The 52,425-nt window shown below is 47.1% G+C and carries 52 protein-coding genes and 2 pseudogenes; 8 read left to right on the forward strand and 46 right to left on the reverse strand.

Features of this window, described 5'->3' with window-relative positions:
• Nucleotides 1–589 precede the first annotated feature (589 nt).
• Nucleotides 590–982: a DUF5684 domain-containing protein gene (locus tag WJQ40_RS10150; protein ID WP_337539840.1), complete on the forward strand. Its 393-nt coding sequence runs from the start codon at nucleotides 590–592 to the stop codon at nucleotides 980–982.
• A 151-nt stretch (nucleotides 983–1,133) separates the two neighbouring features.
• On the opposite strand, the gene WJQ40_RS10155 is transcribed toward WJQ40_RS10150, so the two are convergent.
• The 6 genes from WJQ40_RS10155 to glnA all read right to left on the reverse strand — a co-directional run bounded on the left by WJQ40_RS10155 (nucleotide 1,134) and on the right by glnA (nucleotide 8,291).
• Nucleotides 1,134–2,348, reverse strand: a complete 1,215-nt coding sequence (locus WJQ40_RS10155) for an LL-diaminopimelate aminotransferase (protein ID WP_337403812.1) — start codon at nucleotides 2,346–2,348, stop codon at nucleotides 1,134–1,136.
• Nucleotides 2,349–2,371: 23 nt separating this feature from the next.
• Complete coding sequence (dapF, locus tag WJQ40_RS10160; protein WP_262575742.1) at nucleotides 2,372–3,220, reverse strand: diaminopimelate epimerase; 849 nt, start codon at nucleotides 3,218–3,220, stop codon at nucleotides 2,372–2,374.
• A gap of 97 nt (nucleotides 3,221–3,317) precedes the next feature.
• Nucleotides 3,318–5,030, reverse strand: coding sequence for a Na/Pi cotransporter family protein (locus WJQ40_RS10165; RefSeq protein ID WP_337539843.1), 1,713 nt, complete (start codon nucleotides 5,028–5,030; stop codon nucleotides 3,318–3,320).
• Nucleotides 5,031–5,156: 126 nt separating this feature from the next.
• Entirely contained in the window at nucleotides 5,157–6,305 is a 1,149-nt protein-coding gene (locus WJQ40_RS10170) for an aldo/keto reductase (RefSeq protein WP_337539857.1), read from the reverse strand.
• 70 nt (nucleotides 6,306–6,375) lie between these two features.
• Nucleotides 6,376–6,927 carry an ANTAR domain-containing protein gene (locus tag WJQ40_RS10175; RefSeq protein WP_118799237.1) on the reverse strand — a complete coding sequence of 184 codons (552 nt, stop codon included), beginning with the start codon at nucleotides 6,925–6,927 and terminating at the stop codon, nucleotides 6,376–6,378.
• Nucleotides 6,928–6,956: 29 nt separating this feature from the next.
• Entirely contained in the window at nucleotides 6,957–8,291 is a 1,335-nt protein-coding gene (glnA, locus tag WJQ40_RS10180) for a type I glutamate--ammonia ligase (protein ID WP_118799236.1), read from the reverse strand.
• A gap of 157 nt (nucleotides 8,292–8,448) precedes the next feature.
• On the opposite strand from glnA, the gene WJQ40_RS10185 reads away from it, so the two are divergent.
• Entirely contained in the window at nucleotides 8,449–8,931 is a 483-nt protein-coding gene (locus tag WJQ40_RS10185; RefSeq protein WP_118799235.1) for a hypothetical protein, read from the forward strand.
• A gap of 238 nt (nucleotides 8,932–9,169) precedes the next feature.
• Here the strand turns inward: WJQ40_RS10185 and WJQ40_RS10190 are convergent, their stop codons facing one another.
• The 6 genes from WJQ40_RS10190 to WJQ40_RS10215 are packed head-to-tail and all read right to left on the reverse strand — an operon-like array spanning nucleotide 9,170 to nucleotide 15,856.
• The gene (locus WJQ40_RS10190) at nucleotides 9,170–11,116 is read right to left on the reverse strand and encodes an NAD(+) synthase (protein ID WP_337403826.1); all 1,947 of its coding nucleotides are present in this window, start codon (nucleotides 11,114–11,116) and stop codon (nucleotides 9,170–9,172) included.
• A gap of 10 nt (nucleotides 11,117–11,126) precedes the next feature.
• Nucleotides 11,127–12,005, reverse strand: a complete 879-nt coding sequence (gene hslO / locus WJQ40_RS10195; RefSeq protein ID WP_337539864.1) for an Hsp33 family molecular chaperone HslO — start codon at nucleotides 12,003–12,005, stop codon at nucleotides 11,127–11,129.
• A complete protein-coding gene (locus WJQ40_RS10200) occupies nucleotides 12,002–12,907 on the reverse strand; it encodes a methyltransferase domain-containing protein (protein WP_337539947.1) in 906 nt (301 codons plus the stop codon). The genes hslO and WJQ40_RS10200 overlap by 4 nt, the downstream gene beginning before the upstream one ends.
• A gap of 24 nt (nucleotides 12,908–12,931) precedes the next feature.
• Nucleotides 12,932–13,777 carry a DUF368 domain-containing protein gene (locus WJQ40_RS10205; RefSeq protein ID WP_262575753.1) on the reverse strand — a complete coding sequence of 282 codons (846 nt, stop codon included), beginning with the start codon at nucleotides 13,775–13,777 and terminating at the stop codon, nucleotides 12,932–12,934.
• A gap of 14 nt (nucleotides 13,778–13,791) precedes the next feature.
• Nucleotides 13,792–14,847, reverse strand: a complete 1,056-nt coding sequence (gene hisC / locus WJQ40_RS10210) for a histidinol-phosphate transaminase (RefSeq protein WP_118799230.1) — start codon at nucleotides 14,845–14,847, stop codon at nucleotides 13,792–13,794.
• Between the two features lies 1 nt (nucleotide 14,848).
• Nucleotides 14,849–15,856 carry a glycosyltransferase family 2 protein gene (locus WJQ40_RS10215; protein WP_337539869.1) on the reverse strand — a complete coding sequence of 336 codons (1,008 nt, stop codon included), beginning with the start codon at nucleotides 15,854–15,856 and terminating at the stop codon, nucleotides 14,849–14,851.
• A gap of 108 nt (nucleotides 15,857–15,964) precedes the next feature.
• Between WJQ40_RS10215 and WJQ40_RS10220 the strand changes: the two genes are divergently transcribed.
• A complete protein-coding gene (locus WJQ40_RS10220; protein WP_337539872.1) occupies nucleotides 15,965–17,788 on the forward strand; it encodes a DUF6020 family protein in 1,824 nt (607 codons plus the stop codon).
• A 22-nt stretch (nucleotides 17,789–17,810) separates the two neighbouring features.
• Here the strand turns inward: WJQ40_RS10220 and WJQ40_RS10225 are convergent, their stop codons facing one another.
• From WJQ40_RS10225 to WJQ40_RS10245, 5 genes are all read right to left on the reverse strand, one after another.
• Nucleotides 17,811–18,533, reverse strand: coding sequence for an amino acid ABC transporter ATP-binding protein (locus WJQ40_RS10225; protein WP_118799227.1), 723 nt, complete (start codon nucleotides 18,531–18,533; stop codon nucleotides 17,811–17,813).
• The gene (locus WJQ40_RS10230; RefSeq protein WP_118799243.1) at nucleotides 18,520–19,221 is read right to left on the reverse strand and encodes an amino acid ABC transporter permease; all 702 of its coding nucleotides are present in this window, start codon (nucleotides 19,219–19,221) and stop codon (nucleotides 18,520–18,522) included. The genes WJQ40_RS10225 and WJQ40_RS10230 overlap by 14 nt, the downstream gene beginning before the upstream one ends.
• A 96-nt stretch (nucleotides 19,222–19,317) precedes the next feature.
• Nucleotides 19,318–20,208 carry a basic amino acid ABC transporter substrate-binding protein gene (locus WJQ40_RS10235; protein ID WP_337539877.1) on the reverse strand — a complete coding sequence of 297 codons (891 nt, stop codon included), beginning with the start codon at nucleotides 20,206–20,208 and terminating at the stop codon, nucleotides 19,318–19,320.
• Nucleotides 20,209–20,347: 139 nt separating this feature from the next.
• A complete protein-coding gene (locus WJQ40_RS10240; protein WP_337539880.1) occupies nucleotides 20,348–22,150 on the reverse strand; it encodes a hypothetical protein in 1,803 nt (600 codons plus the stop codon).
• A gap of 229 nt (nucleotides 22,151–22,379) precedes the next feature.
• A complete protein-coding gene (locus WJQ40_RS10245; protein ID WP_337539882.1) occupies nucleotides 22,380–23,465 on the reverse strand; it encodes an acyltransferase family protein in 1,086 nt (361 codons plus the stop codon).
• A 96-nt stretch (nucleotides 23,466–23,561) separates the two neighbouring features.
• Here WJQ40_RS10245 and WJQ40_RS10250 point away from each other — a divergent pair, with 96 nt between their 5' ends.
• Both WJQ40_RS10250 and WJQ40_RS10255 read left to right on the forward strand, forming a co-directional pair.
• Complete coding sequence (locus WJQ40_RS10250; RefSeq protein ID WP_337539885.1) at nucleotides 23,562–24,608, forward strand: hypothetical protein; 1,047 nt, start codon at nucleotides 23,562–23,564, stop codon at nucleotides 24,606–24,608.
• Nucleotides 24,609–24,624: 16 nt separating this feature from the next.
• A complete protein-coding gene (locus WJQ40_RS10255) occupies nucleotides 24,625–26,223 on the forward strand; it encodes a glycosyltransferase family 39 protein (RefSeq protein WP_337539888.1) in 1,599 nt (532 codons plus the stop codon).
• Here the strand turns inward: WJQ40_RS10255 and WJQ40_RS10260 are convergent.
• The 12 genes from WJQ40_RS10260 to WJQ40_RS10315 form a co-directional block, all read right to left on the reverse strand.
• A complete protein-coding gene (locus WJQ40_RS10260; protein WP_337539890.1) occupies nucleotides 26,195–28,897 on the reverse strand; it encodes a translation factor GTPase family protein in 2,703 nt (900 codons plus the stop codon). The two genes, WJQ40_RS10255 and WJQ40_RS10260, sit on opposite strands and share 29 nt — an antisense overlap.
• Before the next feature lie 12 nt (nucleotides 28,898–28,909).
• Entirely contained in the window at nucleotides 28,910–29,791 is an 882-nt protein-coding gene (locus WJQ40_RS10265; protein WP_118799220.1) for an ROK family protein, read from the reverse strand.
• A 31-nt stretch (nucleotides 29,792–29,822) separates the two neighbouring features.
• A complete protein-coding gene (locus WJQ40_RS10270) occupies nucleotides 29,823–30,698 on the reverse strand; it encodes an SH3 domain-containing protein (protein ID WP_337539893.1) in 876 nt (291 codons plus the stop codon).
• A 24-nt stretch (nucleotides 30,699–30,722) separates the two neighbouring features.
• Nucleotides 30,723–31,556 (reverse strand): formate/nitrite transporter family protein, encoded by an 834-nt coding sequence (locus WJQ40_RS10275; RefSeq protein ID WP_262575771.1) that lies wholly within the window; start codon nucleotides 31,554–31,556, stop codon nucleotides 30,723–30,725.
• A 126-nt stretch (nucleotides 31,557–31,682) separates the two neighbouring features.
• A complete protein-coding gene (locus WJQ40_RS10280) occupies nucleotides 31,683–32,339 on the reverse strand; it encodes a YkgJ family cysteine cluster protein (protein ID WP_337539898.1) in 657 nt (218 codons plus the stop codon).
• Between the two features lie 14 nt (nucleotides 32,340–32,353).
• Nucleotides 32,354–33,337, reverse strand: coding sequence for an aldolase catalytic domain-containing protein (locus WJQ40_RS10285; protein WP_262575774.1), 984 nt, complete (start codon nucleotides 33,335–33,337; stop codon nucleotides 32,354–32,356).
• A 174-nt stretch (nucleotides 33,338–33,511) separates the two neighbouring features.
• Nucleotides 33,512–34,795, reverse strand: coding sequence for an O-acetylhomoserine aminocarboxypropyltransferase/cysteine synthase family protein (locus WJQ40_RS10290; RefSeq protein WP_337403870.1), 1,284 nt, complete (start codon nucleotides 34,793–34,795; stop codon nucleotides 33,512–33,514).
• Nucleotides 34,792–35,025 carry a DUF896 domain-containing protein gene (locus tag WJQ40_RS10295; RefSeq protein WP_118799214.1) on the reverse strand — a complete coding sequence of 78 codons (234 nt, stop codon included), beginning with the start codon at nucleotides 35,023–35,025 and terminating at the stop codon, nucleotides 34,792–34,794. The genes WJQ40_RS10290 and WJQ40_RS10295 overlap by 4 nt, the downstream gene beginning before the upstream one ends.
• A gap of 10 nt (nucleotides 35,026–35,035) precedes the next feature.
• Nucleotides 35,036–35,287 carry a kinase to dihydroxyacetone kinase gene (locus WJQ40_RS10300; RefSeq protein ID WP_118799213.1) on the reverse strand — a complete coding sequence of 84 codons (252 nt, stop codon included), beginning with the start codon at nucleotides 35,285–35,287 and terminating at the stop codon, nucleotides 35,036–35,038.
• A gap of 83 nt (nucleotides 35,288–35,370) precedes the next feature.
• On the reverse strand, nucleotides 35,371–36,741 hold the full coding sequence (locus tag WJQ40_RS10305) for an MATE family efflux transporter (RefSeq protein WP_262575778.1): 1,371 nt from the start codon (nucleotides 36,739–36,741) through the stop codon (nucleotides 35,371–35,373).
• 103 nt (nucleotides 36,742–36,844) lie between these two features.
• Nucleotides 36,845–38,185, reverse strand: coding sequence for an MATE family efflux transporter (locus WJQ40_RS10310; RefSeq protein ID WP_337539950.1), 1,341 nt, complete (start codon nucleotides 38,183–38,185; stop codon nucleotides 36,845–36,847).
• A 411-nt stretch (nucleotides 38,186–38,596) separates the two neighbouring features.
• Nucleotides 38,597–39,064, reverse strand: a complete 468-nt coding sequence (locus WJQ40_RS10315; RefSeq protein WP_337539902.1) for a hypothetical protein — start codon at nucleotides 39,062–39,064, stop codon at nucleotides 38,597–38,599.
• A gap of 402 nt (nucleotides 39,065–39,466) precedes the next feature.
• Between WJQ40_RS10315 and WJQ40_RS10320 the strand changes: the two genes are divergently transcribed.
• On the forward strand, nucleotides 39,467–39,745 hold the full coding sequence (locus WJQ40_RS10320; protein WP_337539906.1) for a response regulator: 279 nt from the start codon (nucleotides 39,467–39,469) through the stop codon (nucleotides 39,743–39,745).
• 49 nt (nucleotides 39,746–39,794) lie between these two features.
• Here WJQ40_RS10320 and WJQ40_RS10325 read toward each other — a convergent pair whose 3' ends face one another.
• The 13 genes and pseudogenes from WJQ40_RS10325 to WJQ40_RS10385 all read right to left on the reverse strand — a co-directional run bounded on the left by WJQ40_RS10325 (nucleotide 39,795) and on the right by WJQ40_RS10385 (nucleotide 47,804).
• Nucleotides 39,795–39,980: an L-2-amino-thiazoline-4-carboxylic acid hydrolase gene (locus WJQ40_RS10325; protein ID WP_337539910.1), complete on the reverse strand. Its 186-nt coding sequence runs from the start codon at nucleotides 39,978–39,980 to the stop codon at nucleotides 39,795–39,797.
• On the reverse strand, nucleotides 39,971–40,222 hold the full coding sequence (locus WJQ40_RS10330; RefSeq protein WP_337539912.1) for a hypothetical protein: 252 nt from the start codon (nucleotides 40,220–40,222) through the stop codon (nucleotides 39,971–39,973). The genes WJQ40_RS10325 and WJQ40_RS10330 overlap by 10 nt, the downstream gene beginning before the upstream one ends.
• A 6-nt stretch (nucleotides 40,223–40,228) precedes the next feature.
• Nucleotides 40,229–40,861 carry an L-2-amino-thiazoline-4-carboxylic acid hydrolase gene (locus WJQ40_RS10335; RefSeq protein ID WP_337539913.1) on the reverse strand — a complete coding sequence of 211 codons (633 nt, stop codon included), beginning with the start codon at nucleotides 40,859–40,861 and terminating at the stop codon, nucleotides 40,229–40,231.
• Complete coding sequence (locus WJQ40_RS10340; protein ID WP_337539916.1) at nucleotides 40,858–41,592, reverse strand: DUF6796 family protein; 735 nt, start codon at nucleotides 41,590–41,592, stop codon at nucleotides 40,858–40,860. Before WJQ40_RS10340 ends, WJQ40_RS10335 begins: the two co-directional genes overlap by 4 nt.
• A 154-nt stretch (nucleotides 41,593–41,746) precedes the next feature.
• Complete coding sequence (locus WJQ40_RS10345) at nucleotides 41,747–42,241, reverse strand: ABC transporter permease (RefSeq protein ID WP_337539918.1); 495 nt, start codon at nucleotides 42,239–42,241, stop codon at nucleotides 41,747–41,749.
• A gap of 62 nt (nucleotides 42,242–42,303) precedes the next feature.
• Nucleotides 42,304–43,101 (reverse strand): alpha/beta hydrolase, encoded by a 798-nt coding sequence (locus WJQ40_RS10350; protein ID WP_337539920.1) that lies wholly within the window; start codon nucleotides 43,099–43,101, stop codon nucleotides 42,304–42,306.
• Between the two features lie 16 nt (nucleotides 43,102–43,117).
• Entirely contained in the window at nucleotides 43,118–44,023 is a 906-nt protein-coding gene (locus WJQ40_RS10355) for an alpha/beta hydrolase (protein ID WP_337539922.1), read from the reverse strand.
• A gap of 15 nt (nucleotides 44,024–44,038) precedes the next feature.
• On the reverse strand, nucleotides 44,039–44,482 hold the full coding sequence (locus WJQ40_RS10360; RefSeq protein ID WP_337539952.1) for a class I SAM-dependent methyltransferase: 444 nt from the start codon (nucleotides 44,480–44,482) through the stop codon (nucleotides 44,039–44,041).
• A gap of 97 nt (nucleotides 44,483–44,579) precedes the next feature.
• Nucleotides 44,580–45,026 (reverse strand): annotated as a pseudogene (locus WJQ40_RS10365) (class I SAM-dependent methyltransferase); the annotation flags it as partial.
• 66 nt (nucleotides 45,027–45,092) lie between these two features.
• Nucleotides 45,093–45,272 (reverse strand): hypothetical protein, encoded by a 180-nt coding sequence (locus tag WJQ40_RS10370; RefSeq protein WP_337539925.1) that lies wholly within the window; start codon nucleotides 45,270–45,272, stop codon nucleotides 45,093–45,095.
• Nucleotides 45,273–45,522: 250 nt separating this feature from the next.
• On the reverse strand, nucleotides 45,523–46,494 hold the full coding sequence (locus WJQ40_RS10375; RefSeq protein WP_337539926.1) for an alpha/beta hydrolase: 972 nt from the start codon (nucleotides 46,492–46,494) through the stop codon (nucleotides 45,523–45,525).
• Nucleotides 46,495–46,496: 2 nt separating this feature from the next.
• On the reverse strand, nucleotides 46,497–47,261 hold the full coding sequence (locus WJQ40_RS10380; RefSeq protein WP_337539929.1) for a carboxymuconolactone decarboxylase family protein: 765 nt from the start codon (nucleotides 47,259–47,261) through the stop codon (nucleotides 46,497–46,499).
• 3 nt (nucleotides 47,262–47,264) lie between these two features.
• A complete protein-coding gene (locus tag WJQ40_RS10385; protein WP_337539932.1) occupies nucleotides 47,265–47,804 on the reverse strand; it encodes a flavodoxin family protein in 540 nt (179 codons plus the stop codon).
• A 106-nt stretch (nucleotides 47,805–47,910) separates the two neighbouring features.
• Between WJQ40_RS10385 and WJQ40_RS10390 the strand changes: the two genes are divergently transcribed.
• Together WJQ40_RS10390 and WJQ40_RS10395 are read left to right on the forward strand one after the other, a co-directional pair.
• Nucleotides 47,911–48,348: a MerR family transcriptional regulator gene (locus WJQ40_RS10390; protein WP_262575788.1), complete on the forward strand. Its 438-nt coding sequence runs from the start codon at nucleotides 47,911–47,913 to the stop codon at nucleotides 48,346–48,348.
• Between the two features lie 603 nt (nucleotides 48,349–48,951).
• Nucleotides 48,952–49,056 (forward strand): annotated as a pseudogene (locus tag WJQ40_RS10395) (toxin-antitoxin system protein); the annotation flags it as partial.
• Nucleotides 49,057–49,204: 148 nt separating this feature from the next.
• Here WJQ40_RS10395 and WJQ40_RS10400 read toward each other — a convergent pair.
• From WJQ40_RS10400 to WJQ40_RS10415, 4 genes are all read right to left on the reverse strand, one after another.
• Nucleotides 49,205–50,269, reverse strand: a complete 1,065-nt coding sequence (locus WJQ40_RS10400; protein WP_337539934.1) for a hypothetical protein — start codon at nucleotides 50,267–50,269, stop codon at nucleotides 49,205–49,207.
• 221 nt (nucleotides 50,270–50,490) lie between these two features.
• Entirely contained in the window at nucleotides 50,491–50,739 is a 249-nt protein-coding gene (locus WJQ40_RS10405; RefSeq protein WP_055171115.1) for a hypothetical protein, read from the reverse strand.
• A 69-nt stretch (nucleotides 50,740–50,808) separates the two neighbouring features.
• Entirely contained in the window at nucleotides 50,809–51,747 is a 939-nt protein-coding gene (locus tag WJQ40_RS10410; protein ID WP_337539942.1) for a hypothetical protein, read from the reverse strand.
• 59 nt (nucleotides 51,748–51,806) lie between these two features.
• On the reverse strand, nucleotides 51,807–52,352 hold the full coding sequence (locus WJQ40_RS10415; RefSeq protein WP_337539944.1) for a hypothetical protein: 546 nt from the start codon (nucleotides 52,350–52,352) through the stop codon (nucleotides 51,807–51,809).
• Nucleotides 52,353–52,425 lie beyond the last annotated feature (73 nt).

Raw genomic sequence — 52,425 nt, forward strand, 5'->3', positions numbered from 1 at the left:
TTACTGTCAGTCTTAACATCCTTAACCTCCCTGTCTGCTGGTATCCTGCTTTGCTACTCCATGGATCCGGAGCCTCCAGCCAAGCCTCCCTGCTTTCTGTAACAATTTGTCAGTCATGCAACGTTTTATAATGAAATGTGTCATTATCTCAGCCAGACTGAAGGATATTTTTAAAGGAAAGTACAGATTTTCTACTGCAGATGCGGTGCGAAAGCAGCTTCTGTGAAAGGCACTCCGGTCAGAATCTGGCTGCCGGAATTTACTTTGGCAATAGAGGACTAAATAATTTTCAAAAATTTTTCAAGAATTTTTCATTTCATCTCTAAAGTTTCCTGCAAACCATCCGAAATAATAATCACAAAGCAAAGATGCAACATTTCATTATAAAATGTTGCATCTTTTCGTTTTACACTGTATTTCCCCTTGCATTCACCTTTATCACAGGAAAATCATCATGGAAAATCTCTGTCGAAAAAAGTAAAAAAAGTGCCAACTAATACCATTTATAAATTGACAAGCCATTTAATGTATTATAAGATAATCGAGGACATATAAATTTTTTATAAAACTTATGAAGGAGGATATTCTAATGGAAAGTTATGATGCAGCTTATGCAGCAGCCGCTTCTGGAGTTTCTGCAGTTTACGTCATCTTATCTCTGGCAATTTCTGTTCTTACTTTAGTTGCTATGTGGAAGCTTTTTGTAAAGGCTGGCAAGGCAGGCTGGAAGTGCCTGATTCCCTTTTACAACACATACTGTTTGTATGATATCGCATGGGGAAATGGATGGTTATTCCTGCTGATGTTTGTTCCCTGCGTGAACGTTGTTGTTGGAATCATGATGCTCTTCAAGTTAGCTAAGGCTTTCGGTCAGGGCACAGGATTTGGTTTCGGTTTATTATTCCTGAACACCATTTTCATTCTGATTCTTGGATTCGGCAGTGCAGAGTACGTTGGTCCCCAGGTTTCCTCTAAGAACTGACGCACTCAGGTAAGGAGAGCAGCTTGTCACACGGCAGGCTGCTTTTTTAATCTAAAAAATGCCCTGATATGCTTCCTTTGACCGAAAAATCCGGCAGGTACTTACATATCAGGGCAGTATATTCAAACTGTTTTCTTAAATTCCAGGCTTCTTACAGTGCCTTGATCCGGTTTACTGCTTCTACCGTATTCTCATAGCTTCCAAACGCAGTCAGTCTGAAGTAGGTCTCTCCGCTCGGTCCAAAGCCTGAACCGGGTGTTCCGACTACATTGGCATTCTCCAGCATATGATCAAAGAACTCCCAGCTTGTCATGCCGTTTGGTGCCTTCAGCCAGATATAAGGGGCATTTACACCACCGGACACCGTGTAGCCTGCTTCCTTAAGTCCATTCAGGATATAGGCTGCATTTTTCATATAATAAGCAACCTGCTCCTTCAGCTGTGCCTTTCCCTCCGGTGAGTATACTGCCTCGCCGGCACGCTGCACAATGTAGGGAGCACCGTTATACTTGGTGCCATGTCTTCTTGCCCAGAGGGAATGAAGGGATACATCTCCGCTCTTTAATTCCTTCGGGATCACAGTAAAGCCTAGCCTTACGCCGGTAAAGCCTGCATTCTTGGAAAAGGAACGAAGCTCAATGGCACAGGTTCTTGCACCTTCACATTCATAAATGGAATGCGGCACATCGGCCTCTGAAATATAGGCTTCATAGGCAGCATCATAAATGATAACTGCACCAGTCCTATTCGCATAATCAACCCATTCCTGAAGCTGAGCCTTCGTGATCGTGGAGCCTGTCGGATTATTGGGGAAGCAGAGATAAATGATATCCGGTGTTTCCTTTGGCAGCTCCGGTGCGAAATTATTGTCTGCTGTACAGGGCATATAAATAACATCACTCCAGGTTTCCCTGACCGGATCATAGGTTCCGGTCCTCCCCGCCATGACATTGGTATCCACATACACAGGATAAACCGGATCACATACGGCAATCCTGTTATCAAGGCCAAAGATTTCCTGAATATTACCTGAATCACACTTGGCACCATCTGACACGAAGATCTCATCCGCAGAGATCTGGCAGCCTCTTGCCTTGTAATCATTGTCTGCGATCGCATTTCTCAGGAATTCATAACCAAGGTCAGGTGCATAGCCTCTGAAGGTTTCTGCATGTCCCATCTCATCTACTGCCTTGTGCAGTGCCTCGATGATCGCCGGTACAAGGGGCTGGGTCACATCACCAATGCTGAGCCTGATCACCTTTTTATCCGGATGTGCTTCCTGATAGGCTCTCTGCTTCTTTCCTACTGTTGAGAAAAGATAGCTGCCCGGAAGCTTCAGGTAGTTTTCATTTACTTTAAACATGTATTCTGTCTCCTCCTGGATCTTTAGATTTCTATTTCACCTTCAAATACAGTCGTGGCAGGTCCTGTCATGTAAACACGGTTCTCTGCTTTATCCCACTGAATCTGTAAAGTACCACCTAATAGTTTAACAGTAACCGTGTCTTTCGTCAAACCATTTAAGCTGCAGGCAACCGCAGCCGCGCAGGCTCCGGTTCCGCAGGCCAGCGTCTCCCCGGTTCCTCTTTCCCATACTCTCATCTCTATCGTTTCCTCATCCAGTATCTTTACAAATTCGGCATTGACCCTCTTTGGAAATCTCGGATGCTTCTCAAGCCCAGGTCCAACCTGCTCCAGCGGAAAATCCTGCACATCCTCCACGAAAACAACTGCATGGGGATTTCCCATGGATACGCAGGTCATCCGGTAGGCTTTCCCCTCTATCTCTATGGGCTCTGCGATCACCTCTCCCTTTTCATCTTCAGCAAGCACAGGGATTTCACAGGCCTTCAGGATTGGTTCCCCCATGTTGACCTTTACAGTCGACACCCTGCCATTCTCCACATGAAGATCGAGATACTTGATCCTTCCCGCACTGATCACACTGATCTGCGTCTGATCCGTCAGTCCCTTATCATATACATATTTGGCCACACAGCGGATCCCGTTTCCGCACATTTCTGCACGGGTTCCGTCCATATTGTACATTTCCATTTCAAAATCTGCCTGATCAGAAGGGTTGATGAAGATCACGCCATCCCCGCCAATACCAAAATGTCTGTCGCTCAGACGTCTTACGAGCTCCGGCTTCTGCTCTGCCGGGATCCTTTCCCTGGCACCATCGATATAAATATAGTCATTTCCACAGCCATGCATTTTCGTAAATTTAAGCATAGAGAAACCCTCCTGTTCCTGTATTGTAAATTTTATTATATACCATACCCAATATGAAGGAAAATAATGTTTTCTGCTGGAGGGTTTGCAAAAAATGCTATTCTTTAGCTGTAAGCTCTTCCGGACTGCCTGTGGCATTGAAATAATTCAGATCCACCTTGTCAAGGGCTGCATCTGCGATATTCACACAGCAGTTGCCCATTCTGTCAATGGCATGGAGGATATCATTTAAGGGGCCTGTCATCTCTGTGGCACATTTTCCCTTACTGACCCTGTCCATATGTCCCTTCCTCATCTCAATATCAAGATCAAGCACCTTTTCCTTTTTCTTTCGGATCTTCCTGGCACTCTCTTCGTCTCCCGTAGTCAATACCTGCAATGCCACTCCATACATGTCTTCTATTACCTTAAGGCTTTTTTCCAGATCCTTCATGGCTTCCTTGGAATATTTCGTCTTCCTCCGATCTCTGTCCTCGATCGCCAGTGTCACATCCACGCACAGCTCTCCCATCCGTTCCACATCCCCAAGCAGATACATAACACCCGCTGTCTGTGCCGCCTGCTCTTCTGTCAGGACACCCGCAGAAAACAGACCGGACAGATACTCTGTGATCTTACCACCTAAGCCCTTCAGCCTTTCACGCTGCTCTATCCCGGCTGCCGGCTGTCCTTCTTCCTTCCTTCTTACCATGCCGGTTGTCAGATGAAGCTGTTCCCCCACAAGGAAAGCCAGATGGAGGATCTCCTTGGCTGCAAGCTGCAGTGCGGCTGCCGGCTGCGCCATCAGTCTGTCATCCAGATAAACCGGCTCCGCCGGATCTCCTTCTCCCTCCTTTTTGTCCGGTATCAGTCTCATGACAAGCTTCACCATAACGAACAAAAGTGGTGTCCAGATCAGAGTCATCACAATATTAAAGGTGGTATGTGCATTGGCGATCTGTCTGGAAATAACCTCTACCTCAGGTCCCTTTGGTGAGATCATCTGGATAAAGGCAGCAAAGGGTCGGATAAACCAGATAAACAGAAGGCATCCGCTGACATTGAAGATACAGTGCGCGGCCGCTGTCCTCTTGGCATTCCTTGGCTGTCCGATGCTGGCAAGCACTGCCGTGATCGTAGTTCCGATATTATCACCAAGCAGGATCGGGATCGCCCCTGTCAGACCGATCACACTGCTCACTCCGTCAGCTCCCGGCTGAATGGCAAAGTTCTGGAGAACGGCAATCGTCGCACTGCTGCTCTGTACTACCAGTGTCATGACCGTACCGGTCAGCACACCGAGCACCGGTATATCCGATACCTTGTCAAAAAGCTCTGTAAACACCGGGCTGTTTGCCAGCGGCTGCATCACACTTCCCATAGTATCTATGCCAAGGAAAAGCAGTCCAAAGGCAAAAATGGTAAGGCCGATATTTTTTATTCTCTCGGATCTGGAAAGAAAGGAAATCAGAAATCCCACAAAGATGATCAGAAAAATATAATCACTGATCTTAAATGCTATGATCTGTGCTGTCATCGTCGTTCCGATATTCGCACCAAAAATAATAGAGATCGCCTGTGGCAGCGTCATCAGGCCTGCGCTGACAAAGCCGATCGCCATGACTGTCGTAGCGCTGCTGCTCTGCAGTACTGCTGTTGTCAGTGCACCTGCCAGTACACCAAGCACCGGATTTTTCGTAAGCAGTGCCAGAACGGCCTTCATTTTTTCTCCCGCCGCCTTCTGCAGGCATTCACTCATCATGTTCATGCCATAGATAAAAACAGCAAGACCTCCAAACAACCCAAACAAAATCTGTACCGTGTTACTCATCTCTCTCCTCCAAACTAGATCATGTCTCTCAGAATGTAAAATCCATGTATCATCCAGTTTAGTATATCAGAGCTTTTCTCCGTTTGAGTCAAGTGGAGGTCAATTCTATGTAAAGTCTATGTAAAATCAGCCTTCAAACATTGCTGCAACCATTTTCAGATCCTCTGCAATGGGCAGATGCTGGGGACAGATCCGCTCACACTGCCTGCAGGACACACAGTCACTGGCCTTCCCGAAGGTCTTTGTCAGGTTTCTGTAGTACCCTCTATGGGAAATCCAGTCCTTGTCCCTTGTTTTCTGCATCTCTGCATTATAAAGTGAAAAATATTTCGGGATCGGAATATGCTTCGGACAGCCATCTGTACAGTAGGAGCACCCTGTACAGGGAATGGCAATATCCCTGTTAATGATGTCCACTGCCCTTCTGATGACCTGTTGTTCTTCATCGTCCAGAGGCTTAAAGTCCTCCATGTAGCTGATATTGTCGAGCAGCTGTTCCATGCTGCTCATGCCGCTGAGCACCAGCATGACATTGTCAAGTCCTGCCGCGAAACGGATCGCCCAGGAGGGTATACTCATGTCCGGATGCACAGTCTTCATTTCCTTTTCTACTTCTTCCGGTACCCTGGCAAGTGTCCCTCCCTTCACCGGCTCCATAACGATGACCGGCTTGCCATGCTTTCTGGCTACTTCATAGCATTTCCGGGACTGCACGCCTTCGCTGTCCCAGTCAATATAATTGATCTGAAGCTGTACGAATTCCATTTCCGGATGCTCTGTCAGTACCTTATCAAGAAACTCTGCATTGTCATGGAAGGAAAATCCCATATGGCGGATCAGACCCTGTTTCTTTTTCTCTGCGATCCAGGTAAAGCAGTCCAGCTCCTTATAGATCTCATAATGGTGGGCTCCCACATCATGGAGCAGATAGTAGTCAAAGTAATCTGCACCTGTCTTACGGAGCTGCTCCTGAAAGATCCTGTCCCGGTCCTCCTTTGTCTTAAGATATCCCGCATGCAGCTTGGTTGCCAGTGTATAAGTGCTTCTGTCATGACGTTTTACCAGTGCTTCCCTGACAGCCTCTTCACTTTTGAAGGCGCAGTACATCCACGCTGTATCAAAATAGGTAAAGCCTCTTTCTATAAAGGTGTCTACCATCTGCTTCATCTGCTCAAGGTCAATGCTTGCGGCATCACCCGGATTTAAAAGCGGCAGTCTCATCAGACCAAAGCCAAGCTTTTTACTTCCACTGTAAATACTGCTGAAATCTCCCATTATCTTTTCTCCTGTTTCTCTGCTTTCTTCTGTTCTTATATATTTTTGTCCTTAAACCCATATATCATGCTTATACCTGCATCATACTCAGCACCATCTGGGCAGTTTCTACCATATTCGTGCCACTGTCCATGCTGCATTTCTGGATGTATCTGTGAGCCTCCTCCTCTGACAGGTGATTCCGATCCATTAGAAGCTCCTTTGCCTGTCTGATCAGTGCTGTCTCCTCCGGGTTCCGTTCCTTCGGCTTCAGCCGCTGTCTGCGTTTCCGCCGTTCTGTTGCCTGGATCATCATATCAACTGTGCTGATCAGGTCATTTCCCTTCAGCGGCATTATCACCGAGACAATCCCTTCTTCTACAATACCACTTCCCAGGATATTCTGGGAAGCCATGAGCAGCATTTCAAACCCAAAGGGCAGATCCTCATGCAGCTGTGAATAAATCATATCTGCCAGTTTATAACCACATATGACGATTCCGTAATTCAGCCCATCCGCAAGTGCAAGTGCCTGCGCTCCAGTTGTGCATACGCCAGCTACCGGTATGCCGCTTCTGACTAACAGGTTCCGTATTCCCTGTGCAACCTCTGCCTTGGGAAGGGCAATGATCACGCTGGTCATAAGCACACCTCCTCTCGATCACAGCTTTCCTAGTACTGGTTTAAATACTGGCTGATCTCCCATTCTGTGACCTGTGCGGTATACTTTTCCCATTCCTCTTTTTTCGCCCTGATGTACTTATCTGCCATATGGACTCCAAGGACCTCCCTGATCAGTTCATCCTTCTCCAGCTCACTGACAGCCTCTCTTAAGGAAGCCGGCACTGCTTCAATGCCACGGCTCTTTCTTTCTTCCTCTGTCAGATCAAAGATATTGCAGTCCACACTTTCCGGCGGATCAATATGGTTCACGATACCATCAAGTCCAGCGCGCAGGCAGACTGCCAGCGCAAGATAGGGATTGGCTGACGGATCCGGGCAGCGCAGCTCGATCCTTGTATGCTCCCCTCTTGAAGAAGGGATCCTGATCAGCGGACTTCTGTTTGTTGCGCTCCACGCAATATAAACAGGCGCTTCATAGCCTGGCACAAGTCTCTTGTAGGAATTGACAAGGGGATTGGTGATCGCTGTCATTCCTTTCATATGCTTCATGATACCGCCGATAAACCAGTAGGCCTCCCTGCTGAGTCCGTTTTTATCAGAGGGATCTGAGAAAATGTTCTTTCCGTCCTTTGCAAGAGACATATTGATATGCATACCCGAGCCATTCACACCGAATTTAGGCTTTGGCATAAAGGTAGCGTGAAGACCATGACGCTTTGCGATCGTTTTGACGGCCAGCTTGAAGGTCATGATATTATCCGCAGCCGCCAGTGCTTCATCATACTGGAAATCAATCTCATGCTGCGCCGGTGCTATCTCATGATGGGAGGATTCTACGATAAATCCCATATCCTCCAGCGTCAGGACCATATCTCTTCTTGCATTCTCGCCAAGATCCAGAGGTCCCAAGTCAAAATAGCCTGCCTTTTCATGGGTAATGGTCGTTGGCAGTCCGTTTTCATCTGTATGAAAAAGGAAAAACTCACATTCCGGTCCGACCTCAAAGGTATACCCAAGCTCTGCTGCCTCCCTGACAGCCCTTTTCAGCACATATCTGGGATCCCCCTCAAAGGGCTCCCCTCCCGGTCTCTTCACATCGCAGATCAGTCTTGCTACCTTGCCCTGCTGTGGTCTCCATGGGAAAATAGCAAGCGTGTCCAGATCCGGATACAGGATCATGTCAGCCTCCTCGATTCTGGCAAAGCCTTCAATGGAAGAACCGTCGAACATGCAGCGGTTATCCAGAGCCTTTCCGAGCTGGCTGACTGTGATCGCCACATTCTTCATCTGTCCGAACATATCCGTAAACTGCAGCCTGATAAATTCCACATCCTCATCCTGTACCAGCTCCATAATATCTTCCTTTGTATAATGCTTATGCATGGTTCATTCCTCCCACCGTTCCTGATTCTCAATAAGTAAAAATATTCTAAAAAAATAATACCAACCGCACTTTTTATTTGTCAATAGGGGATGTTTCTGTAATAAAACCTTTCCCGCACTAATACTATAGTAAAAAGAGAAAAACCGGTGAAAATCCATGAGCTCCAAGACAAAGATCGTTGTACTGCATCTGAAAGAATTAATATATACAGGTATTTTTGTTGTCCTTGGCATCCTGTTCCTGATCCTGATGATCGTCATGTTCCTGCCAAAGACTGCAGCAAAGGAAACATCCGCTTCAGCAAATACCGCTGCCTATGTTCCCGGTGTCTATACTACCTCACTGATCATCAATGATAATGTTGTGGATGTAGAGGTCACGGTTGATGAGAACAATATCAATGATATCCAGATCGTCAATCTGGACGAAGCCGTTACGACCATGTTCCCCCTGATCGAGCCTGTCTTTGATGATCTGGCAGAGAAAATACTGAAAACCCAGTCCCTGGAAAATATTACCTATGCCGATGATAATAAATATACCTCCACCGTGCTTTTAAATGCGATTAAAGCTTCCCTGCAGAAAGCCTCTCCTTCACCGTCTGCCTCTGAGGATCCTGCCGGCTCCGGCAGCAGGTGACAGGGTATCTGTACAGATCAGAGAGAGCGGCCATATTCCCTTTACAGCCGCTCCCTGTCCTGACCTGTTATTTTCATTCTCTTTCCAGCACCTTCTTGAAAAGCTGCACTCTGTTATTTACCTGCAGCTTTCTGTAAACACTGTTTTCAGGATTTTTCATACCCTTTCCCCCTGTCTTTCAAATAAAGAAAAGAAGCAGTCTCCACATAAGGATACTGCTTCTTTGCAATCACTGATATCATAATATATCATTTTCTTTTATTTTGCAAGTCTGCTGAAGCTTCTCCACCTCGGCAAGCCAGCAGGCTGCACTGGCATCAGAGGGCATCCGCAGATCTCCTCTTGGTGAAAGTGCCACGCTTCCGACCTTTGGACCGTCCGGCAGGCAGGAGCGCTTGAACTGCTGCGCAAAAAATCTCCGGTAAAAGGTCTTTAACCACTTCAGGATCACTTCGTCCTCATAGACACCTGTAAAGGTCTTCCTGGCGATCCGGTAGATCTTTTCCGGTTCAAAGCCGCACCTCAGCATATAATATAGGAAGAAATCATGAAGCTCATAGGGTCCTACCAGATCTTCCGTCTTCTGGGAGATCTTTCCCTCAACGGGAGGCAGGAGTTCCGGGCTGACCGGTGTATCCAGCACGTCCCGGAGAACTGCCGACAGGGTTTCATTTTCACAGGTATCTGCATAATAAGCCACCAGATGTCTCACCAGTGTCTTTGGCACACCGGCATTCACACCGTACATGGACATGTGATCTCCATTGTAGGTTGCCCATCCAAGCGCAAGCTCCGACATATCTCCGGTTCCGATCACAAGTGCATTCTCCCTGTTGGCAATATCCATCAGGATCTGGGTTCTCTCCCGTGCCTGTCCGTTTTCATAAGTAACGTTATGGTTCTCCATATCCTGCCTGATATCCCTGAAATGGATCGTGACTGCTTCCTTGATATCGATCTCCTCCAGTGTGGCTCCAAGCGTTTTTGTCAGCTTACAGGCATTATCATAGGTTCTGTCTGTGGTGCCAAAGCACGGCATGGTCACTGCATAAATATTTCCCCTGGGAAGCCCCAGCATATCAAATGCCCTTACGGTCACAAGCAATGCCAGTGTGGAGTCCAGGCCACCGGAAATACCAATGACTGCCTTCTGACAGCCGGTATGGGCAAAACGCTTTTTCAGTCCCATGGACTGGATCATAAGGATCTCATTGCAGCGTTCTTCCCTTTCCTTCCTGTCTGACGGAACAAAGGGCTGTCGTGCAAAGCTTCTTGTCAGTCTTGTTTCTTCTATTTTTAGCCAAAAGCCCACGGTCAGATAATCACTGCTTTTCTCCAAAGCAAAGGTATTCATCCGGCGGCGTTCCATGGAAAGCCTGTGGATATCAATATCTCCATAGATTATTTCATTCTGAAACCTTCTGCTTTCTGCCAGCACGGTTCCATTTTCTGTGATCAGGTCATGTCCCCCGAAGACAAGATCCTGTGTCGATTCTCCCTCCCCTGCACTGGCATAAATATAACCGGCAAGGAACCTTGCGCTCTCTGATCTCACAAGCAGTCTTCTATAAGCCTCTTTTCCAATGGTTTCATTGGATGCCGAAAGATTGACTATTACAGTCGCACCAGCCAGTGCCGCCGATTGACCTGGCGAAGCAGGCACCCACATATCTTCACAGATTTCACATCCTATCGTAAACCCACCGATATTTTCCGCAGTCAGGAGAATATGCGTTCCAAACGGAACCTGCTTTTCAAACAGTTCTACAAAAACAGGCGTTTCATTCCCCCTTTGAAAATGTCTTGTTTCATAGAACTCTCCATAAGAGGGGATCCATGTTTTTGGGATCAGTGCCAGCACCTCACCGTCATGAAGAGCTGCTGCCACATTATACAGCTTCCCATCCTTTTCCAGCGGCAGTCCCACAAAAGCAATGCAGTTCTTCCCTCTGGTAAATCCGGCAATTTTCTGCAGCTGTTCTTTGCATGCCACAAGCAGTGTTTCCTGCAGGAACAGGTCATGACAGGTATAACCGGAAATACAAAGCTCCGGAAAAACAAGGAGCACTGCTCCTTCCTTCTCAGCCTCCTCTATCTTCTGACAGATCACCTGACTGTTATAAACCGGGTCTGCCACCTTCAGATCCGGTGTAATGGCTGCCGCCTTGATAAATCCATGCTTCATATGACCACCCTTATCTTGCTGCCTTCAGCATTTCTTTGAGCTCTTCTACAGAAAAGTGATAGGAATTTCCACAGAACTGACAGTTTACCTCAATGGCTTCCCCATCATTTATCATTTCTTCGATATCCTTCTTACCAATACTGATGATCGCACGCTCCATACGTTCTCTGCTGCAGCTGCATTCATACCGGCACGGCACCTTCTCTGTGATCACTGGATCCAATCCCGCAAGCAGCTGCTGCAGCATTTCTTCCGGTGTTTTTCCTTCATCCAGTACAGTTGTGACTGTAGAAAAAGCAGCCAGGTTTTTTTCCAGTGCTCCGATCACTTCTTCTCCGGCAAAGGGCATCAGCTGGATGATAAAGCCACCCGCCTGCTTCACTGTATTGTTCTTCTCCATCAGAACACCCAGTCCTACACTGGAAGGCACCTGTTCGGAGGCTGCGAAGTAATAGGTCAGGTCATCAGCGATCTCACCGGTCTGCAGGGCAGTCTGCCCCACATAAGGCTCCTTCAGTCCCATGTCCTTGATCACACGCAGTGTTCCCCTTCCTACTGCACCGCCTACGTCCAGCTTTCCTGCAGCATTCTTTGGCAGCATCACCTGTGGCTCGACTGCATATCCCTTGACTGTCCCGTTGCTTCCCGCAGTAACCGTCATGCCCCGTACCGGTCCATCTCCGCTGACCTGCAGAGTCAAAAGGTCATCTTCTCCCTTTAGCATCGTTCCCATCATCACCCCGCCTGTCAGCAGCCTTCCGAGGGCTGCCGTGATCACCGGACTGGTATCGTGGATCTGTCTTGCTTTTTCCACAAGCTCCTTCGTTGTTGCCGCAAAGGCTCTGATACCTGCATCAGCGGCCGTCGCCCTGATTATATAATCACTCATCCGTTTTCTCCTGTATTACATTCTTTCGCGGCTTTCCGCCCTTTTCCTGCCACCACATAGATCCGTTCGCTGTCTTCTGTAGGTTCCCTGTGGGTTTCCGCATCCATTACAAGGATCAGGGAAAGTCCGCTGTTTTCCACAAAGCTCTTCATTTCTTCCAGGGTATATCCCCTCTGGTAATGGGTCTCCTGAAATCTGCGGAAGGATTCCCTGTTTTTCTTCTCCCTTGCAAAGATCGTCAGGTCATACTCATTGATGTGCTCTTCCTCATGATAGTAGTTTTCCCAGATAAAGCTGCAGTCATCCCGGTTTTCAGCGATCGTGGTATCCCCGATCACTGTTTCATATTTATAAAGCGTATTAAAATCAAAAATGAAGATCCCTCCCGGATACAGATAATTCTCAACCAACGAAAACGTATCTGCCACATCCTCATCCTCAAGCAGATAGTTTATACTGTCGCAGACACTGACCACGGTTCCCACAGTACTGTACAGGTCAAGATCCCTCATATCCTGACAGAGATACAGGATTCTGCTTCCGTTTTTTTCCTTTTTGTCCATGGCAAGCTGCAGCATTTCTTCCGAGCTGTCTACACCGATCATGTCAAAGCCCTTCTGTGAAAGGAGCTCCGTCAGTGTGCCTGTGCCACAGCCAAGATCCAGCACCAGATTTTTCTCTTCCTCAAGGGCTTCCCTGAGGGAGGGATCTGCACCGGATCCCTGCTCTGTGCCGGTGCTTTCTGCTGTTCCTGCCGCGCAGCCTGCCTCTCCGGCTGACTGCACCGGTCTTGAAATCCCATATTTCCCGATCAGCCCTGCCAGAAAATCCGCCCACTCTTCATAGGGTGTATCATCCATAAAGGTATCATATACTTCTGCAAACCCCGTATAGGCTTCCATTTCTTCCATTTCTGTTCTCCAGTTTTATTCTCCAAGCTTCATGGCAACCACGAATCCGACAGCGAAGGTAACAAGACTTGTGATCACAGAAAGAACAGTGATCACACCAAGCTCTGAGGCCATCAGGATCGCAATGGGTGATGCCAGGATCAGTCCGATAATCGCATAGTATGCATAGACCGGAAACTTCTCAAAAATAATCTCAATCACCTTGGCAATGGCGAAAATACCGACAATAACGCCGATCCCCATCGGGATCATGATGCCACAGCAGCGCAGGATTTCCTGCATATTGAAATGTACCAGTGCCTCTACGAATTCCTTAATAGTTGCCACAATGGGATTATAATAGCCCATGACCAGAAGCATCATGGAACCGCTGACCCCGGGGATCACCATAGTTGCAGATGCAATAACGCCAACGCCGAACAGCTTCAGTACATTTACAAGGCCAAAGCTTAGATCGGCCGCCTTGCCTTCTGTATCACCCAGCATGGCCATTCCGATCACGATGGCAAAGAAGATCAGGAACACGATCCCGTGTCCGATCCTGATCCTGCTGCCCTTTACCTTCCTGAACATAAGCGGCAGTCCGCCAACGATGAGTCCAATAAACAGTCCGTTCGTCTGCAGCGGGAAATGCTCAAATGCCGGAGTGATCACAAATGACAGTCCTGCCAGTGCCACGATCATACCAAGTATGATCGGCAGTACGAAGCGGATGCTTTCCTTGAATTCCCTGAACAGATGTGTCAGGCAGTGGATCAGCTTGTCATAAATACCCATGGAAACCGCAAGGGTTCCTCCACTGACACCTGGGATGATATTGGCAAGTCCCATTACCATTCCCTTTAAAAAATTCTTAAACATAGATTACTTCCTCCTTAGTTGTTCAGATAGCTTCTTAAAAATTCCAGGAAACGATCCATCTGTTCATCTGTACCGATAGTGATACGCAGACGGTTGCTGATCCTGTCCTTATTCCAGTATCTGACATATATGTCATTTTCTTTCAGTGCCCGGAACAGCTCTCCCGCCGGTACATTTTCATGGCCGGCAAACAGAAAATTGCTCATGGAATCTGTAAAAAAAAAGCCTAGCTTCTTCATTTCCTTTTTCACACGCTCTCTGGTTGCTATGATCTTGCCTGTTGTTTCTTTAAAATACGCATCATCCTTTACTGCTGCCGTCCCCATTTCGATAGACGGCAGGTTCATCGTATAGGAATTGAAGGAAAATTTTGCATCCTTCAGATATCTGATCAGCTTCTCATTTCCCATGGCATAGCCGATTCTCATACCGGCCATGGCTCTTGACTTGGAAAAGGTCTGCACAACCAGAAGATTTTCATATTTATCGATCAGGGGGAGGACGCTTTCCCCTCCAAAATCAATATAGGCTTCGTCAATGATCACGACCACATCCTGATTGGCTCTTATGATCTCCTCAATCATGGAAACCTCCTCAAGGACACCTGTCGGCGCGTTGGGATTCGGGAAAATGATACCACCATTTGGTACCAGATAATCCTCCTTCCTGATATGGAAGTCCTCTGTCAGAGGGCATGTCTTATAGGGGATCCTGTACAGATCTGCCCAGACATCATAAAAGGAATAGGTGATATCAGGGAACAGCACCGGAAGACTGCCGTTAAAAAAGGTAAGGAAGGCCATGGAAAGTACATCGTCACTTCCCACACCCACAAACACCTGCGAGGGCTTTACCTGATAATACTCTGCAAGGGCATCTACCAGCTTTTCTGCATTCATATCCGGATACAACCGGAGTTTTTCATAGTCGATCTTTCCTTCTGCCTCTTTTACCAGAGGAGACGGGGGATATGGACATTCATTGGTATTGAGTTTGATGACACCGGGATTCTTTGGCTGTTCCCCTGCCACATAAGGTTCTACCTTTCTGATATTCTGTTCAAAGCCCATGTTATTCTTCCTCCTGCGCTTCTTTTCTATATTGATCTGCAAGCTCCTGATTTCCAAGCCTTTCATAGCATTCTGCCAGCTTTTCCAGTGGGAATTGCTTCTGCATACGGATATTGAGGATCGCCCCCGTCTCATGGCAGGCATTATAATACCAGATAACAGCCTCTGTCAGAAGTCCCGCCTGTTCATAGTAATTTCCCAGTTCACAGCATACCTCACTGACACCCTCGCTGGCAATATCCTTCATGGCATACCGGTACATTTTCAGGTAATCTCCCCGGAGCCTTGCCGCCCTTACGATCACACAGACTGCTTCCTTTAAATGATAAAGCTCCAGCTCCCCGCTGTCTGCTCTTTCTGTAAAATAATCCTCAGAAAGCAGAAGATCCTCTTCTGTTCCCGACAGATACAGCTCCCTGGCATACATGGAAAGAAGCCTGTCACTGATCGTCCCCTTCTCTGTCAGTCTCCGGAAAGCGGCAAGATCTCTCTCTGCATGGCTTTCGTGGGGCTTATGGGTGATCTCAATATCGCTGTCATAGATCACCGGCATAGTACGCACAATTTCATGGATCGGATCCTCATACTGAAATGTCCGAAGCCTTTTAAAAAGCTTGGGACGCAGTTCCCTGTCAAAGTTGTAAACTGTTCCAAAGGAAAGCAGATTGCCGTAATACATCTGCACGATCTCAATCTCAGGAAGCAGATTTTCCTTCAGCAGACGGAATTTCTCATGGTTTTCCTCATCCAGAACCTCATCAGCATCTGCGCTATAGATATAATCACAGCCTGCCATGGAAAAAGCAAAGTTTCTGGCCGCCGAAAAATCATCGATCCAGGCAAAGTCGTAGATCCTGTCCGTATACCTGGCTGCGATCTCCTTTGTCCGGTCTGCAGAGCCGGTATCTACAATAATGATCTCATCCATCAGATCCTGGACAGTATCAAGGCACCTTGCCAGATGCTTCTCTTCATTTTTTACAATCATACAAAGGCTGATCGTTGGCATATTGTTTTCCTTTTGTTGGTTGACAGTTCACCCTCTTTTTTCTATGATAGGAAAGAGGATAATCAATTTAGTATAGCATAAAATTCCGCAAGAGAACAGGAGTTATTCATGAAGGTCAGCAGAAATGTAAGATTACTTATTCATATACTGGAAAGCTTCCTTACCACATGGGCGCTGATGAAGGCTGCCAGGCTGGAGCCCGGCAATATTCTGACCAGTGTTTTCTTTTTACTTTCTTTCTTCCTATACAGGCGGATCCACCACCGGATCAAGGATATGCCCTTCATGAGATCTCTGCCTGCCGCACGGAATGCACTGATCCTTTCCCTGATGTTTTCTCTGATGTATATGCTGGTGGATGGGCACCACTATATCGAGCAGCTTACAAGCCGGCTCTACCAGGGTATCATCCTGCTTTCTGTATTTGCCGGCTTTACCATTCTTTTTTACGAGCTGCTGCTGTTCCTCTATTCGTATTCCTGCAACCGGAAAATGCTGCATTATTATCTGTTTGAAAACGACCATACCGGCAGACTCTTTTCCTGCCGTTTTCCACGTTTAACCAGGGCAGTCAATTTTCTTCAGGAGCTGTACCGCAGAAAAACCGGTCTTTGCAGCTTCTTCCTTTGTCTGCTCTGCTGGCTTCCCTATTTTCTTTATCAGTATCCAGGTATCATGACACCAGACAGCATCAATCAGTATGAGCAGATCCTGGGACTTGTCCCTTACAGCAATCACCATCCACTTGCGCACACCCTGACCATAAAATTTTTCTACCGGATTGGCCTTCTCTTTACAAATAACAAAGTGATCGCTATCTCTTTTTATACTTTTGCGCAGATGTGCTTCCTCGCTTTTGCGGCAGCCTATCTGATCCGCACACTGAAGCAGTTTAGGGTACGTTCCCTGATCCTGTTTCTCATCACACTCTTTTATGCCCTTGTTCCCTATCATGCTGTCTTTTCCGTAACAATCTGGAAGGATATCCCCTTTGCAGGAGCTGTGCTTATCTTCAGCTGCTGCCTGCTCCGCATCTCCAGACAGATCACAATAAGGGAGCTTGTCACATTCACGCTTTCCGGGCTGATGCTCTGCCTGTTCCGTTCCAACGGCTGGTATGGCTTTTTATTCGCCCTTCCCTTCCTTCTGATCTATTACAGGAAAAAGGCACTGAAGCTCTATCCCTGTCTGGCAGTTATCGTATTGACCTCAGCAGTCATCAAATATCCCGTTATGAATGCTGCCCATGTGATCCAGCCGGATTTCATTGAATCCTGCTCCATACCTGCCCAGCAGATTGCTGCCGTGATCTGCAATGACAGAGAGATCGCCCCGGAGGAGCTTGACCTGATCGAGCATGTGGTAGACCTGACATATATCAAGGAGCTTTACAATCCTACCTATGCCGACAATATCAAAGAGCTGGTACGTGCCGGAGACCAGAGTTATCTGACGAGCCATAAGTCAGAATTTCTGAGCCTGTACCTGCGTCTTTTCGCTGCTTATCCCGGTGATTATATTCAGGCTTATGTCAATCAGACCTATGGCTACTGGTATCCCGATTCCTTCTATCTGGTAGCAGAAGCGGAAGGTGTCAGTGCCACCCAGTTTGGTGTCTCCCATACACCGCTGATCGGCGGTCCCTTCGTCGTAAAAGGAAAGGAGATTGCTATCAAAATGGGCAGCATGGTTCCCATCTACAGTCTCCTCTGGAGTATGGGTGTCATCTTCTGGGCTATGCTCTTTTCTATCAGCAATGCCTTTGTAAGAAAAGAAAAAGCAAAGCTTGTCTATTACCTGCCAAGCTTTGCCCTCTATCTCACGGTCATGATCGCCACTCCCGTTGCCACCGAATTCCGCTATGTTTATTTCATGGTATTTTCACTGCCATTCTATCTGATGACTGCTGTACTGGAAATGTCAGAGCATTAAGGAAATCCTTCTGCAGTGCTGTTTACAGTACCTTGGACAGGAACTCCTTCAGGCGGTCACACTGGGGATTTGCGAAAAATTCTGCCGGTGTGTTCTCCTCCATGATCCTGCCTTCATCCATAAACAATACCTTCGTACCTACTTCTCTGGCAAATCCCATCTCATGGGTAACAACTACCATGGTCATACCCGTTTCTGCCAGCTCCTTCATAACAGCCAGAACCTCTCCTACCATCTCGGGATCCAGTGCTGATGTAGGTTCATCGAACAACATCACTCTTGGATTCATGGCAAGAGACCGCACGATAGCAATCCTCTGCTTCTGTCCACCGGAAAGCTGGCTCGGATAAGCGTCTGCCTTTTCCTTAAGTCCTACTCTGTCAAGCAGCGTAAGAGCCTTCTCTGAAGCCTCTTCCTTACTCATCAGCTTCAGCTTCACTGGCGCCAGTGTGATATTATCCATAATGGTATGGTTATTGAACAGATTGAAGTTCTGGAATACCATTCCCATATGCTGTCTGATCCTGTCAATATTTACCTTTTCATCGGTAATGAGCTGTCCGTCAAACCAGATCTCACCGCTTGTCGGTGTTTCAAGAAGGTTCAGGCAGCGGAGAAAGGTGCTCTTACCGGAACCGGAGGGTCCTACGATAACAATCTTTTCTCCCTGGTGGACATGATAGCTCACCCCTTTTAATACATGGTTATTTTCAAATGTTTTATGCAGATCCTTAACGATTATCACTCTTACGCAGCCTCCTCTCCAGCTTATCCAACAGAATAGTCAGTATCTTAATGACAGTAAAGTAGATCACTGCTGCACCGATCAGCGGCATAAATGCTTCATAGGTTCTTGATGTGATCTGGTTGGCTGCCCTTGTCAGGTCAGTCAGGCTCACATAACCTACGATCGCTGTTTCCTTCAGCAGGACAATAAATTCATTACCGATCGGGGGAAGCACATTTTTGATTGCCTGGGGGATTACAATGTAGATCATGGTCTGTGCCTTGGAAAGCCCAAGGCTTCTTCCTGCCTCTGTCTGTCCCTTGTCCACGGCAAGGATTCCTGCACGGACAATTTCTGAAACATAGGCTCCACTGTTGATTCCAAAGGAAAGGCTGGCCACCAGTACACCGTTCTGTGAATTCTTCATGACGATGAACCACATGATCAGAAGCTGTAATACTGACGGGGTTCCCCTGATAACATCCACATAGATACCGGCGATCCTCGCCCAGATCGTCTTTTTGCCGTTCCGCTTCTGTGACAGACGCATCAAGGCTACCACTGTACCGATCACCATACCCAGAATTGCTGCAAACAGAGCAATTTCCAGTGTAACACCGAGTCCCTTAAAATAGAGTTTCCATCTGTCGCCCTCCACGAACGCAAGGACAAATTTCTTTCCCACTGAATCAAACCATTCCTGCATATGTTCTCCCTCAATCATACCTTTCTGACTGAAAGAGGATAGCATAGAATGCTATCCTCTTTGATCATCCTTATTTCCTATATTGTATCTTATTTTTTATTCAGCTTCAATATAAGTTTTTACAAGTTCATCAAAGGTACCATCAGCCTTCAGCTCATCAACGGCTCCATTGACAGCATCAGCAAGTGCGGCGTCTCCCTTGGGCAGTGCGATCGCATATTCCTCTGTCTCAAATCCAAACTGTGCACCTTCGATTGCCTTTACCTTGCCTTCGAACTTGGTCTCAAATACAAGTGCAGGATTCTTGTCGATGATAACAACGTCAACCTTGCCGTTTACCAGATCATTAACAGCATCTACAGCCTTGTTGTACTGTGCCACGTTGCTTGTATATTCCTCTGCAATAAAATCACCTGTTGTACCCAGCTGGACACCGATTGTCTTATCCTTCAGGTCATCTGCTGTTGCGATATCAGAATCTGCAGAAACGATCACATACTGAACTGCTTCATAATAAGGATTGGAGAAGTCTACGCTTTCCTTTCTCTCATCTGTTACTGTCATACCAGCTGCTGCGATATCGATCTTGCTGCCGATAGAAGATACCAGGGAAGCAAACTCCATATTCTCAATCTTAACCTCTACACCAAGCTTCTCACCGATTGCCTTGCAAAGAGCCATATCAAAGCCATCTGCCTCACCATTGTCATCTACATACTCGAAAGGCGGGAACTCTGCGTTGGTACCTACTGTCAGTACACCGTCTGCCAGTGCCTCACTCTCAGCTGCCTCTGCAACCTCAGCTTCATCTGCTGCTTCCTCAACAGGTGTTTCTGCTTCAGCTGTTTCATCTGCAGAAGCTTCTGTTGCTTCTGTTGCCTCTGTTGTCTCTGCCGCTTCATCTGTAGAAGCTGCTGTGCTTCCGCATGCAGTAAGCAGGCTCATTGTCATTGCCATTGTTACGACTGCTGCCAATACTTTTTTCATAATTTTCTCCTCCTGAAAATCTTGGGTGCATATTTATGCAACCAAATTATCTATCCTCGGGAATTATTCCCTTTGAATCATAGGTAGTCTATCACTTTCTCCAGTCAAAATCAAGTTCTTTATGCGAAACATGTGTATTTTATACAGTAATGACTATTTCCTTCTGAATCTGCACGGACACTGCCCTTTCTTCTTTCCGGACAAGCAGTTCCTCCTCTTTCTTAAACAGTCCGAACAGATCCGGTCTGATACGGTACCTGTTTGACACAGATCTTTCCACCGCAGATTCCGTGATCGTGAGCCGGTAACCATCCTCATCGAGCTTTACGGCATATCTGCCGAGATATTTCCATTTTCCCTGCCCCTGATCATTATAGACCCTTACACTCATACACAGAAAATAGATAAGTGCAGAAAGTCCCGTCAGTGTCAGTAATGCGCCAAAGGTGATACCAATCACCTTCACTGCCCCTGCTGACAGAATTTTTCCAATGATATTTCCACTGCCATTATCCTCCCTGCCGGTGATCTCCCCGGTTTCTATCTCACGGTTTGCTGCAATTTCAGGAAGTACTACGGTTTCTGTCTCTGCCAGCATATCCGGTATTTCTGTTTCTCCGGTTTCCCTCGGCCACCAGCTTTCGGTACTGCTGTCATCCTCTGTTTCTGCACCGCTGCTTCCCTTTCCATTGCTGCCATGTCCTTTACCACCGGCAGTTTCCGGAACCCTTGAAGGTGCAGGTGTTGCTGATGGAGAAGGCGATGCTGATGGAGATGCGGAAGGAGAAGTGCCTGCGTCCTGGTCATTTCCGTCACCTCCATCGCCTCCGCTTCCATTTCCGCCATGGCTTCCATCACCATCATTCCCGCTACCGCTGCCGCCATCACCATTTCCACCACCGGAAGCCGGAACATAAATGCTGCTGATACTGATTGCTGCAGACAGATCTCCCTTGCTTACATCCTCATTGGTAATATCCACCTGAAAGCTATAATCCCCGTTTTTATCTACCACTGCTTCCAGATCATTGGATATCAGATTACCGCTTTTATCCTTCCAGCAGAAGGGATTTTCAGAAAGTGTCAGCTGCCCGCCGGTCAGATCCTCGAAAGCTGCCTTAACCGACGCTTTCTTTCTGTCCTCCATTGGCACCTCTGTCAATATGATTTTTCCTACTCTTGTCTGTTCATCCATACCACAGGCAAGCTTGTAACCATCAATGGTATCTGTCGTCTTTTGGCAGTCGAATTCATAGGAATCGATCGTCAGCCCCGGTTTCTTCTGACAGTCAAAGACATAGCTCTCCGGAGTTTCCTCTGTCTTACCGCACCCAAGGGTATATCTTTCAATGCTCCCTCCCCTGTTGCAGACCGTCACTGTATGCGTATGGGAGGAATTGGTTCCATGTATGGTCCTTCCACAGGACATCTCATAGTATTTGTAATCATGTCCCTCATAGTCTCCGTCAGAGGTGTCCCACCATCTCACTGTACTGCAGCCATATTCACTGCTTGATACCGTTTTATAGCAGCCTCCGGAATGACTGTGGTATACGGGTACAAAGCAGCCGCCTCCTTCCTGTGGATTGCCGCTGTGCTCATGGCAGATCGGTGTCTGATAGCAGATTCCTCCCTCTGCTTCACTGCCCTGATGGGCATGGTATATGGGCTTTCCATAGCAGGGACCGCCATCTTCTTCATTTCCCTGATGGGCATGATAAACAGCCCCGTGATAACAGCCGCCTTCTGCTGTCTCGTTTCCGGCATGACAGTGGTACACATAATGAATGACCTGATTCTGCGGTGTCTCAGAGCCTTCCTCCTCTGCTTTCACATTCACCGGCACCAGGACTGCCAGCGTCAGGGCTGCTGCCACTGCAACAAACCTTTTTGACAGGGCATATACTTTTTTTCTTTTGTAGCGTACGATTCTCTTTTTCATTTTCTTTTCCTTTCGATACTCACATACATAAAATTTACAGCGTGTCTTCTTTTCTGTCCCGGAAGCATTTCCCGGTCTGTCCTATAAACAGCTTTCCGGCTGCAGACAACAAAAAGACCCGCCTATGCTTTCCATAGACAGGTCACTGTTTTCTTCTTCTGTTTTCTCTAATCGGTAAGTATAGTCAGCATATCACCAGGTACCGGCTCTGTCAAGTGCGATTTCAGTGTCAGTCTCTCCTGAGTCTTTCCACAGCAAAGGAGAACAGCAGCGGCAGACCAATCCCGGCAAAAAGATAGAGCCATTTGGCTGCCTCTGCGCCGCCTGGCAGATATACAAAGTTAATTTCCGAAAAATACATGGCAGCATCAAACTCCTGACATAACGGCGTCAGCCTGGATATCCAGTAGAATACTGTTTTCACCAGAAAAAACGCAAATATATGGTGCATCATAATAGAATAGGTATAGCGTCCGATCGTCACAAGCTTTCCTGCCAGAACAGGAATATCCTGCATGATCCTTGCTGCCCGCAGCCAGAAAGCAATCCCTGTGATCACCGTCAGATAGGGAATGAAGGGACCATTGGCAAAGCTGGTCACCCAGACTGCACTGAATGCCAGTCCTCCTGAAAAAACAGAGATCAACAGCTGAATTCCCATAACACCAGCAAAGTAAACCGCATGTGGCAGGGTATCCAGTCTTTCAAGCTTCTGCCTGTAGAGACAGCCAAGCTCATAGCCCGGCAGCATGAACAGCAGTCTCCCGGGTATCCTGTACCAGCCGTATACATGACCGCCATCCGCAAGCCAGACCGTAAGGATACCGGCAAGAAGGCACAGGCTGAAAATCAGCCATTCATTGTTAAGACGGATGAGTGACAACACCTTTCTCATACAGACATTGATCACCTCGATCAGGAAGAGTACCGGCACAAACCATGCCGGGAACTGATACATAAACTGATGTCCCCCATCAAAGGGAGCCAGAACCAGTGAATAAAAAGACAGTTCCTGACCAATACTGAAGCCCGCATGATGCAGCACTGCCGCCAGCACACCATAGACCACATTGAATATATAATAAGGAAGAAGCAGTGATACCACTTTTCCGGCCAGGTAGCTTCCGATCCCTTTCTCTGCCTCCTTTTTATAAAAATAACCGGATACAAACAAAAAAATAAATACATGGAAGGAATAATAGGGAAACAGGCCTCCAACATCAAACACATTGAAGCCAAGATGTCCTGCCACGACCAGAATCATACCGATCGCCGATAAAATCCGGAATTCTTTATTTTCATAATGTCCTTTCATATGCTTCTCCTTTGATACATGCCTTTTATCATCAGTATATAAAATTTTATTGTCATAAGGAAGTAAAATCTTTATAATAGCCTTATGGAAAAGAATATGAACTACACTTACAATTTTACTGCCGGATTTTGTCATCTGATGATACTGCTTCTTCCGGTCATTTTTTTATGCACCGGGTGTGGAAAAAAGGAGGCCACCTATTTCAATCCGGATACCGATCCCTATATCCGGGAATCTGACAGGATTGATTTTGATATCTCCACCTTAAATGCAATTCCGGATAATCCAAATCCCACGTTAAGTGTCCCAACCTATATCACTAAGGTTAAAGATACCTACTTTATCGTGGACTGCTATCACAATCAGGTCATCTACAATGAAAATCTGACCGATCCACTCTATGAATGGCGTATCATGGCCTCCGGTCTTGGCATGCCGCACACCCTTGCCAGTGACGGCTTTGTCTATCTGATCGATGATACAGAGAATAACCGTGTACTTGTAATGGAAGAGGGTGTTAATGAAAACGGACAGTCTGTTTTTCTCCCAACACAGGAATTTACAGAAATCGGGGACAGACCTCATTATATTGTTTATGACGAAAAAACAAAAACCTTTTACGTCTGGAGCTCAGAAAGCGGTGAAATGTACCTGCTTCGCAGACCGGCCGATGATACCGGTCTTTATCTGACAGAGGTACGTTCCATTCCTTCGCTGAACGGTGTTTATGTAAGATCCTTCACCATAGAGGATGATACCATTTACTTTGTATCCGGTAATTCCTCCATTATCGAAGCAGAGCTTGATACCTTCAAGGTCAGGAAGGAATATCCCGTTCCGGACAGCATGTCCGGCATGGTACAGCTTACCTTTATCCGTGATTACTGCTACCTGACAATCTCAACAGATGCCACCGGCAATCAGGAATACGCGACCATGATCCGTGCCAGGAAGCTCTCAGACCTTGCAAAGGGAAGCTATGAGGATGTTTATGCTTCCTTTGTGGGTGGCGGCACTCCCTATTATATTTCCAGAATTGATGATACCTATTACCTGACAGAACACCGGCTTCCCGGCCACTCCATCTGGAGCTTTCAGGTAAATGACAAGAACGAGATCACAAATGTGACTACTATTTATTAAAGGATGCTTCTCTGCCATGAATACAATCAAAAGCTTTTCTTTCAAACCTATGTCAGCCCTTACGGTGCAGCTTCTTCTGATCGTAGTTTTGTGCCTGTCTGGTGCTGTACTGCAGGGAAATGGTTTTCTTTCCATGACCCATTACCATCAGGTTTTCTTCCTGACGATATTGTTTCTTATCTACTTTGCCATGCTTTATAGCTTCCGGCTGAAAGGGCTGCTTTCCCATGAAGACACGGCTGTAACCATGATGATCCTGCTTGGTGTGCTCCTTCGGCTTTCCTATGTTCTTCTGTCCGGTCTGTATGACAGGCAGCATGATGCCGGTGCCTTCACTGGTATGGGTACTGACTTTATCAATCCGGGGCACATCGGCTATGTGGAATATATTTACAAATTCCATAAGCTTCCCGATATCAATCCGTATACTCTGTTTGGTTATTACCATCCACCCCTGCATCATATTCTGTCCTGTCTCTGGCTGCAGCTGAATATTTTCCTGGGGGTATCCGAGGCTCTTGCCTTTGAAAATCTGCAGATCCTGACGCTGCTGTACTCCTGTCTGTGTATGGTCGTAACATGGAGAACCCTGAAGCTTCTGAAGGTAAGTGGAAAAGGCATGTATATCGCACTTGCCTTTCTTGTGTTCCATCCTGCTACGATCATCATGGCAGGCAGTGTCAACAACGATATGCTGACAATCCTGTTTATGAGCCTGACTCTGCTTTTTTCCTTACGCTTCATCCGGGATAAAAGCCTGAAAAATCTGGTATTTCTGGCTCTGATCATCGGCTTTGGCATGATCACGAAGCTGAACAGTGCCGTACTTGCCATCCCGCTTGCGATCATCTTCCTGATGCACTTCATCTCTGTGATACGCAAAAAGGACAAAAGAGAACTGCTGACATGGATCAGAAATTATGCAATCTTTGCCGTGATCGTAATGCCCATCGGCTTATCATGGATCATCCGGAATCTTGTCCGCTTCTCAGAAAAGCCCGGTGTACCAGTACCTGGAGAAACCTCTCCCATGTATACGGAGCCCTTTTCCCTCTGGGAACGGCTTGGGATCCCTTCCCTGTCACAGCTTCATCTGGACTTTCCGTTCCATCCGATCAGTGCAAAAGCCTGCTGCAATACCTGGGCGATCATGATGCATACCTCCCTGTTTGCTGAGGAATATCCTACGGATCTGTCCGATATTCTTCTGATCCTCTGCCAGGTGGTATTTGTGCTGGCGCTGATCATGGCTGTCCTGACGGCGGTGCTTCTTATTGCTGTGCTGTTAAATAAGCAGACCTGTCTGGAAGACCGGGTATTTCTGCTGACCGGCTATGTGATCATGCTGATCTCCTTTGCAGCCTTTGTTGTGATCTACCCTTATACCTGCAGCAGTGATTTCCGCTATGTAACAATATGCCTTATGTACATTTCCATTGCCCTTGGCCTTGGTAACAAGTACTATCTGCAGGGCAGCGGGTCTTCCAAAGACCAGGGCAGTCAAAAAGGAGCCACTAAAAAAGCTGCTCCTTTCCTGATGCATCTGATCAACGGCGGCATCCTCGCCATATTACTTCTGATTCAGATCATATATCTATTCTGGGAACGCTGGTAAGCTGGCGTTCCTTTTTTTCTTCCAGGATCCCTCTGGTCTGTTCCTTCTGTCTTTCCACATCTGCCTGCAGATCCCTGGATGATAAAAGCCGGCAGCCCTCTCCCCGGATGATGATCTGTTCAAGACCGTCAGAGGTTGCCACTGTGATCTGATATTTCTTACTGTTATCGTGGGCAAAACGCTCTATATAGCGGTCTGCTGTTTCTGCCTCCTTCGTATATACCACATAAATATTGTGGTAGGCATAGGCTTCCTCCGGGTGTCCCTTTAACCGGTAGGCATCAAAGACCACGATCAGCCGGCAGCCCTTCATAGCCTGATAATCACAGAGAATATCAAGAAGCCGGCCTCTCGCCCCATCCAGTGTCACTTTGGAAAGTGCACTCAGCTCTTCCCAGGCAAAGATCACATTGTAGCCATCCACCAGCAGATATTCCTCCTTCTTTGGCTGTCCCTGATAGACTCTCGTCGTAGCCTGCCTGGTTTCTGTACTGCGGCTCTGTCTCTGCCAGCCTTCCTTCTTTTTCTCTAGGCCTCTGCCGGCTCCTGTCGCCTGCTGCAGGATCGCATCGACCTCATCCGTTCCAAGGAAATATTCCCCGCCGGATGCGCTTCGGTTTTCTTCCCTCTTTCTGGCAGCTTCCTTGCGCTTCTCCAGTTCCTCCTGAAACGCACTCTCCTCTATTGCCTTCCTGTCACCGGCAAAGCAGCTCTCCACGTGCATATATTCCTTTACCTGATTCCATGGCACTACAAAGCCTGCTCCATGGGAGCAGAATACAGAACCGGCAGGATTCCTTAGGTCTGCCTCCGGATCATAATGCCGCTCCTCAATCACCTCATCTGCATTATGGCAGGGCATATAGCCTTTCAGTCTGACGGTCAGACTGCCCTGTCCTCTGGTGTAGGCATATACCTCCTTCTGATAGTCACGCATGGTCTCTACCGGCGCACAGCCTGTCAGCACGCAGCGCCCCTCTGCCCTTTCTGCCAGTGTAAAGTCTGCAAAAAGCTTTTCCATATCCGTCATGGCCCGGCCCGTCATTTCCTCCGGAATTTCCAGCCGGAATTCATAGTAAGGCTCCAGGAGCACGCTCATGGCCTCCATCAGTCCCTGTCTGACCGCACGGTAGGTTGCCTTCCGGAAATCACCGCCCTCTGTATGCTTCTGATGTGCCCTGCCGGATACCAGTGTGATCTTCATGTCGGTGATCGCCGAGCCTGTCAGGACACCTCTATGCTGCTTTTCCTCCAGATGGGTCAGGATCAATCTCTGCCAGTTTCTGGCAAGGATATCCTCACTGCAGTCAGCCTCAAACTGCAGACCGCTCCCCGGCTCTCCCGGCTCAAGCAGAAGGTGTACCTCGGCATAATGCCGCAGAGGTTCAAAATGCCCTACTCCCTCTACCGTGTCGGCAATGGTTTCCTTATACACAATTCTTCCTTTTCCAAAAGCAATCTCCAGTCCAAAGCGTTCCCTGATCAGTACCTTCAGGATCTCCATCTGAACCTCGCCCATGACATGCACATGGATCTCCTTAAGCTCCTCTTCCCAGGTAAAAGACAGCGCCGGATCCTCTTCCTCCAGCTCCTTCAGCTTTGGCATCACCGCCATTGGATCTGTTCCTTCCGGAAGCAGCAGGCAATAACTCAATACCGGTGTCAGAAATGGGCTTTCCAGATTTTTCTCCATACCAAGTCCCTGTCCAGCCATGGTTCCAAGCAGTCCTGTCACCGCGCAGACACTGCCTGCCGCAGCCTCATTCACTGCTTCAAACCGTTCTCCTGAATAGACCCGGATCTGGTTCACCTTTTCTTTTTTATCCTCTGCACAGGTAAGCTCCATTTTGGCTTTCAATGTACCACCTGTGATCTTCATATGGGTCAGACGGCTGCCCTGGCTGTCCCTTGTTACCTTAAACACCCTTGCTCCAAATGCTTCCGGATACGTCTTCTCCGGCGCATAGGCTGCGATAGCGGAAAGAAGTGCTTCTATTCCCTGCAGGCGCAATGCTGAACCAAACAGGCAGGGAAATACCTTCCGTTCTGCGATCTTTTCCCTGAGCTGCTCCTGACTGATCCTGCCATCTGTAAGAAAACTGTTTAACAGCTCCTCATCACATATGGCCACTGCTTCCATGGCTTCCTGCATATCCGCTTCCAGTGCTGCTCCTTTGCTTTCTGTAGCGGCCGCTCCCACAAGGGGCGTGAAATCCACGCAGTTTCCGGATAGCTGGTTCTGTATCCCTGCAAGGATCTTTTCCTGATCCGCTCCCGGCTGATCCATTTTGTTGACAAACAAAAAAACCGGCACCTGATAGCTTTCCAACAGCTTCCATAAGGTTCTGGTATGGCTCTGCACCCCGTCTGCTGCACTGATCAGCAGTACTGCTGCATCCAGTACCTGAAGGGTACGCTCCATCTCTGTGGAAAAATCTACATGTCCCGGTGTATCCAGTAACGTGATCCGAAGATCCTCATACGAAAAAACCGCCTGTTTGGAAAAGATCGTGATCCCTCTTTCCCTTTCCAGCTCGTAATTGTCAAGAAAGGCATCCTTCTTGTCTACTCTTCCTGCCTTCCTGATGGCGCCTGCAGTGAAAAGCAGCGCTTCGGAAAGCGTTGTTTTTCCTGCATCTACATGCGCCAGTATTCCCAGTGTTAATTGTTTCATGTCCGTCCTTTATCAACCGTTCTTTTCTTCAAAGGCTCTTCTTCCAAGCTCAAGAGCTCCCATGATCCCCTGATCATCATGGAGACTTGCCGGTACGATATAATGGTCAATATCCTCAAGCTCTTTGGTCTTGATATAACCGTTCAGCATTTCCTTTACATATGACCTGATCCTCGTGAAAAGCTGCTCCTGATGCATTACGCCGCCGCCAAGAATGATAAGCTGGGGCGCCAGTATCAGAATATAATCGGTCAGAGCCTGTGCCAGATAATAGGCTTCCAGATCCCAGACCTCATCTCGGTCCTGCAGCTCGATTCCCTTCTTTCCCCATCTCTCCTCAATGGCAGGACCTGCTGCCAGTCCTTCCAGACAGGTCTTGTGATAAGGACACTTGCCTTCGTAGTGATCATCCTCTCTCCTGCGCATCAGAATATGCCCGGCTTCCGGATGCAGCATACCATGAAGGAGTTTTCCTTCTGCATAGACACCGGCACCTATACCAGTCCCAACTGTCAGATAAACAATGTTCTTCTTGCCCTTCGCCTGACCAAAGGTCACTTCACCAAGTGCAGAGCCATTTACGTCCGTATCAAAGCCAACCGGACAGCAAAGGCATTCTTCAAAAGCCCCTACAATATTGTAATCCTTCCACGCCAGCTTGGGTGTGCTGGTGATATACCCGTAGGTCGGAGAATCCTTATCCGGATCGATCGGTCCAAAGCAGCCAATTCCCAGTGCTTCTATTTTTTTTGCCTTAAACCACTGAATCATTTCCGGCATGGTTGTCTCCGGTGTCTTGGTAGGGATCGAAATCTTCTCGAAAATCTCTCCCTTTTCATTGCCAATGGCGCATACCATTTTGGTTCCGCCAGCTTCCAGTGCTCCAATTCTCATAGTTTACCCTCCCGTTTGCCATAACACTTTTTTATTCTTTGCTGTTTTTCTTCAGTCTTTCAAGCTCCTCCTGTAATTCCTGCAGCTTATCCATAGCCTTCTGCAGATCACCGGAGGAAGCCTTTTCTTCCTCTTTCTTCTTTTCCAGTTCTTCCTCTTCCTGTTTTTTCTTCAGGTAACCGGTCACACACTCCGGCTGAGGTACCGGTTCATCTTCAAAATACTTGGGATCAATGTGAAGCTGATAATCCTCTTCCCGAAGGACATAAGGCTCACTCTTTGACTGCTTCTGCGCAGATGATTCCGGGGCTGTTTCCTCCTCTGTATCCTCTTCCCCGGCGTCTTCTCCGTCCTCATCGTCATCTTCGTAGTCTTCGTCCTCGTAATCTTCCTCATCTTCATCCTCGTCATCCTCATCAACTGTCTGACGCATACTGCGGATCGTAAGGAAGATCATAATAATGATGACAATGATAATAAAAACAATGGCAACCAGCTTAAGTGCACTGAAGCCTCCCTCTTTCTCTGGTAGTTCCCCGGGTGCTGTGCCATCTCCATCCTGCGGATTGTTATCAGCAGGTGGCTCTGTCTGCTGTACCGTCATATATTTCCCGTAAATATAGCCTTCCTGTCCCTGATAGGTGACTCTGTACCACCCATCTGCTGTCTCTCCGGTAACAGGAATCGTTTCTCCGACTCTTACCGTACCGATCTTGTCATAGTCGGTACTTGGCCCCTTTCGTACATTAACATCACTGGTGATCTCACCCTGCGTAGAAAGCTCTGTGACCTGAAGCTCTCCCTCCGCATGGACTGTAACCGGGAAGAGCAGAAGCAGCACTGCCAGAACCATGGCGAATGCTATTCCTATTTTTTGTCCCCTCATCTGCAAATCCGTCTTCTTCATCGCATTATCCTCCAACCGGATCCCCTACTTACCCTCTTTATTAACATACCAGAGAGGAAGACCAAGTGTTACCATTCCTCCGATCATATTTCCAATGGTTACCGGCAGAAGATTTCCGACCAGGAAAGAGCCAACGTTCAAAGCAGCAAGCTGATCCGCCGTATAGCCATACTGTTCCATGGCCATCTGCACATAAGCCGGATTCAGCTTGCAGAGAAGTCCTGCTGTGATGTAATACATATTGGCAACGCAGTGCTCAAAACCGCAGACAACAAACAGCATGATAACGAAAAAGGAAACAAACAGTTTTCCTACAATATCTTTGGAACAGATCGCCATCAGTACGGCTACACATACCAGGATATTACACAGAATACCGGATACCAGTGCTGTGCCAAAGGAAAGGCCTGTCTTGCCGACAGCCACCTTGATCGTATAAGCGCCAAGCAGATTAGAAGAATAACCAAGCTGCCCGCTGAAATAAACACCAAGTGCCAGAAGGGCTGCGCCCACAAAATTTCCAATATAAATAAAGACCAGCTCCTTGATCATCTGTGCCATGGTATTCTTCTTCTCCACGGTCGCTACGATCATCAGGCAGTCACCGGTAAACAGCTCTGCTCCTGTCAGAATGACCATCATCAGGCCAACCGGGAATACCACACCTGCTACCAGCCTGGCAAGTCCTACATTGCCGATCGCATGACACGCCACACTGCTGCCTGCCGCACCCATGGCGATCATCATACCTGCCAGCATGGCCTTGATAAACAGCTTGTCAAAGGGTGTCTTTATTTTGCCGTCACAGGAAGCACTGTATCTCTGTACGGCTTCCTTGATTGATAAAAAGTTATCCATTATGTTCTCCATTCCGGAATGCTTTCTTTTCTCTTTTGCATTCTCTGCTCATATGTTCCCTATTATAATGGATAATTGCGTTTTTGTCTAATCGTACATCAAAAAAGAAAGGAGAAAAGAAAGGAATCAGAGTACCGCCCCCGCCTCTGAAAGTCTCTCATAAAATGCTTCATAAAACGCATCCCCGTAGGACTTCTGGAAAAACTGCTGCAGCAGGAACAGATTGATTTTCTTTGGGATCTCCTCATTCTCTGCCTCTGCCAGTTTTCTTTCCGTATCCTTCAGGAAAAAGTGCCAGTCCTTTACAAACCGCTCATACCTTGCAAGCTCCGGGATCCCCAGCCACTTTTTCAGCTTGACCTTGGTTTTGTTCGGGTAGGGGCATTCATGCACCTGCAGGAAATATCGGAAATCTCCGTTTTCATAGATCCTTCCCATGGGGAACATCCGGCAGAATCCGGGACGAAAGCCATGGATCATGCAGCGTCCGGCATCGTCAAGGAAGGTACAGCCGCCCCTGCCTTCCTTCAGCTTTAAATGAGGCAGGATCACACCTTCCACCACAGATAGTTCTATCCTGCCGCCTGCAAGCAGTCCCTGAAAGTCGGTTTCAAGTGCCTGGCAGAGCTGACTGATATCATAAGGATCCAGAATGATGGTATCCTCTACCACCCGGCAGCACTCAGAGCACCCGCTGCAGTCATTACAGCCAATCTTCACCATATCTGTTGAGGCATAAAGCCTTCCATCTGATACTTCCTGTAAATCGATCTCCCGTTCCATAATCCTCCTCCGGATTACAGGGTATTATCGATCAGCTCCTGATAAAACATGGCGTAATCCGTTCTTTTTTCCTTTTCAAACTGAATAGCAGAAGAAGGATGACTGTTCAAAATCCCCGTCAGAAGGTATGGAAGATCAAATCCCCAGACAGCGCCCTCCTCTTTCAGCTTCAGTATATGCTTTTCCACAAAGTTCATAATAGCAATCTTATTATACTTCGGATTACGCAGAAAACTCAACAACAATTCCATGTAACAGTTACCGGCTCCACGCCCCATGCCGCTCACTGTAGCATCCAGATAGCTGACACCTCTTGACAATGCCTCAATGGTATTCGCAAAGGCAAGCTGCTGGTTATTATGCGCATGGATACCGATCTTCTTATTATACTTGGCTGCCACGTTCAGATATTTGTCACTGAGACGTTCAATCTGCTCGGGATAAAATGCTCCGAAGCTGTCTACCAGATAGATCACATCTGCACTGCTCTGTGCCAGCAGCTCAAGTCCTGCATCCAGTTCTTCATCATTTACTTTGGAAACAGCCATAATATTTACGGTTGTTTCATAGCCTTTTTTCTTCGCATCCTCCAGCATTTCAATAGCAGCCGGAATGGTATTAATATAAGTGGCCACGCGGATCAGATCGATCACGCTGTCCTTTTTATTCAGAATGTCCTTCTTGTAATCGGTTCTTCCCACATCTGCCATGACCGACAGCTTCATATCAGTCTTATTGTCCCCAACAATATCCCTGATGTCTTTTTCCTTACAGAATTTCCATTTTCCAAACTTCTGCGGATCAAAAATCTCACTGGATGCCTTATAGCCAAACTCCATATAATCTACGCCTGCCTTGATATTGGCAAGATAAAGATCCTTTACGAACTCATCCGTAAAAGCAAAGTTATTGACTAATCCTCCATCTCTCATGGTGCAGTCGAGCACCTTGATATCCGGTCTGTAGGATACCAGTGATCCCTGTCTCTGTCGACTCATTTTTGATTCCTCCTGTGTTGTCCGTCCGGCCTATTCATATTCTCTCGTTTTCTTTACAATTCTTCTTTTATCTTGCCGGTATTTTAGCGCTTTAAAGCGTAACGCTTTAAACTGTAGCTATTATGCCATAAAATAAAGAAAAACGCAACAGAAATTCTGCTGCGTTTTCCTCTCTCAGATAGCCTGTAGTGCCTGTCTCAGATCTTCGATCAGATCCTCTTTATCTTCAAGTCCGCAGGAAATCCGGATCAGCCCTGCCGGTACACCTGCCTCGATCAGCTGCTCCTCCGTCATCTGCCTGTGTGTGGAGGTCGCCGGATTCAGACAGCAGGTTCTGGCATCTGCCACATGCGTTTCAATGGCAGCCAGCTTCAGGTGCTTCATAAAGGTTTCCGCTGCCTCTCTGCCACCCTTTAATTCAAAGGAAACCACCCCGCACCCTCCGTTTGGAAGATACTTCTTTGCGATCTCATAATATTTGTTTCCGGGAAGTCCGGGATAATTTACATAAGCTACCTGCTCCTGCTTTTCCAGGAACTCTGCCACTGCCTGTCCGTTCTCCACGTGTCTTGGCATCCGCACATGCAGGGATTCCAGTCCAAGGTTCAGGATATATGCGTTCTGGGGAGCCTGGATACAGCCAAGATCCCTCATCAGCTGGGAGGTACACTTGGTGATAAAGGCACCTTCCCTGCCAAACTTTTCTGCATAGGTGATCCCATGATAGGACTCATCCGGTGTACAGAGACCAGGGAATTTCTCTGCGTGAGCCATCCAGTCAAATTTACCGGAATCTACGATCGCTCCACCAAGTGCTGCGCCATGCCCGTCCATGTATTTCGTTGTGGAATGGGTCACAATATCCGCACCCCACTCAATAGGTCTGCAGTTGACAGGTGTCGGAAAGGTGTTGTCCACGATCAGCGGTACACCATGGCTGTGTGCTGCCTTTGCAAACTTCTCGATGTCGAGAACTGTCAGTGCCGGGTTTGCAATGGTTTCTCCAAATACGGCTCTTGTATTTTCCTGAAAGGCTGCATCCAGCTCTTCCTCCGTACAGTCAGGAGAAACAAAGGTTGCCTCCACGCCCATCTTTTTCATGGTCACATCGATCAGGTTGAAGGTACCTCCATAAATGGAAGAGGATGCCACGATATGGCTGCCCGCCTCACAGATATTGAACAGGGCAAAGAAATTCGCTGCCTGTCCTGAGGATGTCAGCATGGCTGCGCTGCCGCCCTCCAGCTCTGCGATCTTGGCTGCTACATAATCATTGGTAGGATTCTGGAGCCTTGAATAAAAATAGCCGCTGGCCTCCAGGTCAAAAAGCTTTCCCATATCCTCGCTGGTTTCGTATTTAAAGGTAGTTGACTGAATGATCGGTATCTGACGTGGTTCACCGTTTCCGGGTGTATAGCCTGCCTGTACACATTTGGTACTCATCCTGTAATTGCTCATTCTGTCTTTTCCTCCTTTGCAATGGGTTTCTTCCTGGTTACCTTTTCAATACTGCCATCCGGTCTCTGGATCTCCATATGATCCAGCTGTCCCTGCAGATTCTTCTTCACACTGTCAATATAAGCCTGCCTCAGCTTTTTCTGTTCCTGCTTTTCTTCTTCAGAAAGCCCTTCCTTCTTCGACTTGTGGTACAGCTCGTTGATACGCTTAATGGTTTCGTCCATTGTCATGGTTCTGTTCCTAGCCTTTCAGTCCACGTGCCTGTCTGTCCATATCCTCTACAACGATGTCGTAGATCTCTCCAAGAGTAGAGCAGTACTCAAGAACCTTCCATGGCTCATTGGTATGATAATGGATCTTGATCAGATCCTCATCTCCTACTGCAAGCAGACAATCACCTTTAAAATTCTCTGTAAAATAATCACTGATCACATCTTCATCAAGATCCTCTCCTTCGATCAGAAGCTGTGTATCATATCTGAACTCTAGCATCCTTACATCCTCCTTATGGTTTTTACAGGCTCATTATACCTGTATTCAGCAGGATATGCCACTGTTTTTTCTCTATCGAGAATTCATCTCACCTTACCCTGCTGTCTGCCGGCCGGCAGCCACTTTGCCGTGCAGGCATAAATGATGATCATCACAGCCCCAAGTGCCCAAGATACCGGATACAGCAGATAAACGCCCTCGATCGTTGAAAAATGCGGAAGCACCAGCCAGATCCAGAAAATACGGAACACACACAGGGACAAAAGAAGTACCACCATGGGTGGAATGCTTTTACCGACTCCTCTGAGTGCCCCGGACAGACCATGCAGGATACTCAGGATAAAATAAAATGGGCAGAAATACTTCATAGCCAGCTTTCCGCATGTGATCACCTCTGCGTCCCTTGAGAACATTCCCATGATCTGGTCATCAAAGGTCAGAAGCAGAGCTCCTGTCAGTACCGTATACACAAAGCCCATCGCCAGTGTCACATACATGCCCTTCTTTACCCTGTCATAGTTTCCGGCTCCATAGTTCTGTCCGGCAAAGGTTGTCACCGCCATACTGAAGCTCATGACCGGAAGTATATTAAAGCCATCTACCTTCAGGTAAGCCGTATAGCCTGCCATGGCAGCTGCCCCAAAGCCATTGACACTGGTCTGCACCAGTACGTTGGACAGGGAAATGACCATATTCTGGATTCCGGTAGGCAGTCCCACCCGGATCATGCTGCCTGCGATCCGCCTGTGAATCTTCAGCTTTTTCAGCGAAACCTGATAGCTGTCCTTTACCCGCATCAGGAAAGCCATGGACAGAATACAGGAAACTGCCTGGCTGATATCTGTTGCGATTGCTGCCCCTGCAACGCCCATGTCCAGAATGGCAATAAAAAGGATGTCCAGTATGATATTGGTGAAAGATGCAACAGCCAGATATAAAAGGGATCTTTTGGAATTTCCTGCTGCATTTAAAATGCCTGCTGCCATATTATAAACAATACCAAAGAACATACCGGCGGAATACAGCCTGAAATAAGTAACTGCCTGCTCCATAACCTCTTCCGGGGTCTTCATCCATTCAAGAAGCTGCCTGCTCAGGACAATTCCCGCGATGGTCAGCACGATACCAAGTATCCCTGCAATCACAAGCGATGTATGTACGGCATCAGAAACGCTCTTTTTGTCCCCCGCCCCAAGATACTGTGCCACGATCACACCAGCACCTACTGCTGCGCCCTGGCTGAAGGCAATCAGAAGATAGATCATGGATGAGCTGGCTCCAACTGCTGCCAGCGCGTTGCTTCCAACAAAATTTCCTACCATGACGGAGTCTGCTGTATTGTATAACTGCTGTAGCAGATTTCCCAGGATCAGTGGTATGGAAAAGAACAGTATCTTCTGGAAGATACTGCCCTCTGTCATAAGTCCGTTATTATTGTTTACTGCTGTTTTCATGCTGACTGTGTCCTTTGTGCTTCTGTTTGTTCTGATTTTATTCTATTCGTCATGACAGACTTTTGCAAGGATTTTCCTCCCGGGGGCGTGCACAGGACTCTTATCAAGATGACTCCACTTTCTCAGTCGGCCAGGATTTTCTAAGTGCCGTATAGGAAACCAGAAAGTTAGCAAGCCAGCCTGCCGGCACGGCAAGCCAAACAAAATCAATACCAAAACGCGGAGCACAGATCAACGCCACAGACAAGCGAATCGCAAGGTTTACCATATTGGCAATGAGGAACGGACGCATGATTCCGAGTCCGCGAAGAACTCCATCGGTCGCCATTTTAATCCCCATAAAGATAAAGAAGTAACCAAGCCATCTCATATAATCCCCAGACACCTGATAAGCCAGGGCGGTTCCGTCTTTTCCGAGGAACAACGAGGAAATCTGCGTGTGCAGCGTTTCAATGACAAGGAAAGCAAGAGCCGCAAAACACACATCTAACACCAATGCTGCGTGATAGCCTTTTTTGATGCGTGGGATTTTGTTTGCGCCAAGGTTCTGGGAAACATACGGCGAAACCGCATTACCGATGGACACGAAAATCAGGGAAAAAACATTCTCCACCCTCATTGTTGCCGCGTACCCGGCGAGTGCCTGTGTACCGAAAGGATTTACCACCGCCTGTACGATCATCATACCGATAGATACGGTAGACTGCTGAAGAACCGATGGAACAGCAATCCGAAGCATCGAGCGCAGCTCCTGCCCATCAAACCAGGCAAAGCTACTCCTATACCGCTGCATCCGGTAAAAGAAAATCAAAAGTGAAAGCACAGCCGAAATGCCCTGTGCAATCAAAGTTGCAAGCGCCGCACCGAACACACCAAGCCCCAGACCGGCTACCATCCAAAGATCCATCACAATATTCAGGATGGATGAAAAGATCAGCAGTCCCAGGGGAATTTTTGATTCACCGATGGAAGTGAACATGGTAGAGAGAATATTGTACATGAACAAAAACGGAAAGCCCGCAAAATAGACCCGCAAGTACAGCACTGCTTCCTCCAGAATATCGGGAGGAGTCTGTAATCCGCTCATCATCACATGGGAAAAGCAAAAGCCAAAGACACCAAGGATAATACTCAGAAGCAAAAAGCTGATCAGTGATGTAGACACAATGGTTTTCATTTTTCCATACTCCTTGGCACCGAAATAGCGGCTCACAAGCACACCTGCACCAACACCGGCACCCAGTGCCACACAAATGAAAACATTAGTAAGCGCTGCACAGGCACCAACCGCCGCCAGTGCGGAGGAACCAACAAACTGACCTACGATAATGGAGTCAGCCATATTATATACCTGCTGAAAAAAGCTGCCGAGAATCATCGGCATTGCAAAAACCGTCAACGCTTTCAGCGGCACATCGGTAATTAAATACTCATCTTTTGACATGATCATATTCCTTCACGCCTTTCAACTTTTTATTCGAAAATACAAGCATAGCAAAAAACATATTTTATAAACAACTGCATTCTTTTCCGGAAGAACCATTGTAATCTGAGAGTATTTTCCATCAGCCCTGAAGGAATTTTGTTCAACTTTCCCAAAAAGGTAACCATACTCATAAGAAATATCCACAATATGTACCTCCCCTCAGTTACTTTTCTATACACTACCATACTCTACTTTCTATTACAAGAATAGGTGATTGTGGTTTATATTTCACACGCTTCACGAGCTCAACAGGGTCACAACCCATAAAAAGAGCAGCCGTTTTCTGGATTGAAAATAACTGCTCATGGTTAATATATTCAGTTGTTTAGTGGACGTTACCTATTTGATAAACTGGAAAATGAAAATTTCTTATTGATACGCATCTGTCTGAGAAAAATTCTGTGTTGTTCCAACAATATCTTCATGACTACTTTGAGTTACAGTGACCTCCAAATGATCACCCTTATTTTCAATATCCGCTTTTATATCATTTTCCCTATCATCTTTACCACTAAAGCTGAGAATCCCTGTTTCAGAATCATAAGTTCCAATTGCGTTTTCGACATAAAGCAAATGGGTAACGCTATATTCGATACTATATGTGCCATCATCCTTTTTAGTAATATTCAGAATTTCATCAAAATCATTACTATAATAGCCTTCTTCTGGCATTTGGAATTTTGAGGCAGCGGTATTTGACTGAATTTCGCCATCTGCGGTAGCAGTATCTGACTGAGCTTTACTATTTGGCAAGTCATCTTTTTGAGTGTTTCCACATCCTGCTAATGCAAAAATTAAAAGTCCCAAACTCGCCATGCTTAATATATATTTTCCCATTTTTACCTCCAACCTTTAATCTGTCGCTTCTCTAGTATAACTCTTTCTGTCACTTCGTCTGTTCAGCATCTTAACTGTATCAAGAATCAATTGGTTTTGCAATTATAAACCGCAGCTTCAATTGATTTACATTGGTTTTTCGGATTGTGTCGAATTCTGTTTCCTTTCAGTTTCAGAATACCGTAATTTAGTCAAAAGTCCAGAAAGCAGCGGCACCAGAGTCATGCCAATCAGTACCACGCCACCGTCAGCCATTGTTCAGATTTGGTCAGATTATGCCAAACTCTCCAGATTTTACGTGTTCTGTGCAGGGCTGTGATGGAATTGAAAAAAAGGCGGATTTATGTATAATGTTTTTGTGGAATTAACTCATTTTTCGTTTTAATAGAAAGAGGTATCTTTATGGCATTAGAGAAAAATGTATTGGTCGTCGATGACGAAACGATAATCCGTGAATTGGTTTCTGCATATATAACAAAACAGGGCTACCATGTTTTTGCCGCCGAGGATGGCAAAGAGGCGCTAGATGTCTTCCAGAAGCATCCAATCATGTTTGTGATTTTAGATTTGATGCTACCGGGCATGTCGGGCGAAGAAGTCTGTCCGGCGATCCGCAGACAGTCAGTGATGCCCTTCTTTTTCTCCGTACCAGCAGGCAACCTTTGCATCGGGCTGTACTGAAAAGTCCGTCCAATACTGCTTTTGCGGCATACCAATATGCTCCCCACTATTATCTGACCTTCATGCAGAAATCGCAGCGGTCATTTCCACGCCCCAGCGTCATGCTTCTCTCCCAGATCAGTTTCGGATGCAGCCCGGTATAGCTGATGTCATCACTGTCGCAAAAGCAGCGGCACAGCTCCGGGCAGCCGTATTCTGCGCAGGTGTCGTGATAGGGACACTTCATCATATCCACACGCCAGACGCCGTTACCTGTCTGCAGTTCTTTTGGGGCAAAGCCCGCCGCCGGGCCGAAATGCCCGGCAATATCTGCCGCTTGAGGTGGTATTGCTTTTCCTTGCTTGCACCCGCATTTTCAGCCAGCAGCGCACTCAGGCGCATATCGAAAGCGGTGTTCAGTTCCTTTGCCTGCGCGTGAAAGCGCAGTGCCGCAGTCTCCCAGAAATCACGGGAAAGATAGGTTTCCTTCCTCTTCATCGTCCGTTATCCTTTCTTTTTATACCCGCAGTCGCAGTAGGGGCCGCCGGAGGCAAGGGTGTACTGCCGCACAAAATTTGTCACACCGCCTGCTTCGCTCATGGTGTAGTCCAGATGGCACAAAGCAGGAGTCAGGTCGTACAGACCCAGTTCCTTCATCAGCACGCAGATGCCGCACTTGGTAAAGCGTCCCTCGTAGCCGCTGCCATCCTGGTATTCGTAAAACTCCATGTTCCACGAGTAGGGGTTGCGGTCGGCGGCTTTCAAGGCTGCGGTCACCCTCATGGCGAAAATATCTTTGGAGGTAAGCTTGTTCTTCCCGCTTTTGCGGCAGAACCATTTCATCGGCTCTGTCATCATGGCCTTCGCGTAATACTCCGTCAGCCGCGCTACATCCGGACGCTCCGGCATGGAGAGGATGAACGCGCCGAGCATTGCGCAGTTGACGATGTTCATCTTGAAGCGGTCCGCTTTTTCAAACTCCGGCAGGTCTGCAATGATTGCTTTGTACTTCGGCTTTGCTTTTTTCGTGATCGCTTGTGCCGCATCGGCATCATAGCCGAACACCACCATCAACTGCTTTTGGAATGAGCCTGCAAACAACGCCCACATTCCCATAGGCATACCCATGTATTTCATTGCACGTTCTCCTTACATTCTCCGCATTTTGCCATCTCCCGCAGCAAAACCAGCCCCAATACCAAAACCAGCAGGTGTCCGGCGGATTCCGTGCCGTGATCGATCTGATCCAGCGGCCACGGCAGAAGCGTGAAGAGATTTCCCACAATCCCCGTAAAAACGATGGGGTTGCAGAAGGATGCCAATATCCGCTGTGCTGTGTTTTTCAGCGGGAACATCCTTTTCCAGATCATAACGAGCATCACGACGGAAAGAAGTACATCACACAGGATATATGCTGCCAGCAGCGGCGCGGCGTTGCAGTAAAACACCTTGTTGGCAATTTCAGCTGCCGCCTGCATATCGCCGTATTTCTCAAAGGTAAACTTGAAGATCAGCGCCACATTCATGAACATGGCATGAACATAACCCCAGCAGACCGTGCCGGTGAGATAGGCGATTTGAAACAGCTTGACCCATTTCTGCTGCTTCGGTTGGGTGATGCGTTGCTTCAAAAGCTTCCACATCTGGTGAAAACCGATGTAATAGAGTGCCGTTCCAAGAACACCGCAGATGATGCTGACCACCATGCGCCATGTTGCCATATCAAGATAGGCGACCTTGACCATCAGCCCAATGGATTCTGTGCTTTGGCTTTTCCCGGTCGCCGCAAACAAAAAGTCGCCGATCACATATAAAAGGCAGCCAATCATACCTGCGATGAGTGCTCGTTTTTCTTTGCTCATTTTCATTGCTTGCCTCCGAATCCGATCTTCACGATCTGCATTTTCATCCCGTCATCCCCAACCTTGGCGAGAAACCGGAAAAAGCCGCTGATGGAAGGTCCTTTCAAATCGTTGTATTGTATAGTTGAATTATTTCATCAGTTCTTCTACGATGTATGGTTCAAAACGCCGTGGCGATCAAGGCTGCCAGTGCGGCGGCTGCGGCAAACAACGGGATACCGCGCCAAAACGATTCGATATGCTTTTTCGGATTTTGATAGTATTTCTTCTCCGGCAGGAAAGAAAAGCGGATGCGTTTTGTGTTGCGCCACCAGAGAAGATCAATCACCAAAAGATCAAACAGCCCCAATCCCTCCCCGAACGCAAGGAAGTACCAAAATGCCGACAGGTAACCGTCCAAGTTCAGCACACTTTTCAGCGCGAGTCCCAAAACGGAAAACACGACAGTGAAAAGAAAAAGATTGCTGAGCAAAACGGCAGCGCGGGATTTTTCCTTCGGAACAATCTTCCCAATCTGAGGGTCGCTTCGCACACGGTTTTGAACTTCTTCGGGATAAGAACGCAGCCCCATGATATTTTTCTTGTCCGTTCCTGTTCCGAGAAAACATACGCCCCAATACAGAAAATAAAAAGCAATCGCAACGATGATTTTCATAAGTCTATATCTCCGTTGAATCCAAAAAGCTGCGGATAGAGCATTCTGATTCTTCCTTTCCTTCAGCCTCTTTCGTTTTGAGCAGCCGATGTGTGTGTCAGGAACTCCATAATTCTCCGGTAAAAATCCTGCGGATACATCATCACAAGCTCCGCGTGATCCATCTTCGGAATTTCATGCAGTTCCACCTGTGGAAAATATTGCTTAATAAAGCAACCATTACTGTGTCGTGCCTGCTTTTCCTCCCCGCCGTACCAATAAGTGATTTGGCAGCCCATTTCAGCCGGCTTCGTTGGCAGAGTATAGTTGTTCGCCGACCAGAAGATGTTGCGGACGGTGCGTTTTGAATAGGTTTTCAGATACGCTGCCAGCGCGTCATATTCCTTCACCGGATCGCGTCCCGGTATCGTCCAGCGCTCCGGCGGATAGACCGTCTCAAGGATCTTGCGATTCTTCGCTATGAGCCTGAAACCAAGCTCGTCACGCAGGCAGGCGAGACGGCGCAAAATCAGCGGCATCCGATACGGCGTAATGCCCGCATCAATGACGGCGCGCTCGACCGGGATTTTTCCCAAGGCAAGAAAGCGAGTCAGACACGCACCGCCCAGAGAACAGCCGTATGCCGCGTTCAAGCGGATAATTCCGTGCGCTTGCAGCCAATCTGACACCTCGTCCACTGTCGTCTCCACGGAGATAAAGTCTTCTCCCGTTTCGCCGTGACCGTCATAGACGATCTGCATCACATGATAATCCTGTGAGAGTAGACCAACCGAGTCGGCGAACACCCACTCCGGCTCCGCCGTGCATGGCAGAAATAGTAGCGTCTTTTCATGTTCTTTTCCGTATTCCAAAACTCTCATATTACCGGCTCCGATCTCATTTCTTCAAAATATCTGTAATCTTTGCAAAATCCTCGCGCGCCTCCTTGAAGATTGGCAGCATACAGTAGCAATGCACCATCTTCGGGCGGGCGGACACTGTATAGGGAACCTTAGCGCGTTTGCAGGCCTCCTCAAAGTCCGGCAGCGCACCGTATAGCACCTCATCCGCAGAATAGAAGAAGTGAATATCGCCAACGCCGGTAAAATTCCCCCGGGAGCCGGAGAGCATATAGTCCGGCACATTCTTACAGCCACGCCGCATAAACTTTTCCACTGTCACCATAAAGGCATAATCAATGGAAACGTCTCTTTCATTCAATGCCTTCATCCGCGATTTTTCGCCATCGTTCCATGGCACTTCGCCGGGTGATACGGCAACGATATGCCGTGGCTGCGGCAACGGCTCCGGCTGCGCATTATTGTGCGCCGCAATCCCCAGAGCCAGTGCGCCGCCGGAGGAAAAGCCACAGGTGCTGACATTTCCACCGCCGTACAATTTGAGCATTCTGCGGTAGCATTCATAGACCATTTCGTAGGTTTCGGTGATACAATGCTCCATGCAGAGCGGGTAGAACGGAAACCACACATCGCAGCCGGTTTCACGGCACAGCTTACGCATGACTGGCAGATCGCCCTTATCCGGGTCGATCACCATACCGCCGCCGAAGAAATAGAGGATGGCGCGCTTTGACGGATTCGGATTTTCACGGACGATCAGGCATGGAAAGCCGTTGACTTCTATCGTCTCATAATATGCCTTGTGGTCGGTCGGCGTAAAAACGCCGCGATGTCGGTTTTGCTTTTCAATTTCCTTTCGCAATTCGTTCTCCGGCAGTGCGAAAGACTTTTTCACCCCGGAGAGTCTATACACTGCCCGCAGGATGGATGCAAAAATGCTCATGGCTTTTTTCTCCTCTCATTTCCGCGCAGTAACGCACAGCCAGCCTTTTTTATTTTTGTGGCTCTGAATCTTACAAAATCCTGCTTGCTCCAGATATGCCTTCAGGGCAGTATCCGTGTAGATGGTCATACCATCAATGATCTTCGTCCATTTGTCGTCTTTTGCTGTTTCTCCATTTGCTTCGTTACAGATGAAAAAAGTCCCGCCGGGTTTCAGCACCCGATAGACTTCTCTGAAATTTTGCGCAAGCTCCGGCCAAAAATAGACCGTTTCAAAGGCGGTCACTACCTCAAACTGCTCCACTTCAAACGGCAGCTCTGCCACACTTGCCTGCTGCACGGTACACCGCCCTGCCGCAATGGCACTTGCATTGGCCTTTCGCGCTTTTTCTACGCTGACAGCCGAGTAGCCGATGCCCTGCACCTTGCCTTTGGGGCACAGTTTTAATAGCGTTTTGATGTTCGCCCCGCCGCAGCCGCAGAAAACTCAGATACTCCTCGCTCGTCCACCTGCTATGCAGAGGGAAGCCTGCCAATCTCATAAAATAGGCTTTGATCCTTCCCCTAAGTGAATTTTCCGCGTGAGTAAAGGTTGGCGCGATCAACACACCATCGTCCTTCAGCACCCGTTTGATTTCTCGCAGTGATTTCTCTGGCTGCGGCACGATGTGCAATGCGTTGGATACGATCACCACATCAAATGAATTACCTGCGTATGGCAAAGAAAACATATCCTGCACGGAAAAATGCAGCTTCGCAGAGCAATGTCCCCGCTTGGCTTCTGCAATCATTTCGGGAGAGGCATCCGTCGCCTCAATGTGAGCCGTTACTTTTACGATATGCTTGGCGATCAGTCCCGTTCCTGTAGCCAACTCCAGCACTGTTTTGTCTTTCACGACCGGACGGATCAGCTCATATATTTTTTCGTATACTGCCCTGTCTTTTCGCATAAAGCAGTCATACAGACCTGCATTTCTGTCCCAGAAATTCTTGTGTTCTCGCATTGCTGTCTCTCCTTTTATAGTTAGATTTATCTAACCAGCACGCGCGCATTGGCAAGTTAGGTTCGGCTAACTCATGTATTTAGGAAAAGCCGCATTTCTGCGGCCTTTCGGCTTATACAAATAGCTTGCTGCATCACATATCTGCGTTTTCAGCCACTGAGGATAACGCTTCTCGATCTGCTCCTTGTAGAAGCAGCCAAAATCTATTTTTCGCACCGTTGCGGTGGCCTTTGTCTTCTTATCCATATTATACCGTGCTTGCTTCTGATTTGCAATGGTATAAGAGCAGTTAAAAATCAACATTATTAAAAATTATTTTTACAAAAAAACCGATGCAACATGAGCATTACACCCACACTGCACCGGACATTCCATCATCAACTGCTCTTTTTTCTAAAGAGTCTGTATTTCGTTTCAGTACATCCGATGCAGAAACAGTAGAAACTTGATATAAACCTTCCTCCAGATGCTTACGCAAAACACATAATATGCCGCTTTATCTCAAATACTCCGTAAAGAATGCATTGAGCTTTTCAAACGGAATGATGTCCATCTGATCGTAAAGGTCAGTGTGGCTTGCACCGGGGATAATGAGCAATTCCTTGTTGTCCCCGGTCAGCTTGCTGTAAGCCGTCTCGCTGAAATAGCGGGAGTGCGCTTTCTCTCCGTGCACCAGCAGTACGGCGGAGCGGATCTCGCTGCTGTATTGCAGGATCGTCATATTCAGGAACGACAGCGAGGAGGTCACATTCCAGCCGCCGTTGGAATTCAGGCTGCGGGGATGGTAGCCTCGCGAAGTCTTATAGTAGGCGTAATAGTCCTTTACAAACTGCGGTGCGTCCTCCGGCAGCGGATCGACCACACCGCCTGCCAGAGCATAGGTACCGTTTTTGTAATCTGCAGTGCGCTGTGCATTCATGGCTTTTTTCTTCTCATAGCGTGTCTGCTCAGAATCCTCAGCATCAAAATATCCGTTGGCAGTTACACGGGTCATGTCGTACATGGTCATGGCCGCTGTAGCTTTGATGCGGGTATCAATGGCAGCAGCGTTGATCGCCATACCGCCCCAGCCACAGATACCGATGATACCGATGCGCTCTGGGTCAACATTCTCCTGCACGGAGAGGAAGTCCACCGCTGCGCAGAAATCCTCGGTGTTGATGTCCGGCGAAGCGACATAGCGGGGTGTACCGCCGCTCTCTCCGGTGTAGGACGGGTCAAAGGCAATCGTCAAGAAGCCAAGCTCTGCCATTTTCTGTGCATACAGACCGGAGGACTGCTCCTTTACCGCACCGAACGGACCGCTGACGGCAATAGCGGGCAACTTGCCCACCACACTCTTTGGCGTGTACATATCCGCCGCCAGTATGATGCCGTAGCGGTTGTGAAAGGTTACTTTCTTGTGATCCACCTTGTCGCTTTTTGGGAACACCTTGTCCCATTCCTGTGTCAGATTCAATTTTTCCATATTCAGACCTCCTTGCCTGCTGCTTTAAGATATACTGTGTTGTCCACGGCTTCCAACCATTCATTGGAGGTTTCATCCCCTGGAACCTCTACTGCCAGATGAGAGAACCAGCTATCCGGTGCTGCGCCGTGCCAGTGCTTTACACCAACAGGAATATTTACCACATCGCCGGAACGGAGCTCCTGTGCCGGTTTGCCCCATTCCTGATAGTAACCTCGACCAGCCACACAGACGAGGATCTGTCCGCCGCCGCTTTTGGCGTGATGAATGTGCCAGTTGTTACGGCAGCCGGGTTCAAAGGTCACATTGTAAATGCCGACCTGCTGCGTAGAAAGAGGTACGAGATAGCTTTGCCCGATAAAGTATTTCACAAAGTCATCATTGGGTGTTCCGATAGGAAATACCATCTCGTTCTGGTGTTTGGCTTTTGCGTCGGCAGCATCGTCCTCCGCCCATACCTCCTTTGCCATACGGAAGGCCGCCCACGCCTTGGGCCAGCCCGCATAAAATGCCGCATGGGTCAGGATCTCCGCAATTTCCGTTTTGGTTACACCGTTGTTCTTTGCGGTTGTCAGATGGTACTGAAAAGACGAATCCGTCAGTCCCTGCGCCATCAGCGCCACCACTGTTACAATGCTGCGGTCCCGCAGGGAAAGCTTGTCTTCTCGGCTCCACACCTGCCCGAACAGAACATCATCATTCAATTCCGCAAATTTTGGAGCAAATTCCCCTAGAGCATCTCTGCCTGCCGTTTGTTTGATTGCCATGGCTCACACCTCCTTGCCCATCTGATAAGCTTGCTCCAGTGCAATATGACCTGCGATCTCTCCCACGCCGTTTACACCGCCCGCAAACACTGTGCCAGCCAGTGCACAGCGGGGGAAGCAGTCCACCCAGCCCTGCACGGCTTTCTCTGTGCCCGCAAAGGTTTCCGGTGCGTCCTCTGCCGCTGTTGCCAGCAAGTAGGCTTTCGTAAAGGCGTAGTCCGTATCGAACAATGGGTTGGCACGATCCAGCATAGTCTTGAGCTGACCGCTGACGCAGTAATAGTAGACGGGGGTTGCGAACACCAGCACATCCGCATCGTGCATTTTGGCGGCAATTTCCACGGCATCGTCTTGGATGACGCAGTGCCCCAACTTCAGGCAGGCAAGACAGCCCTTGCAGAAGCCAACCTGCTTTTCCCGCAGATATACGGTTTCTACCTGATTGCCTGCCTCCCGTGCGCCCTTGGCAAATGCTGCCGCCAGCGTTTCAGAGTTGCCGCCCTTACGGGGACTTGAGGAAATGATTAGTACCTTTTTATTCATCGTAGAACACTCCTTGCATTTTTATATTCTTTGTGTTATTCTCATAGTAATACCTAAACCTAACTTTAGGTCAAGATATTTTTTGAAAATTTGGGGAGGGAAATTTATGTATTCTATTGGACAGGTGGCAGAGATGTTCGGATTGCCTATCTCCACGCTGCGCTATTATGACAAGCAGGGACTTTTTCCGAACATGGAACGAGTATCCGGCATCCGCAAATTCGGTGACACGGAGATTGAAGCACTCCGGGTCATTGAATGTCTGAAAAAAGCTGGCATGGAGATCAAGGACATCCGGCAATTCATGGATTGGTGTGTAGAAGGGCCGTCCACCTACCCACAACGCAAGGCACTGTTTGAGGCGCAACGGTCGCACATGGAGGCAGAGCTTGAGCAGATGAACCGCACTCTGGACATGCTGAAATTCAAATGCTGGTACTATGAGCAGGCAATCAAAGACGGCAGTGAGGACAGACTAAAGACACTGATTCCCGACCACTTGCCGGACGGAATCCGAAAAGCATATGAAAACGCACATAGCTAACCTTTCCGTACTCCGTATCGTCTGATTTTGTCGAAAAATGCCTCGTCGGTTTCACAACGAGGCATATGATGCTTGCAGATCGACAAAATGCTTTTTAGATTTTCTTCGCAATCGTAGACAGCTCCGAAATAATGCTCAGAAGATCATTTTTGACTTCCTCTTTGCTTGGCTCGCTGCCCATCAGAAGATAATCCGTGCTGACATGGAGAATGCAGGACAGTTCGATCAGCAAATCAATGGAGCAGCTGCGCTCCCCGTTCTCCTTGCGGCTGAAAAGCCTGTAAAATAGGGAAAGTTAGAAAGATATTTCTGCAAACTTGAATTGAGATTTTACCAAGGGATTTAATAACTGATATATTTTATTATCAAATATCTCCCAAGTCCTTGAAAACACTAAGTTTATCACAGGTGAGCTTTCCTCTATTGTTTCCCTTGTGTTATATCGTCCCACCAGTGTTTACGAACTCTGATAAGGGTAAATACAAGGGCAAAAAAATCTGATAACACATTATAACACAAAATGAAAATGACATGGTGAACTGATTGAAATGCTTCTGATTTTTGTAACAAATGATTGATTGAATGATAAGGAGATTTGATACGATGAGAACAATATTTGCAAAATACAATCCACAACGTAATAGTATTGATGTTTATACCTCTGCGGGCTATATGCTCCGCATTGACTGTTGGGAAGCAGAAAAGAATTTTTTTATTTCCTGCTCCAAGCAACATCTGTATTACTTTTTAGTGTATTCCTGCCTCTGCTTGCTTTGAATATGTCAATAGCTGGTTTACTGTGCTTACATTCATCCTCTTACCTCAATCTGTATATAATATCTTCAAATTACGGTTCTCAAATACCCCAAAATTTAGATGCCAGCTCCCGGTTTATGATAGATGAAAGAAAATTAGGATTATTATTCTGGAACACTTTCAGACTTTCAAAAAAAGCCGCTCTATTCTCTGTCTTTATATCTGAAAAAGTTGCATCCAGCTTCTGATCTTTTACATTTTTCTCCACATATTCCTCCGACTGCTTTTCGTAATTATCAACCATCGAAGGATTCTTTTTCACTGCCCCTTCATACCAATTTGTAAGGTATTTTAATGCATTAAGCTGTCTGTCCTCATTGCTGCTTTCTTTACTAATCTTCTGATATTCCGTGTATGCACTGCCGTCCATCGTCCTCATCATATCAAGCGCATTTGTAGTCTTTACTAGATTGCTACCATGTCCAAGATATGTACCTTTCCCTACTCCATAGTCCATATTTCCGTTATTGTCAGCTTTTCCTGCGCTCGCAAGCTTTGCGATAGACTCCATTGCTTCCAAAAATGGTTTTCTGCTATCTTCCGGGATAAAATTCTCTGCCGCATATTCCGCTTTTTTCATACCAAGTGAAATATTTGCCTGCCGTTCTTCCTCTGTCATAGAGCCAGTATTTCCGACAAGGAAATTCTGACGGATGATATCATACACAAATCCCTGTTCCTCTTTGCTGCAGTTCTCCACCGCAGATGCAACCGCCTTGTCTGCACCATACATTCCGGAATATGCCGGAAGTTCTAGTGAGTTATCAACCTGCGTAATTTCTTTTTGGAACGCTGCATTTCTCGCCTCCATTGATTCCCGCTGCTCTTTCGTTACATTGGCATCCACTATACCTTTCTTGTTTTCCACAAGTGCAGCCATTCCATCTCCCGAAAATTCAACAATAACCGCATCTCCATACTGCGAACCGATGTCCTTCATCGCCTGCAGGGTTTCTTCCCTTGACATCTTGTCCATAATCTTATTGCCATGTTCATCTGTAGTGTTAAATTCATACTTTACAAGGGTGTCTTTCTTATATATACCATTCCCATATGAGGGAATATTCGTTGTTCCTCTGTAAAACTGACCGTAATCAATATTCATAATACATCTCTCCCATTTCGTTTTATGTTCAGTAATTAATGATAACTATTTTATATATCGAACCACTTGTGTAATATTTCTATACTTCTTTATCTATCTTGCTCGATGTCAAAGAAGAATCCGTCTTAGAGTACGTACCATTATTTGTATAGGTTGCACTCGCCCGGTTTGCAGCATTCAATATACCAGTTGCTTTCTGCGATATTTTGCTTACAAAAGAATTATATCCTGTAAAGACCGTTTTCAGCGAACTGATATCTGCCTGCTTTAAAAATAGAGTCTTGTTCCGTTTTATCAGTAGCATTGGCAGCCTTTTGTGCCAGTTTCTTAATCTCACTCACAAATTCAGTCTGTGTTTTCGTACTTTTTCCTTTCGATGGAATATAAGACCAGTTTGGTTCTCCATTACTACCAGAAGTAATTAACTGTTCCCTTCCAACTGTTCCTATATTTGAAAAAGCGATTCCCATAAATCCACCTCCAACAGCTTGAAGTTTTAATAAAAAGTTTTGTCTAATTAAATGTCTGCAGCTTCTCAATTATTCTCGTATTTTAGATGCCAGCACGGTATAAAATTCTTTTTCCTGTTGCAGATATGCTGCCCTTTCATCTGTAACTGCTGCCAGCGGATTTTCTATTCTCTCCAATACTTTGTCGATAGCTGCTAAACAACTTTCTTTCGTTTCACCAAAAATATTGTCATCACCACCTGTCAGAAAATCCTGCTCTACCGATAGCTGCGTTAATGTACTGGTTACATCTGTCTGAAATGGATTAAAACCAGTTTCTTCCAATGTTTCCTGATACGCCGCTTTTACACTCTCCGGCACTGTCTGAAGGTAATAATCACTAATATATGCAACCTGCTTTTTGGTCTTTTCGTCTGCAAACTGATAGGTTCTGTTATTCGCTTTTAACTGTTCATATGCCGCCTGCGCATCACTGTTCGCTTCTGACTCATACCAACCATCTTTATTTTTGCTATATTTCATACCATTGACCGTAAAATCTTTGGAAGTGTCTATACCCAGATAAGACATAACATCCGTAATTCCTTCTGTATACCGGGCATATTCCTCCTTTGAATGTGCTACAGTAGTCATTGTCCCACCTGCATTTCGCAGCATGGATGCCAATGCATCTGCCATTCTCTGTGCTTTTACATATGATTGTGTATCATACGGATTATCTCCACCAGAAACCTCTACTCCATGCGCCGTAACCGTAAGCACATGACCTCCATTAACACGGATCCTTTGCCCTTCCGCAATATTAACAGAATTATTCTGTCTGCTAAGTGACGAACTCTTCGCCAATTTTATAGGTGTTTTTAACACTTGAACCAAATCTTCTACCGGATTTAGTAAGTGCTGCGACATCGCCTCATTATAGGTTTCCTTATCTTTAATAGCTGTATTTTTGTAATTAGATGTAAGTCCTCTTGTATTAGGATTAATATAACTTGATATTGACTGCATTGTCTCAATCTCCTTCGTTTTTTCTAAATTCTCTCCTTCTATGTCCAAATAGCTAAGCCTTATTTGTACTTACTATTTGCACTTGTCAAATCAAGATAAGCATCCATACTTTTCGTCCAAAGCAACGATAAATCAAACCTTCCTAATTTGTTTAAATCTTCTATGCACTCTTTAAACATTGAAATAAAATCTCTTCTGTCATTAAGCCCCATATTACCAGCTTCAAGCGGCAAAGACGTAAAACCTCCCTGCTTCTCCACTTTGTAATGTGCCTCCAATGCACGCATTTCGACTACTGTGGCGTTTGATGGATCAACGTCATTGATATATATTCTTTGTTCAAACTCTTTTCCGTTTTCATCCACACCTTTCGCTAACACCACTGGATTTTCATCCGTCGAATCATCCGCATATTTAAGGCAATAAGAAAGACCTGTACCATTACCTCCTGTCCACAACATATTATCTGTTGTGAATATCTGGTATACCTTTGGTGTTTCAGCCGTATAAAATATCTTTTCCGCAGATGCAGGGGCTTTCCTATTGTTGCCTTTTTGTTGACCATACCATGAAGATACTGTATTTAAATCAGAACCAACGTACATACTTCTGTTCCTCCTATTTCAATATCATTTTTGCATCATGCATAAAATTATTCTCCTATTTTGGATGCCAACA

The organism is Suilimivivens sp. (assembly GCF_037359455.1).
Taxonomy (GTDB): Bacteria; Bacillota; Clostridia; order Lachnospirales; family Lachnospiraceae; genus Suilimivivens; species Suilimivivens aceti.

Coding starts and splice junctions, on each gene's coding strand:
- WJQ40_RS10150 (WP_337539840.1), top strand. CDS start 590: ATGGAAAGTTATGATGCAGCTTATGCAGCAGCCGCTTCTGGAGTTTCT.
- WJQ40_RS10155 (WP_337403812.1), bottom strand. CDS start 2,348: ATGTTTAAAGTAAATGAAAACTACCTGAAGCTTCCGGGCAGCTATCTT.
- dapF (WP_262575742.1), bottom strand. CDS start 3,220: ATGCTTAAATTTACGAAAATGCATGGCTGTGGAAATGACTATATTTAT.
- WJQ40_RS10165 (WP_337539843.1), bottom strand. CDS start 5,030: ATGAGTAACACGGTACAGATTTTGTTTGGGTTGTTTGGAGGTCTTGCT.
- WJQ40_RS10170 (WP_337539857.1), bottom strand. CDS start 6,305: ATGGGAGATTTCAGCAGTATTTACAGTGGAAGTAAAAAGCTTGGCTTT.
- WJQ40_RS10175 (WP_118799237.1), bottom strand. CDS start 6,927: ATGACCAGCGTGATCATTGCCCTTCCCAAGGCAGAGGTTGCACAGGGA.
- glnA (WP_118799236.1), bottom strand. CDS start 8,291: ATGCATAAGCATTATACAAAGGAAGATATTATGGAGCTGGTACAGGAT.
- WJQ40_RS10185 (WP_118799235.1), top strand. CDS start 8,449: ATGAGCTCCAAGACAAAGATCGTTGTACTGCATCTGAAAGAATTAATA.
- WJQ40_RS10190 (WP_337403826.1), bottom strand. CDS start 11,116: ATGAAGCATGGATTTATCAAGGCGGCAGCCATTACACCGGATCTGAAG.
- hslO (WP_337539864.1), bottom strand. CDS start 12,005: ATGAGTGATTATATAATCAGGGCGACGGCCGCTGATGCAGGTATCAGA.
- WJQ40_RS10200 (WP_337539947.1), bottom strand. CDS start 12,907: ATGGAAGCCTATACGGGGTTTGCAGAAGTATATGATACCTTTATGGAT.
- WJQ40_RS10205 (WP_262575753.1), bottom strand. CDS start 13,777: ATGTTTAAGAATTTTTTAAAGGGAATGGTAATGGGACTTGCCAATATC.
- hisC (WP_118799230.1), bottom strand. CDS start 14,847: ATGGGCTTTGAACAGAATATCAGAAAGGTAGAACCTTATGTGGCAGGG.
- WJQ40_RS10215 (WP_337539869.1), bottom strand. CDS start 15,856: ATGCCAACGATCAGCCTTTGTATGATTGTAAAAAATGAAGAGAAGCAT.
- WJQ40_RS10220 (WP_337539872.1), top strand. CDS start 15,965: ATGAAGGTCAGCAGAAATGTAAGATTACTTATTCATATACTGGAAAGC.
- WJQ40_RS10230 (WP_118799243.1), bottom strand. CDS start 19,221: ATGCAGGAATGGTTTGATTCAGTGGGAAAGAAATTTGTCCTTGCGTTC.
- WJQ40_RS10235 (WP_337539877.1), bottom strand. CDS start 20,208: ATGAAAAAAGTATTGGCAGCAGTCGTAACAATGGCAATGACAATGAGC.
- WJQ40_RS10240 (WP_337539880.1), bottom strand. CDS start 22,150: ATGAAAAAGAGAATCGTACGCTACAAAAGAAAAAAAGTATATGCCCTG.
- WJQ40_RS10245 (WP_337539882.1), bottom strand. CDS start 23,465: ATGAAAGGACATTATGAAAATAAAGAATTCCGGATTTTATCGGCGATC.
- WJQ40_RS10250 (WP_337539885.1), top strand. CDS start 23,562: ATGAACTACACTTACAATTTTACTGCCGGATTTTGTCATCTGATGATA.
- WJQ40_RS10255 (WP_337539888.1), top strand. CDS start 24,625: ATGAATACAATCAAAAGCTTTTCTTTCAAACCTATGTCAGCCCTTACG.
- WJQ40_RS10260 (WP_337539890.1), bottom strand. CDS start 28,897: ATGAAACAATTAACACTGGGAATACTGGCGCATGTAGATGCAGGAAAA.
- WJQ40_RS10265 (WP_118799220.1), bottom strand. CDS start 29,791: ATGAGAATTGGAGCACTGGAAGCTGGCGGAACCAAAATGGTATGCGCC.
- WJQ40_RS10270 (WP_337539893.1), bottom strand. CDS start 30,698: ATGAAGAAGACGGATTTGCAGATGAGGGGACAAAAAATAGGAATAGCA.
- WJQ40_RS10275 (WP_262575771.1), bottom strand. CDS start 31,556: ATGGATAACTTTTTATCAATCAAGGAAGCCGTACAGAGATACAGTGCT.
- WJQ40_RS10280 (WP_337539898.1), bottom strand. CDS start 32,339: ATGGAACGGGAGATCGATTTACAGGAAGTATCAGATGGAAGGCTTTAT.
- WJQ40_RS10285 (WP_262575774.1), bottom strand. CDS start 33,337: ATGAGTCGACAGAGACAGGGATCACTGGTATCCTACAGACCGGATATC.
- WJQ40_RS10290 (WP_337403870.1), bottom strand. CDS start 34,795: ATGAGCAATTACAGGATGAGTACCAAATGTGTACAGGCAGGCTATACA.
- WJQ40_RS10295 (WP_118799214.1), bottom strand. CDS start 35,025: ATGACAATGGACGAAACCATTAAGCGTATCAACGAGCTGTACCACAAG.
- WJQ40_RS10300 (WP_118799213.1), bottom strand. CDS start 35,287: ATGCTAGAGTTCAGATATGATACACAGCTTCTGATCGAAGGAGAGGAT.
- WJQ40_RS10305 (WP_262575778.1), bottom strand. CDS start 36,741: ATGAAAACAGCAGTAAACAATAATAACGGACTTATGACAGAGGGCAGT.
- WJQ40_RS10310 (WP_337539950.1), bottom strand. CDS start 38,185: ATGTCAAAAGATGAGTATTTAATTACCGATGTGCCGCTGAAAGCGTTG.
- WJQ40_RS10315 (WP_337539902.1), bottom strand. CDS start 39,064: ATGGGAAAATATATATTAAGCATGGCGAGTTTGGGACTTTTAATTTTT.
- WJQ40_RS10320 (WP_337539906.1), top strand. CDS start 39,467: ATGGCATTAGAGAAAAATGTATTGGTCGTCGATGACGAAACGATAATC.
- WJQ40_RS10330 (WP_337539912.1), bottom strand. CDS start 40,222: ATGAAGAGGAAGGAAACCTATCTTTCCCGTGATTTCTGGGAGACTGCG.
- WJQ40_RS10335 (WP_337539913.1), bottom strand. CDS start 40,861: ATGAAATACATGGGTATGCCTATGGGAATGTGGGCGTTGTTTGCAGGC.
- WJQ40_RS10340 (WP_337539916.1), bottom strand. CDS start 41,592: ATGAAAATGAGCAAAGAAAAACGAGCACTCATCGCAGGTATGATTGGC.
- WJQ40_RS10345 (WP_337539918.1), bottom strand. CDS start 42,241: ATGAAAATCATCGTTGCGATTGCTTTTTATTTTCTGTATTGGGGCGTA.
- WJQ40_RS10350 (WP_337539920.1), bottom strand. CDS start 43,101: ATGAGAGTTTTGGAATACGGAAAAGAACATGAAAAGACGCTACTATTT.
- WJQ40_RS10355 (WP_337539922.1), bottom strand. CDS start 44,023: ATGAGCATTTTTGCATCCATCCTGCGGGCAGTGTATAGACTCTCCGGG.
- WJQ40_RS10370 (WP_337539925.1), bottom strand. CDS start 45,272: ATGGATAAGAAGACAAAGGCCACCGCAACGGTGCGAAAAATAGATTTT.
- WJQ40_RS10375 (WP_337539926.1), bottom strand. CDS start 46,494: ATGGAAAAATTGAATCTGACACAGGAATGGGACAAGGTGTTCCCAAAA.
- WJQ40_RS10380 (WP_337539929.1), bottom strand. CDS start 47,261: ATGGCAATCAAACAAACGGCAGGCAGAGATGCTCTAGGGGAATTTGCT.
- WJQ40_RS10385 (WP_337539932.1), bottom strand. CDS start 47,804: ATGAATAAAAAGGTACTAATCATTTCCTCAAGTCCCCGTAAGGGCGGC.
- WJQ40_RS10390 (WP_262575788.1), top strand. CDS start 47,911: ATGTATTCTATTGGACAGGTGGCAGAGATGTTCGGATTGCCTATCTCC.
- WJQ40_RS10400 (WP_337539934.1), bottom strand. CDS start 50,269: ATGAATATTGATTACGGTCAGTTTTACAGAGGAACAACGAATATTCCC.
- WJQ40_RS10405 (WP_055171115.1), bottom strand. CDS start 50,739: ATGGGAATCGCTTTTTCAAATATAGGAACAGTTGGAAGGGAACAGTTA.
- WJQ40_RS10410 (WP_337539942.1), bottom strand. CDS start 51,747: ATGCAGTCAATATCAAGTTATATTAATCCTAATACAAGAGGACTTACA.
- WJQ40_RS10415 (WP_337539944.1), bottom strand. CDS start 52,352: ATGTACGTTGGTTCTGATTTAAATACAGTATCTTCATGGTATGGTCAA.